46 protein-coding genes and 3 pseudogenes are annotated in these 57,671 nt (G+C 62.8%); 22 read left to right on the forward strand and 27 right to left on the reverse strand.

Translation table 11 applies throughout. The annotated features are described in order from the left end of the window. Positions 1 to 31: 31 nt before the first annotated feature. The 3 genes from LSI54_RS09455 to LSI54_RS09465 all read right to left on the reverse strand — a co-directional run bounded on the left by LSI54_RS09455 (position 32) and on the right by LSI54_RS09465 (position 3,062). Complete coding sequence (locus LSI54_RS09455; protein ID WP_241469558.1) at positions 32 to 847, reverse strand: carbohydrate ABC transporter permease; 816 nt, start codon at positions 845 to 847, stop codon at positions 32 to 34. Continuing rightward, a complete protein-coding gene (locus LSI54_RS09460; protein ID WP_241478231.1) occupies positions 844 to 1,623 on the reverse strand; it encodes a carbohydrate ABC transporter permease in 780 nt (259 codons plus the stop codon). Before LSI54_RS09460 ends, LSI54_RS09455 begins: the two co-directional genes overlap by 4 nt. A gap of 173 nt (positions 1,624 to 1,796) precedes the next feature. Then, positions 1,797 to 3,062 (reverse strand): sugar ABC transporter substrate-binding protein, encoded by a 1,266-nt coding sequence (locus tag LSI54_RS09465; protein ID WP_241469560.1) that lies wholly within the window; start codon positions 3,060 to 3,062, stop codon positions 1,797 to 1,799. Between the two features lie 171 nt (positions 3,063 to 3,233). On the opposite strand from LSI54_RS09465, the gene LSI54_RS09470 reads away from it, so the two are divergent. The 3 genes from LSI54_RS09470 to LSI54_RS09480 all read left to right on the forward strand — a co-directional run bounded on the left by LSI54_RS09470 (position 3,234) and on the right by LSI54_RS09480 (position 6,629). Beyond that, positions 3,234 to 4,268 carry a LacI family DNA-binding transcriptional regulator gene (locus LSI54_RS09470; RefSeq protein ID WP_241469561.1) on the forward strand — a complete coding sequence of 345 codons (1,035 nt, stop codon included), beginning with the start codon at positions 3,234 to 3,236 and terminating at the stop codon, positions 4,266 to 4,268. Positions 4,269 to 4,418: 150 nt separating this feature from the next. Then, positions 4,419 to 5,642 (forward strand): aminotransferase-like domain-containing protein, encoded by a 1,224-nt coding sequence (locus LSI54_RS09475; protein WP_241478232.1) that lies wholly within the window; start codon positions 4,419 to 4,421, stop codon positions 5,640 to 5,642. 345 nt (positions 5,643 to 5,987) lie between these two features. Beyond that, positions 5,988 to 6,629, forward strand: coding sequence for an AmiS/UreI family transporter (locus LSI54_RS09480; RefSeq protein WP_241478233.1), 642 nt, complete (start codon positions 5,988 to 5,990; stop codon positions 6,627 to 6,629). On the opposite strand, the gene LSI54_RS09485 is transcribed toward LSI54_RS09480, so the two are convergent. After that, entirely contained in the window at positions 6,609 to 6,989 is a 381-nt protein-coding gene (locus tag LSI54_RS09485) for a MarR family winged helix-turn-helix transcriptional regulator (protein WP_241478234.1), read from the reverse strand. The genes LSI54_RS09480 and LSI54_RS09485 overlap by 21 nt on opposite strands. A gap of 174 nt (positions 6,990 to 7,163) precedes the next feature. Here LSI54_RS09485 and LSI54_RS09490 point away from each other — a divergent pair, with 174 nt between their 5' ends. Beyond that, positions 7,164 to 8,189, forward strand: coding sequence for a substrate-binding domain-containing protein (locus LSI54_RS09490; protein WP_241469567.1), 1,026 nt, complete (start codon positions 7,164 to 7,166; stop codon positions 8,187 to 8,189). Here the strand turns inward: LSI54_RS09490 and LSI54_RS09495 are convergent. Both LSI54_RS09495 and LSI54_RS09500 read right to left on the reverse strand, forming a co-directional pair. Further along, positions 8,160 to 9,302: an AAA family ATPase gene (locus tag LSI54_RS09495; protein WP_241478235.1), complete on the reverse strand. Its 1,143-nt coding sequence runs from the start codon at positions 9,300 to 9,302 to the stop codon at positions 8,160 to 8,162. The genes LSI54_RS09490 and LSI54_RS09495 overlap by 30 nt on opposite strands. A 65-nt stretch (positions 9,303 to 9,367) precedes the next feature. After that, a complete protein-coding gene (locus LSI54_RS09500; RefSeq protein ID WP_241469572.1) occupies positions 9,368 to 10,405 on the reverse strand; it encodes an aliphatic amidase in 1,038 nt (345 codons plus the stop codon). 553 nt (positions 10,406 to 10,958) lie between these two features. Between LSI54_RS09500 and LSI54_RS09505 the strand changes: the two genes are divergently transcribed. Further along, a complete protein-coding gene (locus tag LSI54_RS09505; RefSeq protein WP_241469574.1) occupies positions 10,959 to 13,316 on the forward strand; it encodes an FdhF/YdeP family oxidoreductase in 2,358 nt (785 codons plus the stop codon). A 1,271-nt stretch (positions 13,317 to 14,587) separates the two neighbouring features. Here the strand turns inward: LSI54_RS09505 and LSI54_RS09510 are convergent. Further along, positions 14,588 to 15,169 carry a TetR family transcriptional regulator gene (locus tag LSI54_RS09510; protein ID WP_241469576.1) on the reverse strand — a complete coding sequence of 194 codons (582 nt, stop codon included), beginning with the start codon at positions 15,167 to 15,169 and terminating at the stop codon, positions 14,588 to 14,590. Positions 15,170 to 15,220: 51 nt separating this feature from the next. Here LSI54_RS09510 and LSI54_RS09515 point away from each other — a divergent pair, with 51 nt between their 5' ends. The 6 genes from LSI54_RS09515 (at position 15,221) to LSI54_RS09540 (ending at position 20,156) form a co-directional block, all read left to right on the forward strand. Then, a complete protein-coding gene (locus tag LSI54_RS09515) occupies positions 15,221 to 15,841 on the forward strand; it encodes a biotin transporter BioY (protein ID WP_241469578.1) in 621 nt (206 codons plus the stop codon). Next, the gene (locus LSI54_RS09520) at positions 15,838 to 17,040 is read left to right on the forward strand and encodes an AMP-binding enzyme (protein WP_241469580.1); all 1,203 of its coding nucleotides are present in this window, start codon (positions 15,838 to 15,840) and stop codon (positions 17,038 to 17,040) included. The genes LSI54_RS09515 and LSI54_RS09520 overlap by 4 nt, the downstream gene beginning before the upstream one ends. After that, positions 17,037 to 18,266 (forward strand): thiolase family protein, encoded by a 1,230-nt coding sequence (locus tag LSI54_RS09525; protein ID WP_241478236.1) that lies wholly within the window; start codon positions 17,037 to 17,039, stop codon positions 18,264 to 18,266. The genes LSI54_RS09520 and LSI54_RS09525 overlap by 4 nt, the downstream gene beginning before the upstream one ends. After that, positions 18,263 to 19,027, forward strand: coding sequence for an energy-coupling factor ABC transporter ATP-binding protein (locus LSI54_RS09530; RefSeq protein WP_241469584.1), 765 nt, complete (start codon positions 18,263 to 18,265; stop codon positions 19,025 to 19,027). Before LSI54_RS09525 ends, LSI54_RS09530 begins: the two co-directional genes overlap by 4 nt. Further along, positions 19,027 to 19,626: an energy-coupling factor transporter transmembrane component T family protein gene (locus LSI54_RS09535; protein WP_241478237.1), complete on the forward strand. Its 600-nt coding sequence runs from the start codon at positions 19,027 to 19,029 to the stop codon at positions 19,624 to 19,626. The genes LSI54_RS09530 and LSI54_RS09535 overlap by 1 nt, the downstream gene beginning before the upstream one ends. A 203-nt stretch (positions 19,627 to 19,829) precedes the next feature. Beyond that, the gene (locus LSI54_RS09540; RefSeq protein ID WP_342357810.1) at positions 19,830 to 20,156 is read left to right on the forward strand and encodes a CHY zinc finger protein; all 327 of its coding nucleotides are present in this window, start codon (positions 19,830 to 19,832) and stop codon (positions 20,154 to 20,156) included. Between the two features lie 146 nt (positions 20,157 to 20,302). On the opposite strand, the gene LSI54_RS09545 is transcribed toward LSI54_RS09540, so the two are convergent. From LSI54_RS09545 to LSI54_RS09555, 3 genes are all read right to left on the reverse strand, one after another. After that, entirely contained in the window at positions 20,303 to 21,502 is a 1,200-nt protein-coding gene (locus tag LSI54_RS09545) for an MFS transporter (protein ID WP_241469587.1), read from the reverse strand. Between the two features lie 313 nt (positions 21,503 to 21,815). Beyond that, positions 21,816 to 22,823, reverse strand: a complete 1,008-nt coding sequence (locus LSI54_RS09550; protein WP_342357811.1) for an NAD(P)H-quinone oxidoreductase — start codon at positions 22,821 to 22,823, stop codon at positions 21,816 to 21,818. Beyond that, the gene (locus LSI54_RS09555; protein ID WP_241478238.1) at positions 22,824 to 24,218 is read right to left on the reverse strand and encodes an MFS transporter; all 1,395 of its coding nucleotides are present in this window, start codon (positions 24,216 to 24,218) and stop codon (positions 22,824 to 22,826) included. It abuts the gene before it with no gap. A gap of 287 nt (positions 24,219 to 24,505) precedes the next feature. On the opposite strand from LSI54_RS09555, the gene LSI54_RS09560 reads away from it, so the two are divergent. The 5 genes from LSI54_RS09560 to LSI54_RS09580 all read left to right on the forward strand — a co-directional run bounded on the left by LSI54_RS09560 (position 24,506) and on the right by LSI54_RS09580 (position 29,806). Further along, positions 24,506 to 26,032 carry a pyruvate carboxylase subunit B gene (locus LSI54_RS09560; RefSeq protein ID WP_241469589.1) on the forward strand — a complete coding sequence of 509 codons (1,527 nt, stop codon included), beginning with the start codon at positions 24,506 to 24,508 and terminating at the stop codon, positions 26,030 to 26,032. 2 nt (positions 26,033 to 26,034) lie between these two features. Next, a complete protein-coding gene (gene accB, locus LSI54_RS09565; protein ID WP_241469590.1) occupies positions 26,035 to 26,574 on the forward strand; it encodes an acetyl-CoA carboxylase biotin carboxyl carrier protein in 540 nt (179 codons plus the stop codon). Then, a complete protein-coding gene (accC, locus tag LSI54_RS09570; RefSeq protein ID WP_241469597.1) occupies positions 26,564 to 27,928 on the forward strand; it encodes an acetyl-CoA carboxylase biotin carboxylase subunit in 1,365 nt (454 codons plus the stop codon). The genes accB and accC overlap by 11 nt, the downstream gene beginning before the upstream one ends. 128 nt (positions 27,929 to 28,056) lie before the next feature. Further along, positions 28,057 to 29,061: a LacI family DNA-binding transcriptional regulator gene (locus tag LSI54_RS09575; protein WP_241469599.1), complete on the forward strand. Its 1,005-nt coding sequence runs from the start codon at positions 28,057 to 28,059 to the stop codon at positions 29,059 to 29,061. 313 nt (positions 29,062 to 29,374) lie between these two features. Beyond that, the gene (locus LSI54_RS09580) at positions 29,375 to 29,806 is read left to right on the forward strand and encodes a hypothetical protein (protein WP_241478239.1); all 432 of its coding nucleotides are present in this window, start codon (positions 29,375 to 29,377) and stop codon (positions 29,804 to 29,806) included. Between the two features lie 46 nt (positions 29,807 to 29,852). On the opposite strand, the gene LSI54_RS09585 is transcribed toward LSI54_RS09580, so the two are convergent. The 4 genes and pseudogenes from LSI54_RS09585 to LSI54_RS09600 form a co-directional block, all read right to left on the reverse strand. Next, positions 29,853 to 30,914: an NAD(P)-dependent alcohol dehydrogenase gene (locus tag LSI54_RS09585; protein WP_241478240.1), complete on the reverse strand. Its 1,062-nt coding sequence runs from the start codon at positions 30,912 to 30,914 to the stop codon at positions 29,853 to 29,855. Positions 30,915 to 30,944: 30 nt separating this feature from the next. Further along, on the reverse strand, positions 30,945 to 31,610 hold the full coding sequence (locus LSI54_RS09590) for an SDR family NAD(P)-dependent oxidoreductase (RefSeq protein WP_241469605.1): 666 nt from the start codon (positions 31,608 to 31,610) through the stop codon (positions 30,945 to 30,947). Positions 31,611 to 31,740: 130 nt separating this feature from the next. Next, a pseudogene (locus LSI54_RS09595) lies at positions 31,741 to 31,971 on the reverse strand (hypothetical protein); the annotation flags it as partial. A 62-nt stretch (positions 31,972 to 32,033) separates the two neighbouring features. Next, the gene (locus LSI54_RS09600; protein ID WP_241478241.1) at positions 32,034 to 32,615 is read right to left on the reverse strand and encodes a TetR/AcrR family transcriptional regulator; all 582 of its coding nucleotides are present in this window, start codon (positions 32,613 to 32,615) and stop codon (positions 32,034 to 32,036) included. Between the two features lie 327 nt (positions 32,616 to 32,942). Here LSI54_RS09600 and LSI54_RS09605 point away from each other — a divergent pair, with 327 nt between their 5' ends. After that, the gene (locus LSI54_RS09605; RefSeq protein WP_241464599.1) at positions 32,943 to 34,112 is read left to right on the forward strand and encodes an MFS transporter; all 1,170 of its coding nucleotides are present in this window, start codon (positions 32,943 to 32,945) and stop codon (positions 34,110 to 34,112) included. Positions 34,113 to 34,823: 711 nt separating this feature from the next. Beyond that, positions 34,824 to 35,123, forward strand: a complete 300-nt coding sequence (locus tag LSI54_RS09610) for a hypothetical protein (protein WP_241476205.1) — start codon at positions 34,824 to 34,826, stop codon at positions 35,121 to 35,123. Between the two features lie 394 nt (positions 35,124 to 35,517). On the opposite strand, the gene LSI54_RS09615 is transcribed toward LSI54_RS09610, so the two are convergent. Further along, a complete protein-coding gene (locus LSI54_RS09615) occupies positions 35,518 to 35,973 on the reverse strand; it encodes a DUF6326 family protein (protein WP_241478242.1) in 456 nt (151 codons plus the stop codon). 230 nt (positions 35,974 to 36,203) lie between these two features. Between LSI54_RS09615 and LSI54_RS09620 the strand changes: the two genes are divergently transcribed. After that, positions 36,204 to 37,349 (forward strand): sensor histidine kinase, encoded by a 1,146-nt coding sequence (locus tag LSI54_RS09620; protein WP_241469612.1) that lies wholly within the window; start codon positions 36,204 to 36,206, stop codon positions 37,347 to 37,349. Continuing rightward, positions 37,346 to 37,993 carry a response regulator gene (locus LSI54_RS09625; protein ID WP_241464595.1) on the forward strand — a complete coding sequence of 216 codons (648 nt, stop codon included), beginning with the start codon at positions 37,346 to 37,348 and terminating at the stop codon, positions 37,991 to 37,993. Before LSI54_RS09620 ends, LSI54_RS09625 begins: the two co-directional genes overlap by 4 nt. 508 nt (positions 37,994 to 38,501) lie before the next feature. Here LSI54_RS09625 and LSI54_RS09630 read toward each other — a convergent pair. From LSI54_RS09630 to LSI54_RS09645, 4 genes and pseudogenes are all read right to left on the reverse strand, one after another. Continuing rightward, positions 38,502 to 39,269, reverse strand: coding sequence for a cyclase family protein (locus tag LSI54_RS09630; protein ID WP_241464594.1), 768 nt, complete (start codon positions 39,267 to 39,269; stop codon positions 38,502 to 38,504). 51 nt (positions 39,270 to 39,320) lie between these two features. Next, positions 39,321 to 40,958 carry a thiamine pyrophosphate-binding protein gene (locus LSI54_RS09635; RefSeq protein WP_241470341.1) on the reverse strand — a complete coding sequence of 546 codons (1,638 nt, stop codon included), beginning with the start codon at positions 40,956 to 40,958 and terminating at the stop codon, positions 39,321 to 39,323. Positions 40,959 to 41,433: 475 nt separating this feature from the next. After that, positions 41,434 to 41,718: pseudogene (locus LSI54_RS09640) on the reverse strand (hypothetical protein); the annotation flags it as partial. A 9-nt stretch (positions 41,719 to 41,727) separates the two neighbouring features. Further along, positions 41,728 to 42,543, reverse strand: a complete 816-nt coding sequence (locus tag LSI54_RS09645; RefSeq protein ID WP_241478243.1) for a CDP-alcohol phosphatidyltransferase family protein — start codon at positions 42,541 to 42,543, stop codon at positions 41,728 to 41,730. A gap of 871 nt (positions 42,544 to 43,414) precedes the next feature. Between LSI54_RS09645 and LSI54_RS09650 the strand changes: the two genes are divergently transcribed. Next, on the forward strand, positions 43,415 to 44,431 hold the full coding sequence (locus LSI54_RS09650) for an Acg family FMN-binding oxidoreductase (protein WP_241478244.1): 1,017 nt from the start codon (positions 43,415 to 43,417) through the stop codon (positions 44,429 to 44,431). 131 nt (positions 44,432 to 44,562) lie between these two features. Here LSI54_RS09650 and LSI54_RS09655 read toward each other — a convergent pair whose 3' ends face one another. From LSI54_RS09655 to LSI54_RS09680, 6 genes are all read right to left on the reverse strand, one after another. Then, on the reverse strand, positions 44,563 to 46,152 hold the full coding sequence (locus LSI54_RS09655) for a serine hydrolase domain-containing protein (protein WP_241478245.1): 1,590 nt from the start codon (positions 46,150 to 46,152) through the stop codon (positions 44,563 to 44,565). A gap of 91 nt (positions 46,153 to 46,243) precedes the next feature. Next, the gene (locus tag LSI54_RS09660; RefSeq protein ID WP_241478246.1) at positions 46,244 to 47,011 is read right to left on the reverse strand and encodes an ABC transporter ATP-binding protein; all 768 of its coding nucleotides are present in this window, start codon (positions 47,009 to 47,011) and stop codon (positions 46,244 to 46,246) included. Positions 47,012 to 47,020: 9 nt separating this feature from the next. Beyond that, positions 47,021 to 49,369 carry an FtsX-like permease family protein gene (locus LSI54_RS09665; RefSeq protein WP_241478247.1) on the reverse strand — a complete coding sequence of 783 codons (2,349 nt, stop codon included), beginning with the start codon at positions 49,367 to 49,369 and terminating at the stop codon, positions 47,021 to 47,023. 219 nt (positions 49,370 to 49,588) lie between these two features. Continuing rightward, complete coding sequence (locus LSI54_RS09670; protein ID WP_241478248.1) at positions 49,589 to 49,801, reverse strand: hypothetical protein; 213 nt, start codon at positions 49,799 to 49,801, stop codon at positions 49,589 to 49,591. A 98-nt stretch (positions 49,802 to 49,899) separates the two neighbouring features. Then, positions 49,900 to 50,664, reverse strand: a complete 765-nt coding sequence (locus LSI54_RS09675) for an alpha/beta fold hydrolase (RefSeq protein WP_241478249.1) — start codon at positions 50,662 to 50,664, stop codon at positions 49,900 to 49,902. 762 nt (positions 50,665 to 51,426) lie between these two features. Beyond that, positions 51,427 to 52,413, reverse strand: coding sequence for an IS481 family transposase (locus LSI54_RS09680; RefSeq protein WP_241478250.1), 987 nt, complete (start codon positions 52,411 to 52,413; stop codon positions 51,427 to 51,429). Between the two features lie 736 nt (positions 52,414 to 53,149). Between LSI54_RS09680 and LSI54_RS09685 the strand changes: the two genes are divergently transcribed. Then, positions 53,150 to 53,896, forward strand: a complete 747-nt coding sequence (locus LSI54_RS09685; RefSeq protein WP_241464587.1) for a hypothetical protein — start codon at positions 53,150 to 53,152, stop codon at positions 53,894 to 53,896. A 644-nt stretch (positions 53,897 to 54,540) separates the two neighbouring features. On the opposite strand, the pseudogene LSI54_RS09690 reads toward LSI54_RS09685, so the two are convergent. Beyond that, a pseudogene (locus LSI54_RS09690) lies at positions 54,541 to 55,700 on the reverse strand (IS3 family transposase). A 127-nt stretch (positions 55,701 to 55,827) separates the two neighbouring features. Next, the gene (locus LSI54_RS09695; RefSeq protein WP_241478251.1) at positions 55,828 to 57,609 is read right to left on the reverse strand and encodes a S8 family peptidase; all 1,782 of its coding nucleotides are present in this window, start codon (positions 57,607 to 57,609) and stop codon (positions 55,828 to 55,830) included. Positions 57,610 to 57,671 lie beyond the last annotated feature (62 nt).

The raw sequence follows: 57,671 nt of genomic DNA on the forward strand, positions 1-57,671 counted from the left end.
ATGATGCGCAGGTTCAAGGACGAACGTGGTCTTACTTCACCGCTCCCACGGTGAGCCCATCGCGCAACAGCCGGTATGTGGCCGTGAAGACGATCAGGATCGGGATGGATGTCAGCACCGCGAGTGCCATCAGGCCGGGCCAGTTGATCCCGAAGGCAGAGACCTGCTGTGAGAGCAGTGCCGAGAGGGGGTAGTTTCCTGGGCTGAGGAAGAAGCTGACTGCGTAGAGGAATTCTCCCCATGCCAGGAGGAATGTGATTGAAGCGACCGTGAGCATCCCGTTCCTGGCGATCGGTAGGACGATCGACCAAAAAGTTCGCAGTTGACCTGCCCCGTCCAGCGCTCCTGACTCTTCGAGAGAGATCGGCACTGACCGGAAGAACGGTCGCAGCAGCAGAGTGGCGAACGGAGTAAGCAAGGCGGTATCCGCAATGATGATGCCGACTAGTTGGTCGAGAAGCCCCCAGTTTCCGAAGAGGTCAAAGAGCGGAATCACCTGTGCGGTCTGGGGCATCATCTGCAAGATGATGAGTGCGATGAGTCCCACAGTGACCGACCAATGTTTGACTCGTGCGAGCCCGTAGGCTGCCGGCACGGCGATGAGCAGGACCAGCGCGGTGGTGCCTGTGGCTATGAGGACTGACTGTTGGAGAGCCTGCCAGAGGGCGCCATCGAGGGCATCGCTGTAGGCATCCAGTGTGGGGTCAAAGAGGAATGCGCTGTCTGCGGCGAAGACCTCTGAGGAATCTTTGATCGACGTGAGGACGATCCACAACAGCGGGATCCCGTACATCAGTGTCAGCCCTAGTTTGATGAGGGTGGTGACTGGCCCGGCCTTGGCTGTCATCCTTCGCCCTCCTCTCGGCGAATGCTCCATGCGTAGGCGCCGGCGAGTGCAAAAACCCCGAGCACTGCAACGAACGATGTGGCGGCGCCGAGCCCGTAGTCATACTGGTTGAATGCTTGGAGGTACCCCAGGAACGGAAGGGTTCCAGTCGAGGTGCCTGGACCACCGAAGGTCATCACGTAGATGAAGTCGAAGCTGCGGAAGCCGTACACCACTGTCAGCACGAAAAGTACGAGGCTGGTGGGCCGAACGGCTGGCATCATCACGTAGCGGATCTCCTGCCATTTGCTCGCGCCATCGATGGCTGCCGCCTCGAAGACCTCGGGAGAGATATTCATCAGGGCGGCCCGGAACACCAACGCGTTGAATGGGATGACCGCGAACGCTGCGACGAAGGCGACCGAGAATAGCGCCCACTGGGGGTCGTAGAGGAATGGGACGGTGGGCAGGCCCACACCCGTGATGATCGAGTTGATCAAACCTCGTTCAGCGAGAAGAAACTTCCAGACCGAACCGTTGACCACGGGCGGCAACGCCCAGACGAACACCATGATCGCAAGAAGGATTCCTGACCAGCGCCCCCGGGTCCGCAGTGCGACGGCGGCCACGAATCCCAGGCCCATCCCGCCTACTGTCACGATCGTGACTACGACGAGAGTTCGGTAGAGCGAGACTGCACTATCGCCATCCACGAATCCCTTGATGTAGTTCTCGAGCCCTACAAAGAGCCAGTCGTCTGCGTTCAGGGTGGAAGATGTCACATCGTGCAGGCTCATCCACAGGAGCTGCACCAGCGGGAATAGTCCGAAGATTCCCATGAAGATGGCGGCGGGGATGAGAAACCCGAAGTGGCGAGGAAGCTGTCTTCTCTTGCGCGGTGGGGTTAGCACCTGCTCCCCGCGTCTCCCGACAGGAGACGCGGGGAGTCGGCGAGCTGGAAGAGCAGTGGTCATTGGTCCAGCAGGCCTTCGAGATCGGCGATGGCATCGGCGGCGGCATCCTCAGGGCTGGCCTGGTTGCCGATGGTGGCGCTCCATGCCTGCCCCATGGTGACTTGGACATCCGCCACCGACTCCGCTGGCACTGCCTCCACGGGGTAACGCGTTCCGCTCGTTTCGATGGACTCGCTGAAAGGCTCCAGCAGCTCATTCATCGCGACGACATCGTCTTGTGCGGCATCGGCGCGCGAAGGCAGCGAGCCCACGAGTTCTGGTGCAAGAAGCTGAGCTTCCTGGTCGTAGTAGGTGCTCTCCAGGTAGTCCCAAGCCAGGTCAGGGTTCTCGCTGTTCGTACCTATACCCTGCCCCTCACCGCCCAGGTAGACCCCGCCCTGTTCACCTACGGGGAATGGGACGACTCCGTACTCAAAGTCGGCCTCGGATTCCGCGGTCCCCTGTTGCCAGTTGCCGTTCAATGCGAAGGTGTAATTCCCTGCTGCGAACTCTTGGAACGGAACAGTCTGGTCCCAGTTCACCGCCTCCTGGGAGAGCCATCCGTCTTCGACCCATTGCCGAACACGTCCGAGACCTTCAGCCAGGGCATCCTCTTCCGGCGATTCGTAGCTGAAGCCGGCTTCGGAGAGTATCGGGTATGCCTGCCATTCGCCCTGGGAGTTGGGGAGGCCGGAAAGCGTAATGCCTCCATTTCCGGCATCCACCGTCTGCTGGAGGGCGTCCTCTAACTCTTCCATCGTGGTGGGCGGCTCGATACCAAGTTCCGCGAGAATGTCAGCGTTGTACCAAAGCCCGAGCAGGTTGACGTAACCCTGGGCGGCATAGGTCTCATCATCCACGACGTGGAGCGCAGCTTCCGAGAACTGGTCAGAGTCCTCAAAGTTTTCCCAATACTCGTCCATGGGGGTGAGCGCGCCGCCCAAAGCGAGCGTCGACGCGTCGGCACCATTGAAGACGGCGACATCTGGGCCCTCACCTGCACCGGTGGCGGAGAGCAGGTTGGAGTTCATCTGGTCATAGGGGACGAAGACGTTCTCAACAGTGACGCCTTCGTTCTCCGACTCGAATTTCTCCTTGTATTGGTCCATCAACTCGACCTGGTTGTCGTCGCTGAAGTAATGCCAGACTGTGACGGTCTGATCCTCGGCCCCCTGCTCCCCACCTTCCCCGCCTTCCCCACCGCCGGTGCAGGCGCTCAGTGCGAGGATCGCAGCCATCGAGGTGCCTGTGACGCCCAATTTCGAGATTCGTGGACTCTGCATGTCCCCTCCTTCTGTCAAGCCTGTCGACCGCCGAGACGCGACTCGATCAGGATTTCGAAATTTACCGAAAACGGTTTCTGTCACGGTAACAGTGAGGTGCATCACACACAAGACCCTCCAAGTGCTTCAATCGCGGAGAACAGCCGGGGTAAAATACCTGGATGAGGAAGCATGTCGAAAGCTAAGAGAGAAAACCTTCGAAAGAAGGTCACGTTGCGTGACGTGGCTGCTGTGGCCGAGGTATCTCTCAGTACGGCGTCCAAGGCCATGAACGGTCGGACCAGTGAAGTCAATGCTGCGACCAGCCAGCGCGTACTGGCCGCCGCTGATCGGCTCGGCTTCACTCCTAATGCACTCGCCCAAGCCATACTCTCTGGACACAGCGGGACTGTCGGACTCCTCACCGATGATCTGGAGGGTCGTTTCAGCCTCCCCATCCTCATGGGGGCCGAGGACGCCTTCGGAGCCGGCAAGATGTCCGTGCTGCTATGTGATGCGCGAGGCGACGCGATTCGGGAACAGCACCATCTGAAAGCTCTCGTGAGTCGAAATGTGGACGGATTGATAGTCGTCGGCTCACGACCTGACCAGAGGGCGTCGATCAGCGATCAGGTGACGGTGCCTGTCGTCTATGCGTACGCACCCTCGGCTGACACGGGAGACATCTCAGTCGTTGCCGACAATTACCATGCGGGTGCTTTGGTGACAGACCACTTGCGAGCCTTGGGAAAGCGGCGAATCGCTCACATCACGGGGGACCCCACCTACACCGCAGCTCAAGACCGCGCTCGGGGGATCTCCGATGAACTGGCCAAGGAAGGCCTCGAAATGGTGGGCCCACCACGATTTGGATCTTGGAGCGAGGCGTGGGGCAGGGCGGCAACCAAGTCATTGCTGCAGAGCGGCATCGAAGTCGACGCCATCATTGGGGGCAGCGATCAGATATCCCGAGGCATCGCGGACACCGTGCAAGAATCCGGCCTGCGCGTCCCAGGTGATGTGGCAATCGCAAGCTTCGACAATTGGAAAGCCATCGCCGAAGGTGGGCAGACACCGCTGACCAGTATTGATCTTGGATTCAAGGCGATCGGGACGCTGGCAGGCGGGCTGCTCTCCGCTGCCATCAAAGGCGATCCCCCCGAGGAACATTTCCACCTGGTGCAACCTCACCTGGTCGTCAGAGAGTCCACCGTCGGGTCCCACTGAGGCGGACCTAGGGCAGATCTGCGCGGCCAACCATTGCGGCGGCGCATGGTCGAGGGCGATCACCAAACGCCGCCTGACTGCAGCGCTTCAACGAGACCACACATTTCCTTTCATTGATTTCAACCCTCGACTCTGCCCTCGAAAGGACACATGGAACACCACTTCGCGCAGCGAATCGGACGAGTCCGACCCTCGGCCATCCGCCAATTGCTGCAGCTGGGCGATGACCCTTCGATCACCTCGTTCGGGGGCGGCTACCCGGACCCCACCCTGTTCCCCCTCGACCAGCTTCGCAGCGTCTACGACCACGTTCTCCGCGAGCAGGGGCGCACCGCTCTGCAATACACGGCCACCGCCGGAATCCCCGAACTGCGCGAGAGGATCGCAGATCGAATGGGCCGCGACGGCGTGGACTGCAGCGCCGAAGACGTCTTGGTGCTCCAGGGCGCTCAACAGGGTCTCGACCTGGTGGCCAAGCTGCTGATCAATTCCGGCGACGTGATCATCACAGAGAACCCCACGTTCCTGGGCGCCCTCGTCGCCTTCGCCCCCTACGAGCCGGACTACGCCCCGGTGACCATGGACAAGGACGGCATGGATACGGATTCGCTCGAATGGGTGTTGGCGAACACCCCGGGGGCGAAATTCATCTACGTGATTCCGGACTTCCAGAATCCCACCGGAGTCACACTCAGCCTGGAGCGACGCCACCGTCTGCTCGAGTTGGCCGACCAGCACGACATCATCGTTCTAGAAGACACCCCCTACCGCGAGCTCCGGTTCGAAGGCGAGCAGCTCCCGACCCTGAAATCCCTTGACACCGAGGGTCGAGTCATCCACCTGGGCAGCTTCTCCAAGACACTCGCCCCGGGCGTGCGCATGGGCTATGCCGTGGCCAGCCCTACAATCCTGACGAAGCTCGAGCTGCTCAAACTGGCCGCCGACACCCAATCGTCCACCCTGAACATGACGGCTACGGCCCGGTTCTTGACCGAGTTCGACCTGGACGCCCACCTCGAGGCCGTCCGTCCGGTCTATCGCGCCAAGCGCGACGCGATGCTCAGCACCATGGCTGAAACCTTCCCCGCCGACGTGAAATACACCCGGCCCCAAGGCGGTCTGTTCACCTGGGTCACCTTCCCAGAAGACTTCGACTCAGCACGGTTCATGGCCGAATACTCGCTGCCTCAGGCCAGGGTCGCCTACGTCCCAGGCGGGACGTTCTTCCCCATGACCCAGGCCGCGCACTACGCCCGGTTCAGCTACGCCAGCGTGCAGCAGGAGGAGATGGTCGCCGGCGTCCGTCGCCTCGGTCATCTGCTGACCGGGTCCGGAGATGCTCGCCGCTCCTCTTTGTCCTCAACCTTGCCCTGACACCGTGACTGGACGGAGCTCGGCGAGACAGACCGTCCACCCTGTAAGCACCTCGCCCACGCGCGGGCTGATCAGGGAATGTCGTCGATGACCACGGCATCGGTGACGCGGAATCTCCGCCCATCGGCGCGGAACAGAGCCTCAGTTGACCGAAGCAAGCGCCGACGACGGTTGGCGGGACCCCGCATCGGGAGGAGGCCGTACAGGACAGTCGGTGCCGAAGTCGTATTCCATAGGGATAACGGGTCTGGTGCAGAGCATTGACCAGCAGTTGTCGACGATGTAGTTTCTATTGGAGTATTTCCATATAAAACTAATTGACCTTTGGTCTCGTGGAGGTGTGCTGTGAGCGCAGTCGGATTGTTCTACGTCGGTGCGGTCCTATTCATCAACGGACTGATGCTTCTCGGTAGAGTCACTCCTCGAAGCGCAGGCGTCTTCAACCTCTTCGTCGGGGGACTTCAGTGTGTGATTCCGCTGATGATCGTCGCACAATCAGGAGGTGACCATGCGACGTTGCACGCCACCTTCCCGATCCTGCTTTTCGGATTCACATATCTCTACGTAGGCATCACTAACCTCACCAGCATCTCCGCCGAGGGCGTGGGATGGTTCTCCCTATTCGTCTCCGCATCGGCGGTCTACTTCGCGCTGGACTCTATCGCGGCAGGAGACTTGGCCTTCGGGGTCGTCTGGCTGGCCTGGTCGGTTCTGTGGTTCCTGTTCTTCGCCCTTCTCGCACTCGAAAAGGCAGCTTGGACACCATTCAGCGGCTGGCTGGTTACTCTGTGGGCGATCCCTACCACCTCTGTCCCGGCAGTATTGTTCCTTCGGGACGCGTGGGTTCCAGGTGTCGTGGGGGCCCTGGGAATGTTGGTGGCCCTGGGCATCCTCGCATTGATCGCATGGATTCTCGCCAAGAGGACCCCAGTAGAGGAGCACTCTTTAGCTCGGTCACCAGAAGAGCTAGCGGGTCAGTCCACGTAGAACTCGGACAAGCTCGTCGACAGAGGTAGAGGAACCTTCTACCACTTCACTCTCCGCGGAGTACACCAGCGGCGCGAGCTCGGCATGCAATGCGACGCCCCTCGTTGAAAGATCCACCAGCACTCGGCGCCTGTCGCTGGCATCAACCTCTCGGAACACCAGGGCCGCCGTCACCAACTTGTCGACCGCCCGAGTGAGACTCGGGCCAGTCAGCCCCGTGGTCTCGGCAACCGCTGCCATCGACACCGGGCCCTTGATTGCAGCTATCCTGTCCAGCACCGACCATTGGTCCACCGTCAGCTCTGCACTCGACACCACGACGTGGATGCGGCCATGAACCTTACGTGTGGCCGCAGCCAACGCCGATCCTAACCCAGTATGTGACGTTGCCACCGACATGCCCGCACTCCTTTTCTTTTACTTCCCTGTTACACAACAATCTTTACATACGGAACTATTTCATGTCATGGTTAGTGACCAGGATCTCACGGAAGGAACTACGTGCCGCATCGATCACCGATCTGGCGTGTGGGCATGGTCATCCCTCTGGGAGGCAGCGCGGGAATCTTTGGACCCTCATGTCAGGCCGTGGCCGAACTAGCCGCCGCAGAGCTCAACCGTGCCAGTGGCGTACTAGGCCGCGAAGTGGAACTCCAAGTCATAGACGCTAGCCGCCCCGCCCACGAAGTGGCCGACGAGGTGTCTCTCCTCGTCTCGCAGGACCGCCTGGATGCGGTGACGGGATGGCACATCTCATCGGTCCGGAATGCCTTGGTCCCAGCAATCGACGGCCGCCTTCCGTACGTCTACACCTCAGTGTTTGAGGGTGGTGAAAACCGACCGGGGGTCTACTGCAGCGGCGAAGTGCCGAACTTTCAGATCCTTCCCGCACTTGCCTGGATCGCCAAGCACCTCGGGAAGAAGAAATGGTTCGTCGTCGGCCATGACTATGTGTGGCCACGTCAGACCGCGGGCGTCCTGCGGGATTCCTGCGCGCGACTCGGGATCAACCTCGCCGGAGAAGCTTACGTGCCGATGGATGCGGACCAGATGGACCACTTGGTCGAACAGGTAGCTCAGGCTGATTGTGATGGAGTTCTGATGCTCCTGGTAGGACACGAAGCGGCGGTGTTCAACCGCATCTTCGCCGAGCGGGGACTCCACACCAAGATGGTGCGCTTCAGCCCTCTCATGGAAGAGAACATGGTGATGGCAAGCGGCCCTGACACCACGGAGGATCTCTATGTCTCCGCAGGGTTTTTCCGCACCCTCATCACAGCGGGTTCTTTCGATCTACAGGCCCAGTACGCCGCCTTCCATGGAGCAGGTGCACCTCCACTGAACAACGTCGCTGAGTCGTGCTATGAAGGCATGCATACTCTGGCCAATCTCACCCGCATTGCTAGGTCGACGCAGGCAAACGATATGAACCGCGTCATCGGGACACTCGGGTACGACGGGCCACGCGGGCCCGTCGTCTTCCACGGCAACCAGGCGGTTCATCCCGTTCATCTCGCGCGAGTGAGTGGGTTAGATTTCGAGGTCATCGACAGGCTCTGACACTCTGGGAAGCGCGACGACCTCTCCTCCATCCAGACTGGCCGATACTTGGATCTTCTGACCCGAGACACCTCTGGCACTGAGTGCCGCGCGGGCCACCGGGGTCGCCACCTGCTCACGGACTAGCCGCTTGATGCTTCGACCACCGTAGGCCTGGTCGTACCCTTGGGCGCTCACGAAAACAGCCACCTGGGGCTCCACCTTCAGGTCGATGCCTCGGGAAGCACACCTGCGCATGAGGTCTCGTATCTCGAGATCAGCGACGGCGACTGCATGTTGATCCGTCAGCGGATTGAAGACCACAACCTCGTCAATGCGGTTGATGAATTCAGGCTCGAAGAAGCCTTCGAGTGCTTTCCGAACGACCACGCTGTCATCACCCCACAGGCGTTGGTAGAGCGGCGTCTCGGATATGCCTGCGCGTTCAGCAGCTTTCGTGAGCGTTCTGCGGACGCGGCTACGGCTACGCTCCATCAGCTCGGCGGAGCCTAGGTTCGAAGTCATAAATACATAGGCATTTCGGAAGTTGATGGTCTCCTGACCATTTGCAAGCTTCAAGAGGCCATGATCCATAACCTGGAGCATCGCTCGGTGAACAGAACGGTGCGCCTTCTCCACCTCATCGAAAAGGGCGATTCCCGGCATATAGGGGTCCCCTCCGATCTTGGACCGGTCAAACAGGGAAAAACTCTCCTTGGAGCCGGCATAGCCTGGGGGCGCACCTGTCAGAGATGCCATGTAGTGCTCTTGAGACAGAGAGCTCATATCGATTCGAGACAGGTCGTCCGGCCCTGTCCGCAGGCTCGCAGCAAGCTGGCGGACCAGTTCCGTCTTCCCGACACCAGTCGGTCCCAGCAACAACACATTCGCCAGAGGACGATCGCGGTCGCCCACTCCGGCGCGACCTACCGCCACGGAACGAGTGACCGCTTCGACGGCAGCGTTCTGGCCAACGATCCGTTGGAGGAGGCGCGACCGTATGGCCTCGAGATCGACTCCATCCGATCCGGCTCCGATCCCGTCACTCAAGAAGTCCTCGCGCTCCATGCGGGACAATTGCTCGTCCATCTGTTGCTGCTTGATCTCGTTGAGGCGATCGTTGATGAATGGCATCTGAGTCTCCAAACTAGTCAGAGCCGGACGCCCAGCGCCCGGCTCTGACTTTCCGTACGAATGGACTAGGCGGTCATCTCTTTCTTTGACGGCAGAGATCCGACCTGACAGCTGGCCACCCCTACGGTGTCCCTGGTGATGGCCTCGACGTTCTCCTGGGCCTTCTGTGCATCATTGACCCAGGTCTTGTAGAAGTCGAACGGGCATTCAGCGACCCCCTTGTCGCCGTCCCCCGCAGCGTGAACTCCCGAGTATCCGCGGTGCAACAACTTGAACAGGTGGTTCTGGGACTGATCGTTCTGGCGGGCATCACGGATCGCAGAGACGGACAACTGACCGTACTGGATCCCGTACTCTTCCTCGCCCGTCTCACCGAGCGTCCGACCGTCAAAGCCGATGATGGCACTGTGGCCGAAGTAGGAATAGACACCGTCGAAACCGGCAGCGTTGGCCACCGCCACATAGCAGTTGTTCGCCCATGCCATGGCTTTCGACATCAACACCTGCTGATCCTTCGACGGGTACATGTAACCCTGGCAGCGCACCACGAGCTCAGCGCCCTTCATCGTGCAGTCACGCCAGATCTCAGGGTAGTTCCCGTCGTCACAGATGATCAGTGAGATCTTCAACCCCTTCGGTCCTTCCACGACGTGGGTAGTGTCCCCCGGATACCACCCCTCAATCGGGACCCACGGCAGGATCTTCCGATACTTCTGGACGATCTCACCTGTGTTGTCGATCAGGATGAGCGTGTTGTAGGGCGGCTTGTTCGGGTGGTCTTCGTGCTGCTCACCGGTGATAGAAAAGACACCCCAGGTGTCCGCCTCACGACACGCGGCGGAGAAGATCTCGGTCTCTTCTCCAGGGACCGTAGCCGCCGTTGCGAACATTTCATCGTTGTCGTACATGATGCCCTGCGTTGAATACTCGGGGAAGATCACGAGGTCCATACCCGGCAGCCCCTGCTTCATTCCCTTGATCATCTCCGCGATCTTCTGGGCGTTCTCGAGGACTTCGCCCTTCGTATGCAACCGAGGCATCTTGTAGTTGACGACTGCAACACCGACTGTGTCGGGGCTTGAAGAGATATCACCGTGCCGCATGAGATGCTCCTAATAGGGTTGTATTGAAATACTTCCAGTTGAAAGTGTTGGTGATCTCAGCGTTTGTGTCAACCCCCTCGCCGATTCCTACTGCCGGAGGTCTTCTTGGGCCGCGAAAGGGATCCCTTCTTCCAGCAGGATGCAGAGAGTCAGCCGGTCCAGTCTCTGGGAATAATCCATGGCCCCCCGGGTGCTCATCACCCACTACTGTCACTCCCCTGAGACTGGTCCCTGCCAGCTGTGGATCGCACACGCGGGCAGGACGCCGGAGATGACCTGCTCACCCCACCGGTTGGCAGAATTTCTCTGGCATCGACTAACTCTGGTCCGACCCGGGCGGAGGAGGTGATCACATCCCCTCGGTGCGGGCGGAGTATCTTGACTGGAGGTTCTACATGAATCAGACAGTGCGCTTCTTCAGGGCGGGATCTATTCCAGGCACGAAGTTCGGCCTAGAAGGGGACGGCACCCAGGGACCCTGACGTGGCTCTTGAGTCACAATGGCACGAGCAGGACCACTGAATATCGAGACGCAGCCTAGAAGGGATGCCCGATGACTCGCTCCAACCCGTCCGTCGAGGAAGCCGACGAGAACGATCTCGAAGTCGACAAGCCCAAGGATTGGGCTGCCGGAATGCAAGGCGTGTATCACTCCATGCAGCCGGCGCTGAAGCACATGGGCATCGAGCGGAGTGCACGTACGTTGCTCGCGATGAACCAGAAACAGGGATTCGACTGTATGAGCTGCGCGTGGCCGGACCCTTCCGGTCACCGGAGCAAGTTCGAGTACTGCGAAAACGGGGCCAAGGCGGTCACATGGGAAGCCACACCGGTCACGGTGGCGTCTGACTTCTGGGCCGAACACCCGATCAGCGATCTGCGTGGACGCTCCGAGTACTGGCTCGGGATGCAGGGCAGACTCACAGAACCCGTCTACAAGGCTGCGGGTGACGAACACTACCGACCCGTTGACTGGGACACGGCAATCAAAATCGTGTCGGAGAAGCTCAAGAGCCTCTCTTCCCCCGATGAAGCGGCGTTCTATACCAGCGGCCGTGCTTCGAACGAGGCAGCGTTCATCTACCAGCTGTTCATCCGCGGGTTCGGAACCAACAACCTGCCCGACTGCTCGAACATGTGCCACGAATCATCCGGCGTGGCGATGGGCGAGACGATCGGGGTCGGCAAAGCGACGGTCGCCTACGACGACTTCCTCAACTGCGATCTGATGATCGTGATAGGCCAGAACCCTGGCACCAACCATCCGCGCATGCTGAGCGCAATGGAGAAGCAGAAGGAGAATGGCGGCCAGATTGTCGCGGTCAATCCCTTGCCCGAGGCTGGACTGCGCCGGTTCAAGAACCCGCAGAAGCCGAAGGGCGTTGTTGGCCGTGGAACGGAACTCGCCGATCAGTTCCTGAAAATCCGTGCGGGCGGAGACATGGCGCTGCTTCAGGCAGTATCCAAGCGTGTGCTTGAAGCGGAGGACAGAAGCCCTGGCAGCGTGCTCGACCATGAATTCATCGATCAACACTGCGAGGGGCTGGTCGAGCTGCGCGAGCACCTGTCTCACTTGGATGAGCAGACAGTGTTGGAGGCGACGGGGCTGCGTTCGGACGAGATTGACGAACTCGCCGACCGTTATATCAACGCTGAATCGGTCATCATCACCTGGGCGATGGGTGTCACGCAGCAGAAGAATGGTGTAGGGACGATCAAGGAAATCATCAATCTACTCCTCCTGCGTGGAAACTTTGGCCGACCGGGAGCGGGTGCGTCACCGATTCGCGGGCACTCCAATGTGCAGGGGGACCGAACGATGGGAATCTGGGAGCAGATGCCGGCGTCGTTCCTGGATGCGCTCGGCAAAGAGTTCTCGTTCGAACCTCCGCGTGAGCACGGTGTCGACGCGGTCGCGGCTGTGCGGGGAATGCGCGACGGCGGCATCAAGTTCTTCCTCGCCCTGGGAGGAAACTTCGTGGCCGCGATGTCTGACACCGCAGCAACCGAGGCGGCGATGCAGAAGCTCGAGATGAACGTGCAGATCTCCACGAAACTGAATCGATCCCACACCGTGGTCGGCCAGGAAGCGCTCATACTGCCGACTTTGGGCCGCACCGAGATCGACATGCAGGCGTCTGGTCCGCAGTTCGTTTCGGTCGAGGACACCGTCAGCGCTGTCCATTCCTCCGAAGGCAGGGTCCGGCCGGTAGCGCCGAACCTGCTTTCCGAGATCGCCATCGTCAGCCGACTTGCACGAGCGACCCTGGACAGCCGCGTCGCAGCTGATTGGAAAGGCTTTGAGGCTGACTACGATCTCATCCGTGACCACATCTCGCGTGTTGTGCCCGACTGCGGGAACTACAACCGTCGCATTCGGGAGAAGGATGGATTCCTGCTGGCGAACGGGCCACGCGATTCCCGTACCTTCGACACCCCCAGCGGTAAAGCCATGATGACTGTGAATGAGCTGGACCCGATGGATTGCCCGCCTGATCGACTGATTCTGCAGACCATGCGCTCACACGACCAGTTCAACACCACCATCTACGGCTACAACGACCGGTATCGCGGTATCAAGAAGGGCCGACACGTCATCCTTGTCAATCCACAGGATCTCGCGCAGCTTGGCTTCAGTGATGGTGACCTGGTGGACGTGCACGGCGAGTACATAGACGGCAAAGACCGTGTGCTGCGGAAGTTCCGTGCGGTGTCGTACCCTACGGCCCGGGGCTCTGCCGCTGTGTATTATCCCGAGGGCAACGTTCTGGTGCCGCTCGATGACACCGTCCAGGGCAGCAATACTCCGGTATCGAAGGGTGTGATCATCCGGTTGGAGCGTGCGGCGGAGGGTCCCGCCGGCGGCAGCAGCGAGGAGAACAAACAAGAGGACATGCCTGAGACCGTCTGATCTCTGATCAGCCACCGATCACAGCGCGGACCCTTTGCTCGGACTCAGGACTGCGATTACGTCCCCATGTGCACGCTGACCCAGAAGAGTCTCCGAGGCGATCGAGATCGCCTACCTGACGGGGTTCAGGATGTGCGGGATGGTTGATCTGCACGCCGGATCCGAGAAGACCGATGCCCGGGACGCACTTATCATCGCTGAACCCGCTCACCATGCGTGCTGCGCTGCGCTCGATCGCGATCTCTGATGAACAGGGCGCTGAGCTCGCCGTGCTGGCCGGTTTCGAAGATGACCTGCTGGCCCCGACAGCGGCTGCCAGGAACCGGTTGCTCGGACTACTCGCCCAGATCCACCCCCCCCCTGTGGAACGGGCCGGGGGCCCGTATCTGCACCATATCGGCGTCCTCGACGCGCCCACCACGCGGCGTTCCAGGACTTCCATCCGTGGAGAGTTCGCCCACCGCGGCGGGAACAAACGACTTGAATCGAGTCTCCACAACTCAGCGTTCGCGGCCCGGCGCCGGCTGGATACCTTCTACGCGATGCTCCGTGATGGCGGTCTCTACCAAGACCCAGCCGCGTCAGGCACATCAGAGCACTCACCGGCGGTTGGCGAAAACCATAGAGGCACCCCTTCCCAAACTTGATTCAGAGCCTTGCGGTCCGGGAAGGTGTCGTCCTAGAACGGCTCAGGTCGACCACATTCGGCCGAGACCGTGTTCGGCTTCGGCTTCGGGGAATGCGTCTGGCAACAAGTGCTTAATTTTCCAGTCATGGCTTCGAGACTCCGCACCGCGTGGCGTTCAGCGCGCCGGGCCGCGTAGAGATGGATCTGAAGCGGCACACCACCTCCGAGAATGCGCAGAGAGTGCAGGTACTACCGAGGATCATCGGTGAGAATAGCCACGCCTCCTCCTGCCGCTGCAAATGCTTGGTCGAGCTGCCTGTATTCGGTTTCGAGCGTCCGAGCAGGAGTGACTTGAGCGCCTGGTCGCCCTCCGCGGTTAGTCTTTGCCCCGGCGTACTCTTTATGTTGTGGAGGCAGCGCATTATGGAGCGATGAGGCCGCCTACGACTCTACGCCGCACCATCAGGGATTCTTTGCATTTTCTCGGGTTCCGGACACTCCTACCGGGGCTGTCTGGCACCTGGGTGCGACGGCAGGAAGCTTCGACAGGTCGCACCGCGACCTGACTGCACCTGTCATACCCGTGTGGCAGACCCGCCTAGAGACTGACATCGTTTTCGCCCACATGTAGATCCGGAGAGCGTCACCCGACGAGCAACAGGTCCAGCATCGCTGAGAATTCCGCAATCGGCCTGGGACTCGTGCCTCCCGCTTCAAACTCAATAGCCTGAGCGCGCTGCTGGGAGATAACTGCGTGGCCGAGCAGCAGGGAACAGACTCCATCGACCAGCGTGTCAGCGACTATGTCGCCACCAGCGTTCTCCCTGTAGTTCAGCCCAGTCAGACTCCGCGGAACCGGCTCCGCGATCAGCGCTCGAAACCTCTGGCCACCAATGTCTAAGGCGACCACCGATGCGACGAGTTCGGCGGCGTCCCGGGTACTCAGTAGCGCTCCATGCAGAGTCACCGCACGGGCTCGAAGCTCAGCGCGCCACTCGGGCAGCGGCGCGCTGAACACGACTCCGTCGAGCAATCTGTCTGCGACGAGGGCAAGTAGCGACTGTTTATCCCTGACATGCCAGTAAAGGGCACTGGGTTGTACACCCAGGCGAGTGGCCACTCTTCGCATAGAAAGATCGGCCAACCCATATTGCTCGAGAATCTCCGTCGCCGCCTCGACCACGTCGGACAAGGAAATTCTTGAAGTTGAGTTATGCCGGACCATAGTCCTATAGTCTACTGAACACCATTCATTGAACACCATTCAGGAGCTGGCATGACCACAAGCGCCCCTTCCGACCGGGCCGAGACCGAGACCGAGCCGATCGTCGACTCAACGACATCCGGCGTCTCGATGCGCGCCGTCGCGCAGATGGCCGTTTTCGCCGCACTGATCGGCGCACTCGGGCTGATGGGAGCGATTGCTGTGCCCGGGCTGGTTCCGATGACCGCGCAGACGCTTGGCGTCATGCTGGCAGGGGCCGTGCTGGGCCCGTGGCGCGGGTCAGCTTCGGTCGCACTGCTCCTGATGGTCGTCGCTCTCGGCATGCCGCTCCTCTCGGGTGGCCGCGGTGGGCTAGGGGTATTCGTCGGTCCCTCCGCCGGCTACCTGATCGGATGGATCGTAGGTGCGATGGTTGTCGGCCTCGTCGTGCATGGTGTTCGAGGTCGCCCAAGCCTGACGTGGCCACGCGTGCTCGCTGGCGCGGCCCTCGGTGGCATCGGTGTCATCTACCTTTGCGGGATCCCGGTGCAGTCTGTCGTGACTGGTCTCGATCTGGGGCAGACCATGCTGACCTCGTTGGCGTTTCTCCCCGGGGACATCATCAAGGTCGCAGTGACCGTCGTTGTCACCATGGCTCTCTGGCGGGCCTACCCACGAGCCTTTCAGTCTTGAGTGACAAGGTCCCGGCCGACGACTCAGCCGGCCGGCGGCGAGCTGTCCTTGAGCCGCTCCGAGGCGCAGACCATGCCACGGTACTCAAGACTGCGCTCAAGATCCGCGCACAAGGCGGGGTTCCGCTGATAGGCGATGAACGGTGGGACGATCAGCATTGGCGTGAACTCGTCACAGCGTCGTCCCAGCACGCGCTCCCAGAGGATGCCGCATGGGCCGGATTCACCTCCGGATCGACGGCGGCCCCACGGGTCGTAGTGCGCAGCCACGCCTCCTGGGCATGCTCCTTCCCTGTGATCGACAAGCTGCTTGGCGCCCGACCTGGCGACTCCATGCTTATCCCTGTACACCCGGTGTCATCGATGGCGCTCTACGCCGCGGCACACGCCCAGAGCTCCGGCCTGCGGTTCACCGTTCCACACACCGCCCGACTGCGCGCCGCTGACCTGGATGGACCTGGCTTGATGCACGGCACGCCTTGGCACCTGCGCGAAGTCGTCAGCCTGGTCCAGGCCGGAGCGCACTGCACGCTGAGGGCCGTGTTGATCGGCGGTGACCGGCTGGACCAGAATCTGGCCATGCAGGCCCGTCAACTCGGACTCTCGGTAGTCACTTATGCGGGTGCGGCCGAGCTGAGCTTCGTCGCTGTAGACGCTGGGGCCGGCTTGCGCTCCTTCCCTGGCGTGCAGCTCAAGGTGGACGACTGCGGCGTGCTGTGGGTCCGCACTGAGCAAGTCTGCTCCACCGTGATTGGAAAAGGCTCCTCGCTGCGCACTGCGGGTGGGTCCGACCTCGAGCCCCAGTCCGGGGTGTACCCCTGGGTGACCGTCGGTGACCAGGCCTCACTGACGGACGGCGTCCTGACTCTGCACGGTCGCTCTGGTGACGCCATTCTCACGGCGGGGGCCACGGTGCTGCCCAGTGACGTCGAAGCGGTCCTCAGCCGGCTCCCGGGTGTGCGGGCCAGCCTCGTGGTGGCCGCACCGGATCGAGCTCTGGGCCAACGTGTGGCCGCATTCATCGAGCCCGAACCAGCAGCCGTACTGGACCAAGGAGCTCTCCTCCGCGCCGCTCGCGCGGAACTCACCCCTGCTCAATACCCACGGGTCACGCGCCTCGTGGCCTCACTGCCCCGCACCGGCTCAGGCAAGGTCCGCAGGCTGTCCTACACCGACGCCCAGCGGCTGGAGGCGACATGATCGTCACCTCTGCTTTGGATGTCGTCGTCTTGGCAGCTGCACGTACGCCGGTGACCGGTCGATCCCGGGCACAGTCCCACCGCACCGCATACCAGCTGGCTGCTGACGTCATAGCTCCGCTCGCCGTTGACGCTCGCGCTCACCTCGGAGTGGAGCCAACGGGAGTGGTGCTGGGGAACTGCATCGGTCCCGGAGGCAATATCGCCCGGGTCGCGGCGCTGGCGGCCGGCCTTGATCAGAGGGTGACGGGTATCACCGTAGATGCTCAGTGCGGCTCCGGATTGGTGGCGATCATTCAGGCTGCGGGACAGTCCCAGCTCGTGGGCGCTCCACTGATCGCAGGAGGCACTGAGAGTCCCTCGACCGCTCCGATTCGCACCTTCCGAGGCGTGAGCTACGACCAGGCGCCGTTCACCCCCTCCGGCTGGCCCGATCCTTCGATGACCGAAGCCGCCGATGACCTCGCCACAGCCCGCGGCATTTCTCGGGCCCGACAGGAAGACGCTGCGCTCCGCAGCCACGCCCTGTCGCTGCGGCATGCTGCGCTGGCAACGGCAGAGATCGCCGAGACCCATGACGGTCTGAGCCTGGGTCGCGACGACGGACCTCGTCGTCTCGATTCGACCAGAGCCGCCCGGTTCTCTCCTGTGCGCGATTCTCCCCGAGCCACAGTCACACCCACCACCGCCGCCCGGATTGCCGATGGCGCCGCCGCCGTGCTGCTCGCCCCGATGGGAGGCGGCCTGCATGAGGTCGCCGGAGGAGCGCCGACGTCGAATAGGACCATTCTTCCGGCATGCCGGATCCGGGCCACGGCACTAGTCGGGGCTGACCCGCAGCAACCCGGCATCGTCGCAGCAAACGCGATCAGCGCCTGTCTCGCCGCCGCGGGCGTCCGTCTGCAACAGCTCTCAGCCGTCGAGATCGTCGAGGCCTACGCGGCACAGCTGCTTGCTGTTGTCGACGAGTTGGGACTCACCACGGCGGGGACCACAGAGACAGGAGCCCCACCACAGCTCGACCCTCGCGTCAACGCCGCAGGGGGCGCTCTCGCATTAGGCCACCCATGGGGAGCCTCAGGGGCGATAGCTCTGGGAAGACTCGTCCGCCGGCTCGCGGCCGCTGAACCGGGCGCACTCGGGGTCGCGGCCTGCGCCATCGCTGGTGGCATGGGTTCCGCCGTCATCGTCGAGAGACTCGAAGATCCACGAGGAGACCAGGGATGACCATCGAAATTGACCAGCTCACCGTCACCGCCACCGGGCCTGAAGGCGTCACTCCCCTGTTGCGCGGTGTCAGCGCATGCCTCGAGGCCCGCACGACGGCGATCATCGGGGAGAACGGATCTGGAAAGTCCACCTTGGCGAAGGTGATCGGAGGACTGCTCAGCCCTGCCTCAGGTACCGTCACGGTCAACGGGCTCGATGTCGTCCGCGACGCCAAGCGGCTCCGCCGAGACACTGGGTTCATCATCGCCAACGCCGCCGCCCAGATCATCATGCCCACCGTGCGCGAGGATGTTGCGCTCACTCTGCGTAGTCGCAGCCTGAACCGCCGAGAACTCGAGGACCAGGTGGACGCTGCTCTGGCGGAGCATGGGCTGACCGAGCTGGCCGACCGCTCGTGCCTATCACTGTCATCTGGGCAGCTGCAACGACTAGCCCTGTGCTCGGTGCTGGTCGGCAAGCCCGACGTGGTGATCGCCGATGAGCCTAGCTCTATGCTTGATGCCCGCCACCAGCGACTCGTCAGTCGAAGATTATTCTCTCAGCCTGCAGATGCGCAGCTGGTCCTGGTCTCCCATGACCTCGACCTGGTGCGCCGCTGCGAGGAGACTGTCTGGATCCACCAGGGTCAGGTGGCGGGACACGGGTCCTCGAGTGCCGTGGTCGAAAGTTATCTGAACATGCTCGACGAAACCGAGGCAGAATCGACTGCGGATTTCGAAGGTACTACTCAGATGACGCCACCGAAGGGGCGGCCCTGATGATCACCCTCTACCACCCCGGCACATCGCTGCTGCACCGAATTCCCGCTGGGCTCAAGCTGGCTGGTTTCGCGCTGCTCGCCCTGACGCTGTTCTTCCTTCCCGATGCGTGGGAGTCCGCCGCGACGTTGCTTGTCCTGCCTGTACTCGGCTACGGACTTGCGGGCCTGCCCGCCCGGCTGCTGCTCACCGACCTGCGCCGTGTGCTGATGCTGCTGGTATTTCTAACTGTCACCCAGCTGATATTCCTCGACCCGACCGCGGCCGCCACTAACACCGCCCGCGTCATCAGCATCGTGCTGCTGGCCCAAGTCCTGACCCGCACGACGAAGATCGAGTCGATCATCGCCACCGCTGAGCAGTTGTTCACGCCCTTGAGACGGTTCGGTGCCAACCCGGCCAAGATCGGGCTAGCAGTGGCCCTGGTGCTCACCTCGGTGGGTCAGCTCGCAGCCGTCATCCGCCAGGTCCGTGATGCGCAACGCTCCCGGGGTGTCCGGCTCGCCCCTTGGGGATGGGTCGTGCCCACCTTGGTGCTTTCGCTCAAACACGCCGACGACGTCGGAGACGCGCTGACCGCCCGCGGTTTTGAGGCATAGCTATGTTGCTGAGCAGTAAGCACAGGGACACAGCGGAGATTCAGGGCGCTGTTCCTCTGACGCCGACTTGCCGTATTCGGTCCACCCCAAGCTTCGTGGCCCGACCGCTCCCCAAACAATATTCGGCGTAGGTGGGGCCCGTGATCGTCGCCGCATGATGGCGACGCACCTGAGTACAGTCCGCGTCGAATCAGGAGAAAATGATGGTGAAGCAAGTTCTAGGGAATCTTGTCGATCGACAAACACGGTGCATCCACTACCGGACACCACTGGACGTGGTCGCAATCAAGTTCCGTTGCTGCCTGGAGTACTACCCCTGTCATTTGTGCCATCAAGAGTGCGCCGATCACCCGGCTTTGCAGTGGTCGGTGGAGGAACACGAGACCCTGGCCGTGCTCTGCGGGGTCTGCCGCCACGAATTCTCCATCAGCAGATACCTCGGGGCAGAAAACTGCCCGCAATGCCGTACTTCATTCAACCCGAGGTGCCGACTCCACGCCCATCTGTACTTCTACGCGGGAGCTCAATAGGCGTTCCCCGGCAGCCTCTTGTTGCACGCCGCCCGACGAAGTGCCCCGGGCTAGCAGGCTCCCACCCCGGCAAAGGTAGATTCCTTGACTATTGAAGGGTCAGGAATGCGCAAGCTGAAGGGTCGGGAGCACTCCCAGCAAAGGCATCACCGCACATTTCGCGAGGAGTTGATGGCGATGGCAGTTATTGTCACACATGCAAGTATGGCAATGGCCAGCAGAATCGATTTGTCACTAAAGAACAGCGCCGCGACGGATACTATGCTCGGAACAAGGAAACCCGAATATGCAAGAGCATAAAACTTCCCCATGGCACCCCCTAAGTGTTGCGGCGATGCCAGTCGTTGCATTTCGAGCGTCCCGGCGACAAGCATCAGTCCGTATCCCGCGCCAAGAAGACTGCTAGCGAGAAGACCAATCCACAGACTCTGACTCAACAGTGTCGCTAGAGCGAGTACAAGTCCGATGAGGCTCAGACACAGGGCAGTTATGATCGCCTTCGCTGACTTGGGTGTGTCTAGCTTTCTGCCGAGCGACTGTACTGCCACACCGGACCCCATTGTCACGCCTACCGTGATCGTTGAGTGCAGCACCGGATTGCTGGAGGATGCCATCAGCTGAGGGACGACGGCAAAGCCGATCGTGCCGGATCCAAAGACCCAAGGGGCAGCCGGGATGATCACCGTCCGGAATCTTGTTGGCGCTGCCGCGTACTCCCAAAGCTGGTCCACCGCGTCAGTTGCTGTACGGAAACCTGAAGCTGCTGAACGAGTCTCTGGTGACCAGAGCAGCATAAAAACTAGCGGAGTACACAACACGATATGGGTGGCATATGGGAACACTGCCGACGCAGGAGCGTAGGTGGCGAGAATGCCGCTCACCACGGGCCCTATGCAGAACCCTCCTGTGATAAAAAGCGAGGCACGTCGGGCACCGGAACTGACACTGGCCGCAGGATCCCACGGCGGTAGCGACAGTTCTTTGATCCAGCTCGTAGTCGCAGCCATGGCGATCCCGGTTGCCACACCAGATAGCAAGCGACCGAGGAAGATCCAGGGTGGCAACCAAGCTCCGATAATCATGGCAACACTCCCGAGCATAGCTAGAATTAAAGCCGCAAGAGTTATCCATTTTCTGCCTGATCTGTCGGACCATGATCCCCCCAGCAACAAGGCAGGCAAAAGCCCTACAATGTATATGCTGAGCATCAGAGTGACTGACAGTCGGGAGATACCGTAGCTACTTTGGTAAAAGGACAGCATCGATGCGAACTGATTTGCCCCCCAACCAATCAAGAACAAGCTGAGCGCGGGTGGAAGCCATGGTTTCAGCGAATCGGGTCGCACGGAAGCTCTATCCAGGCGTCTGACGTCTGGAATCCCAAGATCGAGGGGTGGATTACCATCTCAGTTCGTTTCTAACACGCACATAGGCCACCTACAGCTAATCGGCATCATTACATCTATTTAAGATGTTATTCGTCGTTAAGAGACTTTTTCTGGTGATACGAGAATAGATTTTAAGAACTCAGCTCTGTTTTACAGACGACCAGGTGGGCCCCCAAAACCTGATACTTTGGGGGCCCACCTGTAGGCCTCGTCCTTTGGACGTCAAGACGGTTACAGTCGTCGGCGCGCAACCTCGAGTACCGACACAACTTCACACATCCAACAAGATCTTTCCGATGTGATTACTGGCCTCCATCTCTCGGTGCGCGCTAGCAGCTCCCTCCAAGGGATAGCGAGACTGAATAATCGATCGCATCGAGTGTTTCCCATTTGGCCCAAAGAGCGGCCAAAGGTGGTTCTTGGTTTGACTCACTATCTCCGCCTTGGCTTCAATCGACCGGCTCCGCAACGATGTCGCAAGGATTCGTCCCCGCTTGGCGAGCAACGCTCCTAGATCGACTTCTCCCACACGACCACCGAGCAGACCAATGACGACCAATCGCCCGTCCGGGGCAAGGGCCTGCACATTCCGTCCGAGATAATCAGCGCCGACTACATCGAGAATCACATCTGCACCGCGACCACCTGTCGCTGACAGCGTCCTCTCGACGAAATCCTCTTCTCGATAGTTGATCAAGACCTCAGCGCCGAGCTCTGAGCATGCCTTCAGCTTTTCGTCTGAACCGGCAGTGACCACTACATGGGCTCCCAGAGAAGCCGCCACCTGAATTGCCATGGTGCCAATGCCACTCGAACCGCCGTGAACCAAGAGGGTCTCCCCCTCACGCAGTCCTGCTTCCATCACGAGGTTGCTCCATACTGTGCAAGCCACCTCCGGCAGCGCGGCGGCGTCTGACAAGGACACGCTCGCAGGCACAGGAAGGACCTGACTCGCGGGAACCGCGACGTACTCGGCATAGCCGCCACCGGACAACAGTGCGCACACTTCATCGCCGACGTGAAGACCTGAACCTTCGGTCTCGGTTCCAAGAGCAGTCACTCGACCACTGACCTCGAGTCCTGGTATCTCGCTGGCACCCGGCGGTGGTGGGTAAACTCCGTGGCGTTGCATGACATCCGCGCGGTTCACACCGGCAGTCACAACTTGGAGCATCACTTCGCCCTTTCCCAGGGTTGGGCGCGGAACACTCATCGGGACGAGTGCGTCCGGGACCCCACCCATGTGCGGGTCGATAACTACCGCTCTCATTTGTTCCATTTAGACAACCGCCGTTCCTTCCGTCTCGGGATCAAAGTCCATGTCCGTCGCGAAATCAACGTTCTTCGTCTCTGGTCCGAGGAAGGCTCCGAGCGCAACCAGCAGCCCACCGATGACCAGGAGCGGCAGCACGGTCAGCTCCAGCGGCATGAAGTTTTCAAGGCCGACTTGGTAGAAGGCATAGAACGACGGAGGGATGACGGCCAGGCTGTATCCGAGGCCAAACCCAGACGCGCGAACGCCGGTCTGGAATCTCTCATTGATGTAAGTGGTCGCGAGACCCCAGAACCACACGATGACCCAGATCATGACACCTGCGAGGAGAACAGTCCCCAGGAAGGTGCTGGGTGGGGATGTGAGCAACCAGTAGTACAGCGCAGTACCAGGAATTGCAGCACCAAGTCCGGAGAAGATCAGGAATGGACGACGTCCCACATGCTGACTGATCTTCCCAGCGACCATGTACCCGACTCCGAGGAACAGGAAGGTGATGCATAGGAGGATCGTGACCTCTGTAGAGGTCAACCCTACGGAGTTCTGCAAGGCTCCTGGAAGCATGGCCGTCACTGTATTCAAGCTCATCCAGAACCCGCTCATCAGGACGAAGACCTGAGCGAAGGCCTTGAGGCTCCGCTTGCTCCCGAACAGCGTCTTCAGTGGCGACTTAGTTCCACCAGTCTTCTTGAAGACCTCCGACTCCTCGACGCTGACCGCGTACCACCAGACATAAGCGATAGCCATGAGCCCGCCGATGATGAATGGAACTCGCCAGCCCCACTGGACATATGGCGAACCCAGCCCATCAGCAGGGGCAATCTGAAGCATGATCAAAGTCAGCGCCGAAATGGCTACAAAGGCAGCTGGGAAACCTAGCATGATGTAGGCACCCCAAACACCACGCTTCTTCCTGGGAAGACGCTCCATGGCAAGCGGGCTAGCCGCAGAATAGGAGCCTCCCACGAACACGCCGTCGACCAGGCGCAGCACGATAAACACGATCACGGCTGCAATTCCCCAGGTCTCGTATCCAGGCATCGCTGCCATTGCGAAACTCATGAGGCCATAACCGGAGACCGCGATGAGATTAACCTTCTTGCGGCCAATCTGGTCGGCAAACCTCCCGCCGATGAGGGCTCCGAGCGGACGCCCAAGCAGGGTCGACACGAAGATCAGAGACGTGACGATCACGACCTGGCTTGCGGGCATAGTCGGCGAGAGGAAATAGACCATCGCCGGACCGAGTGCGACAACAGGAAGGTAGATGTCGTACATGTCGATAAAGAAGCCGGAAAACGCCCCGTGGGCAGCTTTCTTTGCCTTGGGATCCAATTGCTCATCCGCACGTGCCCCCGAGGGCACAGGATCATCCTTTAGATCATTTTGAACATTAACCATAGTCTGCTTCTTTCAGTAAGAAACGGTCCGGGTTCATCGACGACATATAGCCTACGACTGCCCAGGAAGAGAATTAACCAGAGATTCTAATCAAAGATCTCGCAGCCCTGAGGAGGTGCTCCTCGCGTCAAGCCTGCCGAGCGTTGTGCCAGTCTCACGCCACACAGCGGATGTGTCAAATATCACATGGAGCGCTTGACGGGGCGGCGTGAGTACGATTTCATAGGACGTGAATACGTTTGCACAATCGATGGCGACGCAGGTGGCGCCAATAAGCGAGGTCAGAATTGACGAACGATACGGAAACCATTGCCTCCGTGATGAGTCGCGGTGGGCGGCCCGCCAATAGCCGTCGCGAGATCAAGATCATCGACACCACTTTGCGTGACGGCCACCAGAGCCTCTGGGCCACCCGGATGCGAACCGACCACATCGAACAGCTGGCACCCGAGTTCGACACAGTTGGTTATGAGCACGTCGATCTTGTAGCGCCGATCCAGTTCGACGTGGCGGTGCGATACCTCAAGGAAGACCCGTGGGAGCGCGTGCGAAGGGCTCATGAGCTCGCTCCGAACACTAAGTTCCGGGCGCTCATACGCTCACGCAACATCGCAGCTTTCGACTTCCTCCCTGATGACGTCATCATGGCCTGGATTGAGCGCCTATATGCCAACGGTTTCCGCGTGATTGGCTCTTTTGACGGACTCAATGACATCGACAACATCGCGCCCGGGCTGCGCCGAGCAAAAGAACTCGGAGCTGAGACTTTCGGTGCGGTTTCGTTCAGCGAGAGCCCCGTCCACACCGACGAGCTCTTCGTGTCCAAAGCGCAGGAGCTCATCGAGAAAGCGGACGTCGACCGGATCATGCTCAAGGACGCGGGTGGTCTGCTCACTCCTGAACGCATTCGCACCCTCGTTCCGGCGCTCAAGGCAGTCATCGGCGATCGTCCGCTCGAAGTCCACACACATTCGCTTACAGGCCTCGCTCCACTAGTCTGTCTCGAGTCTGCAGAGGCCGGAGCCGACTCGCTGCACCTGTCAGTTGCCCCCCTGGCAGCTGGAAATGCTCAGCCCTCCGTCCAGAACGTCATTCGCGATCTGCGGGCGCTGGGTTACACGGTCAATCTCGACGACGAGAAAATTGACCAGATCAGTGACCGGATCCGGTTGATCGCTGACACAGAGGACAAGCCCCTTGGCGAGCCGGTGGAGTACAACGGGATGCACTTCATGCACCAGACTCCGGGAGGGATGCTATCGAACTTCCGATCTCAGCTCGCAACCGCGGGTCTCGGAGATCGCTACGAAGAGCTGCTACTCGAGATCGCGCGTGTACGAGCCGAGCTTGCATACCCGATCATGATCACTCCGTTCGCCCAGTTCGTCGGCACTCAGGCAGCCATGAACGTCTCAACAGGTGAACGGTACAAAATGGTGCCCAATGAGATCAAAAAGTACGCACTCGGATACTACGGTGACCTTCTCGCCGACATTGATCCTGAACTGCGTCAGAAGATCATCGACAATGGGGCATCTGATATCCCCCTCGATCCATCCGAGCCGGAGCCCATGCTCGACAAGATCGCCACGCAATACCCCGACGAATCCATCGAGTTTCACCTGCTGCGTGCGATGTTTGCAGGTGGTCAAGTCGATGAGATGAAGAAGACGGTGGCAGCAGGCGGCAACCCCGACGAAATCCCGGCGCCTTTGCTCGGAATCGTGAAGTCGCTCCACGAAAACGGCCAACCCGGCATCAACTCACTGACCGCCGGGGACCTCCAGATCAACATCCTTAAGGGAGAGAACTAATCATGGCGCTGAACCAGCCTGACATTCGCGAGCTCAAGTCCCTGGTCGACTGGGTGAACACCACCCCCGACGTGCGTGAGCTCTCCATCAAGTACGGCGACGTCGAGCTCTTCGTATCTCGCAATGGGCACGCCCCTTCCGGAGTCCCCGCCGCGGCCCCAGCGCCGTCCCCAACGCCCGAACAGTCCCCCACAACCGCTGCGCAGCCTCCAGAAGCGACAGCTCCGACTCCCGCCTCGGTGCCGGCGAACGGTGCGGCATCCTTGGCGGCCGGTGCACCAGCTGCGGCCGCAGAGGACGAAGTCACCATCGCGGCGCCTATGGTGGGTACGTTCTACTCCGCACCGAACCCCGGTGCCCCCGCTTTCGTGAATGTGGGTGACCGGGTCTCAGCCGACTCCGTCCTGTGCATCCTCGAAGTCATGAAGCTTATGAACAACGTGGAGGCCAAGGTCGACGGTGTCGTGACCGAGATCCTCGTGGAGAACAATGAGGCAGTGGAGTTCGGTCAGCCGCTGATGGTGATCAAACGTGACAGCTAAGCAGCTCAACAGCGTCCTGATCGCCAACCGCGGGGAGATCGCGCTTCGCATCGTCCGTGCCTGCAAAGAACTGGGGATCACCAGTGTTCTGGCCTATTCCGAGGCAGACAGAGGCTCTCTGCCCGTGAAGCTAGCCGACCGAGCGGTATGCATCGGTCCGGCGAACGCCTCCAAGAGCTACCAGGATCCGCGCGCGATCATCAGCGCCGCACTCGCCTTCAAAGTCGACGCGATCCATCCCGGCTACGGATTCCTGGCCGAGAATGCAGATTTCGCGGAGATGTGCGAGACCGAAGGGGTCGGCTTCGTAGGCCCCGCCTCAAGCGTCATTCGGAATATGGGTGACAAGATCCAGGCCAAGAAGATCGCGCGCCGTGCGGGTGTTCCCACGGTCCCTGGATCCGACGGCGCGATCGCTCAGCACGCTGAGGCGGTTGCTGTGGCCAGCGAGGTCGGATACCCCCTGCTTATCAAGGCCTCCGCTGGCGGTGGAGGCAGAGGTATGCGCGTTGTCGAATCGGGAGAGACGCTTGAACGCGATCTCGCCGAGATCATGTCAGAGGCGGAGACGGCTTTCGGCGACCCGTCCGTTTACCTTGAGCGGTATCTCACTGACATTCGTCACATTGAGATCCAGGTCGTGTCCGACGGTGAGTCGACTGTGCACCTCGGTGAACGTGACTGCACCGCCCAGCGCCGCAACCAGAAGCTCGTGGAGGAGTCGCCCTCCCCCGTCCTCGACAGTGAGCTGAGAGCGAGTCTGGCGGAGGCCGCTGTCGCTCTGTGTCAGGAAGTCGGGTATCGCAACGCCGGAACAGTGGAGTTCGTGTTCGACAACCTCGAGCGAAGGTACTACTTCATCGAGATGAATACGCGCATCCAGGTCGAGCACCCGGTCTCCGAGATGGTCACCGGCATTGACCTGATCAAGCTCCAGCTTGAGATCGCAGCGGGTAATCCGTTGCCCCTCACCCAGGACGACATCATCATCCGCGGTCACGCGATCGAGTGCCGCATCAACGCCGAGGATCCCGCTCAAGGTTTCGCGCCGAAGCCTGGCCGCATCGAATCTTTCCGTGCCCCCGGTGGATTCGGCGTTCGTCTCGACACCCATATCGAGGCCGGATACGTGATTCCCCCGTTCTACGATTCGATGGTAGGCAAACTGATCATCTGGGGCAATGACCGAGATGAGGCGATCTCTCGGGCATTGCGCGCTCTCGATGAGATGCAGATCGAAGGCGTGACTACCACCGCTGGATTCCAGAGAGACATCCTGAACAGCGAGGTCTTTCGCAGCGGTGACTTCAACACCGCGTTCGTCGCTAAGTTCCTTGAGGGGGAAGCCGCCTAGGCGACGCTGCCGGAGGGCGACCGAGTATCCGATCGACCCTCCGGCAACCCGCTTGATCCCAGATGTTCTTCTTCGCGCCGTACGTGAGAAGGTGAATACGGTGACGCACGCTGCGGCGCGGAGGAGGAATGTCGATGCTTACGGGCAGGGAAATCGCGCAAGCCGCGGGAGTGTCCCAGGCGACCGTCTCACGCGTGGTGCAGGGCTCGGCGCGAGTCAGCGAAAAGAACCGCCGCCGTGTCGAGGAAGCCATGGCGAAGTACGGATATGTCCCCAACGCACAGGCGCGTGCCATGCGCACCCAGCGGTCGGGTGTGATCGGGGTCATCGTCGGCGAGTTCACGAACCCCTGGTACCCCGTGATGATGTATGCGCTGGCCAGGGAGATAGCCCGAGCTGATCTCCGCATCAATTTTTGGGTATCCGACGGTGAGAACAGCGAGCAGGCCGCGATTGAGGCGATCCGTTCGAAGCTCATCGACGGGCTGATCTTCACGACCGCAACGCGTGATTCACAGGCGTTGCCCACAGCCCTTGAGCTTGGCTTACCCGTCGTGCTTGTCAACCGCAGCCTTGAGAACATCACGAGTGATCAGGTGACTGGCGACAACGTCGGCGGTGGCGCCGCCGTCGCGACCTACTTCCTCGCCCACGACCGCACTCGTGTCGCCGTTGTGGGCGGTGGCCCATGGGTCAGCACCGGACGCGAGCGGCGCAAAGGGTTCCTGGACGTATTTCACGATGCGGGGATCCACATCCCTCCTACCCATATCCCAGAGACGGCGTTCACCCATCAAGCGGGTCTCGACGCCGGAAGAGTGTTGCTCGCGAATGATCCACCCCAAGCGATCTTCTGCACCACGGACATCATCGCTTTCGGCGTGATCGACGCCGCGATGGAACGTGGGATGCGTGTGCCCGAAGATCTCTGGGTCACGGGCTACGACGACATCCCGATGTCTGCATGGAGAGTGCTCGACCTCACGACAGTCCGCCAACCCATCGATGACATGGCAAGACTGTCGCTAGAGATTCTCCTCGCCCGCATCGAGGACCCCAACGCTGCGGTGGCCGAGAAACGCTTCGCGACCGAGCTCGTCGTGAGGGGTTCCACAGGAAACATGGCAAGGTGAGCGCTCCCTTTCGCCCGGAGAAGTCAAGGAAATTGATTACATATGCCGGCGTCACTGAGAGGCCAATCACCTAATCGGTCGTCCAAAAATCGGTAACCTAAGATGATTGCGCGTCGTGCCAGGAGTCCCGACACGTCTAGCACCGAGAGCACCGCGGGTAGATCGGTCTCCGTCAATGCGTTTGACTGCTAAGTCCCGACGAAGGCGGATTATGAGCGAAACTGGCAACCTCAGAAGCTGGCGAGGACTCGAGATCAACAGCCCTTGAACGCAATGCTTCGTTCTTGACGATCGAGCCCGAAATGGGCAGGACATGTACTCGCCCGACGGTACCCGGATCGACCTGTGTCGCAGCATGCGTTCTGAACACCCCAAGATCGGGTGGGTCTGCCGCACCGATAGGTGCCATCTTGATCTGGCTTGCCTGCGGGCGGCCTGGAAGAGTGTCAGCGTGCCGGGGCCGTTTCCTGCTGACCTGCTCGACGACGCTGTCCGCCTGGCCAGCAAGAGTGAGACCCGAGTCACGGTCGATCGGATCGCCAAAGACTTCGGCGTTCATCCCATGACGATGCAGACATGGTTGAACCGGGCCGAGACTCAGTCCGGCGCCAAGCCCGGTCAGACCGGCGGCGAAGCAGCCGAGCTGGGCGAAGCCCGCAAACGAACCCCGCTTCTGGAACACGAGGTCGAGGTCCTGCGGCGCGCAACTGCACCTGCCCCAGCTGTGCGAGAGACCCGATCATGATTCGTAGCTGCCGATATCGCTCGCTTCTGTTCTGTGCCGGAAGTGATCATGAGCGTCCTTCTTCGGTGGAAACGGTAATCGCGACCTTGCCGCGCACGTCTCCGGCTGCAAGGTACCGTATCGCCTCTGGAACCTCCGCCAGTGAAAAGGTCCGGTCCAGACTCGGCGTGACCGTCCCACTCTGGAAGTGTCCGGAAAGCCGTTCCAGGTCGCTTCCGCGTTCCTTGGAGGCGAGCATCGTGAGTCGCTGGCTCACGAACCGGGACAGCAGCGGCGCCCGCAGACTTCTCCCCAACCCACCGGTCCAGTCACCGCCTTCCTCACCGCCGACGACGACGGCTGTCCCCGTAGGAGCCAGTGCGCGCCGCAATCGGGCGAGAGTGGGATTGCCTCCGATGTCGAGGATCAGGTCGTAGCGGTGTGAACCGTCCGCGAAGTCGTCCCGGGTGTAGTCGATGACGTGGTCCGCGCCGAGGGATCGCACGAAGTCCTGCTTTCCGGGGCTGCAGACGCCTGTCACCTCCGCGCCCAGTGCCTTGGCCAATTGCACGGCAAAACTGCCGACACCGCCGGAGGCACCGAGTACCAGCACCTTCTGCCCCTGCTCCACATGGCCTGAGTCACACAGCGCCTGGAGGGCGGTACCGGCCGAGATGGGGACGACCGCGGCCTGCTCGAAGGTGAGGTTCGCCGGTTTGTCGGCCAACTTGGCCTCTAAAACCGGAGCGTACTCGGCGAAGGAGCCTCGGGACATCCCGTACACCGGCTCACCGACGGCGAACTTGGTTACAGCGGAACCGACTTCGGCGACCGTTCCGGCGACGTCGATTCCCGGCACCGGGTTCTTCGGTCTGCGGAAGCCGAAGCCGATGACCCGCATCAGATAAGGTCGGCCAGCCATCATGTGCCAGGTTCCGCGGTCGAGGCCCGCTGCGCGGACGCGCACAAGCACTTCATTCTCGGCGATCTTGGGGCGGGGGATCTTCGCGAGGTTGAAGACGTTGGTGGAGCCGTACCCGTTCTGCACGATGGCTTGCATCAAGACCTCTTCCCTGTGCGAACCGTGTGGTGCGCCGCCCGTCGTGGCGTGGTCTTTTTGAGATGACATGATGTTTTCCTAACGCTGATACTGGGGCAATCACTGTGGCAATCCGACCAAATTGGCACTCACCCTCCCTAGCTGATCGGCGGTGGCTTCGTCGTAGCTGGGCTGTGATGATCTCTTGGGTTTTCGGTGGGCGAAGAAGCGGCTCGTGACCGGCTCAAGATCGGGAACCGAAGCCACATAGATCGATGTGGCGGACGTGCTCGCCACGCCGGGATGCAGTGCGTTGGCAGTGACCAACGTGCCTTGCAGCTTCCTGGCCGACTCATAGGTGAACAGGAACTCGGCGAGCTTGGATTGACTGTAGGCCCGCGATCCGGAGTAGGACCGTTCGCACTGCAGGCCGTTGAAGCCGATAGGCCCTGTGGTGTGCGCGAACCCGTCAACGGTGACATCCCGAGTGTCCCGATAACCGCCGACATTGTTGATCAGCACACCATTCCGAGAAGGGCTCTGGAGTACTTCCTCAGCCAAGCACCGCACTTCTCGCTGCGAAGACAGATCCGCGAGCAAGGTATCGACCGTTTCCCTACCTGCCACCCGGATCTCGCACGCCGGACTCTCGGTGCGCCCGTGGTCCCGTCCGGTGATCGCGAGATGCGCACCCATTCTGGCCCGACCCACTGCGGTCGCCTTGACGATTCCAGCCGTTGCCCCTGTGACCAGCGCGGTCTTGCCGACCATCATCCCGCTGCTCATGACTCTTCTTTCGGGAGGGTGTAATTGCCCGATGAGCGCCGCTTGCAAACCCTACTCGTGCGAGGTGATGGACCGCTATAGTTGCGGACCGAAATAGACTCCGGATGCTTTCAGAAAGACTCTAAGAGCCGATCTCCAACCTCATGGGACGCCAGCCCAGTGGCTCGTGCGCCAACCGCCGCACCACCGTCTTCCGGGGTGTACCCTCACTTCCGCAGCGACGGCACCACTGATCCGGATCCACGATCCGGCAGGCCAGTACCGCACGGTCAGGTTCGATACGCTGCCCAACGGCCTCCAGGCAGAGCTCGTCCGACGCGCGGCTCCCGACTGCATCCTCACCTGTGATGAGCTGGTTCACCTCCGTGGACGGCCGTCCTGTCTCCCGGGACTGCCCGGTGCCGCAGGCCGCAGCTGAGAGCCTCAGTCGCGGCTGTGGGCTCGAGCTGCTGCGTGGGCCAGACGGCGGCCGACATCAATCGGTGACCGGGGGGAGCCGCGGAGGAATCCGGCCAGGGCCCCGCTGTAGGCCAGGAGCACTTCATCGGCCAGGTCCTGGGCATGTCCCCCGGCAAGCGGACGAGACAGGTGCGAGAGACGGTCGGCGAGCAGGGCGGTGTCCCCGGCCAGCACGTCGCTGATCTCCTCCGCGGCCTCGGGGAGCTCGCTGGCCGCGGCCAGGAAGGCGCACCACCGTGACGGATGACGCCGGTCACCCCGGTAGGAGGCGAGGGCGTCGAAGACCGCGAGCAACCGATCCAGGTCATTGTCGGCCGCAACGATGTACTGGTCCCAGACCGCCCGCCAGTCCGCCAGTCGAACCCTCAGCGCCTCGGCAACCAAGGCATCCTTACTTCCGAAGTGCGTGTACAAGGTGGCCGCCGAGACCTCCGCTTGACGCAGCAGCTCATCGACAGGCGTGTCCCGGATGCCGCGCTCGAACAGCACGCGATCGGCCGCCTCCAGCAACCGGGTGCGCGCAGGGATTCGCTGGGCCGTGGTCATCACACCAGTGTAGGGACCACCGGTTCAGAACGGGCGTTGTGGTGTAACATTACGACCGTTCTAGTGGTTCTCGGGGAGAGGTGCGATGCGAACTCAGGTGCTCCGCGACATGGCAGCTGATCGCGACCACCGCCGGACTCGTGCGCTGCAGCCCCGGGCTCTGATGGGCCATCGATGTGGCCCCACGCTCGGGCCGAGGGTACAAGCGGCTCCGTCAGTTCTCGCGCCGCAGCCCACCGATTGGCAGTCGGGCTGAGCGCATCTTGATGCCGATCCCGCTGAGGCCGGCAACGACGCCTGTGCATGTCACAGGATAAGGAGTAATTCATGACGCTCTCCGCGGGTGGCCGGATCGGTCTGGCCGGTGCGGCGGTGGTCGGGGTCGCCTTCGGCATGGCCCGCTACGCCTACGGCCTGACGCTGCCCAGCATCCGGGAGGACCTGGGGCTCTCCGAGCTGGTGCTCGGCCTCATCGCCAGCGCAACCTTCGCGGGCTACCTGGCGGGCCTGCTGCTCGCGGGACGGCTCGCCGCGCGGCACGGGTCGCGTGCCCCGACGACCGTGGGCGGGGTCTGCGGCGTTCTGGGGGCGGTGATCGTGACACTCGCGCCGTCGCCTTGGCTGCTCGCCGTCGGTGTCGTCCTGGCTGGCAGTGCCGGCGGTTGGGTCTGGGCGCCCTACTCCGACATCGTGACCCGTTCGGTGCCCTTGCGGCAGCAACCCAGAGCGCTGGCGATCATCACGACCGGCACCAGCGGCGGACTCGTACTGCTGGGCGGGCTCGCCGCCCTGGCACTGCTGGGCTCCTGGCGCCTGGTCTGGGTCGGCATCGCTCTGGCTGCGGTGGCCGCCGCACTCGTGAACCTCAGCCTGGTGCCGAAAACCAGGCCGGATTCGCGCCCGGTCGCACGCGGCGGTGCCTCCTCGCTGGTCCGGGCGCTGCGCGTCCCGGGCGCCTACTCCGTGGTCTACTTCGCGGTCATCGTCATTTACTTCACCTACGCCTCCGACGTCCTCGAGCACGGCACCCTTCCGGCGGCAGCCGTCCCGGCGCTCTACGCCGCCATCGGCTTCTGCGGCATGGTGGGCGTGGCCACCGGGACCTTCGCGCGGCGGATCGGCAGCGTGCGGGTCGCCGCGTTGTGCCTGGCAACGGTCGGTGTGGCGCTGGCGTTGCTGGGGTTGGCCAGCGACTCCCTGATCGCAACGGCGGTCTCGGCGTGCATCTTCGGCGTGGGGTACATGACAGGATCGGCGGTGCTCGCAGTTTGGACCGCCGAGCTGGTGCCCGAGCGCGCCGGCGCGGCGTTCACGGCCTGCCTGGTCGTAGGAGCCCTCAGCTCTGTCGCAGCACCGGCTGTGGCTGGTGCGGTGATCCCCGGCCTGGGCCTGGGTGCCCTGCTCGTCCTCACCGCGGCCGTGTCACTGCTCAGCGGCGTGGCGCTGATTCTGCACGGGTCCTCCCGAGGGCCAGCGGTCGGCGACACCAGGTCGTGAAGATGCGAGCCCTGCTCGTCGTCGAGGTACACACCATGCGTTGTGATGAGCCCCGAAACCGACGTGCTGAAACCCGACTACCTACCCCCTGGCCACCCATCACGGCGGGTCAGGTCAAGCACCTCGTCGCATGGACCGGGCAGCCTTGAAACTCGCGGTCATGCCGCACCAGGTCAGGTCCCCGAGCAGCTCGATGGGCAGCCTCTTGCTCGTATCAGGCATTTCTATGCCGATGATCGGACCAACCCTGACTGCATCGAGGTTCACCGTTCACGGGTCGTCATCGCCGTCCACGGGAACGGTTCGAGCCACACCGCCCACTTCCAGCTCGGGGCCCAGGAAAGCGCAGGCAGCGTCGCCCGTGAGGTCATAGGTCACCCGCAGCGTTCGGGCCCATCCACGTTCCCACCAGGCTGGCGCGCATGCGCCTGGTCCGAGACGACGTCGACCGGCGTGTCCAGCTGCTCGCCAGAGAGCTCGGGGTCAGCGGCCGCGCCCTCACCGCCTCACCTTGAGAACCAGTCAGGACTCTCCTGGGACCTTTCCACGGAAGGGTCGCTGTCCTCGATCAAGAAAGACCGCGGCGAGTGCTGGAATGGCCGAGGCCGGGCGTGATGCACTGAGATGCCGCTTCCGGCACGGTAGTGTTGGCGCCACCTAGGCGTCAACGGCGTGACGCTCGTGAGTTCCTTCTTCATTCGGAGGCACGTCATGTCCAAGACCTTCCAACGCGTCATCGGTGTCGTCATTCTGCTCGGCGCGGGGGCCTTGAGTCTCCCGGTGACGGCATCGTTCCTGGACGGTCCGGGGACTGAGAACTGGATTCTCCCAGTGCAGGCGAGTCTCATGGCAGTTATCGGTGCGGCGTGTGGCCTTGCCCTGCCAGCCCTGGCGCCGACCGGCGCCTTCACTGCTGTACGGGCGCTCATCGGTGCCGGATGGGGCTTGCTCGCGGGCATGGTCGGCCTACTCACCTTCTGGTTCCTGCTCAATGGGCTCGGGGGCGCCTGACCGCTCCTTCACTGGATTGCGCAGTGACCGAAAGGGACCTGGACCTAGCCTGCCGCGACCTGAGCGCATGGCTGCGACCCCAGCCCGGGGCAGGACCGCCCAGAAAATCACCGGGGGGATGGTCTCCAGCATGGATTCCCTTCGGCAGCCGTCTGACTATCTGCGTGGGCATCCCCGTGCTGGGCTTGGAGGGCCGAGGGAGAACCCTCCGACGTGCGTCGTCGCTACCCCGGCCAGGCCGGTCATCTCAATGAACTCGCTGACCCGTGAGGCCTTGATGTAGTGAGTGACGGTGCCCGACGTCGGCCGGTCCCGGGCGCGATCGTGAAGGTGAAGGAGTGCACGGCGGCGGTCTCGCCGCAGCGCCTAGTGAGCTCGTGCGCGGGGCGGGCAGTCATGCCTGCCGGGGTGTGCGGAGCGGCTGGCTGTCGAGGCTGGCGGCCAGGGTCGCCGGTGATGCGGTGTGGCGGGGCCAGGTCCAGGCGGAACGCAGGATGAAGACCAGGAGCAGCACCTCGAGTCCGATGGAGAGGCCGTAGAAGTAGAAGTAGGTCCAGGACTCCCCTGCCGCGTTGACTATCGAGACGGGGATGTAGAGCGCTGCCACGACGAGGTTGATGGTGCGGCTGAGACGGGCAGGCAGTGTCGTCGAAACCAGGATCATGAGGATCGGGATCGCCATGAGCGTGAGCGAAATTGCGACAAAGGTTGGGCCGATGTCGAACTCGTAGACGATGCCGGCCAGGATGTCATCGACGACGCCGGGCTTGTACAGGGCGAGGTAGTCGACGTAGATGTAGAGGAACATGAAGCTCGTCCATGCTGCTGCGAGTTTGGCCTGCACGGGCATGCGCAGATCTTCCAACCTGCTCCGGGACGGCGGATTCTCTCGTGGGATGTGGGATTGAGGCGTTCTCATCACGATGCTCCTTGGTTAGATTGGGTGGGTGTTTCCACCTTCACGGATGCCGGCGGCGGGCACATCAGCCCCGGAGCCTGATTCGACCTGGCCGTTGGTACAGCCGAGCTCCTGTACTTTCGGCGGATGCACCGAGCACTCGGGCTGCCTAGGCTGATCAGATGGCCACCAACGCACTTCGCTCGCTTTGGGCCGAACCTCGACCCGCGAATGCCCCGGACCGAGGGCCGCGGGACTGGGCCTTGGTCGCTGTACTGATCTGCTGGTCCCTGTTGGAAGTCGTGCTTCGCCAGGACCTGGCGCCGCTCCCGCTGCTGCTGCTCGCGGTGCTCGCGGTCCTCGGCCCCCTGCTGTGGCGACGCACGCACCCGCTCGTCGCGGTTGCAATCTCCTTCGGCACGTTGACGATCGTCGACATCGTCAGAATCCTCACCGGGTCTCAAGGTGGCCTGCTGAACAGCATGTCGGCGGTGCTGATCCTGGCCTACGCCCTGTTCCGGTGGGGCTCCGGCCGGGAAGCCGCGCGCGGCCTCGGCGTCATCCTGCTCTGGCTGGCCATCACCTACGTCGCCGACCCCATGAGCCTGGCGGAGACGGTCGCAGGGTATGCGTTCTTCCTGTTCGCCGCCGCGCTCGGCGCCGCGATCCGCTATCGCACGAAGATCCACATCCGCGACATCGACCAAGCCAAGTCCCGCGAACGCGAACAGCTCGCTCGTGAGCTCCACGACACCGTCGCCCACCACGTCTCGGGCATCACCATCCAGGCCCAAGCAGGACGTGCCAACGCGGCCTCCCACCCCGAGCGTGCCATCGAGGCCCTGGCTACCATCGAAGACGCAGCGACCCGCACCCTCACCGAGTTGCGCGCCATCGTCGGCGTGCTCCGCGCCTCACAGGACACCGAGTTCGCGCCGCAGCCCGGCGTGGCCGAGGTCGAGCAGCTCGCCACCGATGGCCAGACTCGTCCCTGCGTCAAGGTGACGCTCTCCGGCGAGTTCGATGACCTCAGCCCGGCCGTCGGGGCCGCGATCTACCGCCTGGCCCAGGAGTCCATCACCAACGCACGACGGCACGCGCGCCACGCGACCCAGGTCACCGTCGCCATCACAGGCGACGCCGACCAGGTACGGCTGACCATCGACGACGACGGCTCCGCCGCGGGCGGCCGCGCCCCAGCGGGCTTCGGCCTGGTGGGCATGCGGGAACGCGCTTCACTGCTCGGCGGCACCTTCCACGCAGGCCCCGCCGCCGAGCGGGGCTGGCGGGTAGAAGTGGTCCTGCCCCGAACCGGGACGCCACGATGAGCATCAGGGTCCTCATCGCCGACGACCAGCCGATCGTGCGCACCGGGCTGACGATGCTGCTCGACGCCCAACCCGACATCGAAGTGGTCGGCGCGGCCGCCGACGGGCGCGAGGCAGTCCGCCTGGCCCTCCAGCTGCGCCCCGACGTCGGCCTGTTCGACATCCGCATGCCGCTGATGGACGGCATCGAAGCCACTCGACGCCTCGCCGGCCCCGACGTCACCGACCCCCTGCCGATCGTGGTCATCACCACCTTCGACCTCGACGAGTATGTCCACGGGGCGCTCAAAGCCGGCGCCCGCGGGTTCCTGCTCAAGGACGCCGGACCCGCCCTGCTGACCCAGGCCATCCACGCCGCCGCCGACGGAGACGCACTGATCGCTCCCAGCGTGACCGTCCGACTGCTCGCAGCATTCGCGCACGCACAGACCTCACCACCGAGGCAGCCGATAGAACCGCTCACCGCCCGCGAGGAGGAGGTCCTCGTGCCTGTAGCCCAAGGTCACACCAACAACGAGATCGCCAGCGAGCTTTACATCACCCCAAGCACCGTCAAAGCCCACCTCGCCAGCCTCATGCGAAAAATCGGCGCCCGAAACCGCGTCGAGGTCGCCATGTGGGCCCACGAGACCGGCCGAATCTGACGCCGCGAAGGTTCCCGGCGCAGATCCGAATGCTTCCCAAGCCCATCCGATGTCGCTCGAATCAAGGAACAGCGGTCGCCTCCAAACCGTCTTCATCCAAGGTGAAGACCACGGTGCCGTGGAGATCAGTGCGGTAGACCGCGGCACCGAGGCCCTCCAACGTGCAGATGATCTCCGCAGCGGGATGCCCATAGGTGTTCTCCTGAACTTCAGAATTCAGAATCTTGGGACTGCCACCATGGGGAAGGACGGGTGGACGGCGGCAGCCTGGCGCGTGCAGTAGGAACCGTCCGACTTGCGCGGAATGCTTGATACCAGCTCGGTGCACCAAGCCCGGTGTGCCTCGTCGAACGGGGCGTCCCTGTTGCCCTTGAAGTGAGCCTCATTGACTTCGGGAGCACTGTCGGTGGCGCGGCGAGATCCTCGCCTGGACGGTCCTTTGTAGACGTCGTCTGGCCACACCTGCGCATTCGGCTAGTCGCGCCGACCTTGAACCACTAGACGGTGATCAGATGAGCGCGTAGACCCGTGACGGGCTCGCTGTGCCGTCCACGATGGGCAAAGGAGCTACCACCAGCATCGCTCCTACGGTTGGAAGTTTGTCCAAGTTCTGCAGCGAGGTGATTCCATACTTGTCATTGCCCAGCAAGTGATAGTGGACAGGAAATGGCGGGTCCAGTTCCGCACCGCGACCGGCATCGATTCCGACCGTTTCTACTCCGATGCCGGAGAGCGAAGTCTCCTCTGCGATCCAAAGGGCCGCCTCTGCCGAGATCCCAGGAGTGTGTGAGCCGGTGTCGTCGGCGTTGAGGAACGACTCCTGATCTTGAGAGAATCGGTCCCACCCGGTGCGCAGGAGCAGCCAACCGTTATGTGGCAACGGCCCATTCTCGGTCTCCCAGACACGAATATCGTTGATCTGGAGCAGGAAGTCCGGGTCATCTTCGACCTGCGCCCTGACGTCCAGCACCGCGGCAGGGCCGATCAACCGTTCAGGCGGGATAGAGGATACATCGTGACCTCCTCGTCCTGACACCCAGTGAACCGGGGCATCGATATGGGTGCCGACGTGTTCACCAGTGTGAATGTTGTGGTGTTTCCAGAACGGCCCCTGTGCGTCGTACTCAGCGACCTTGTCCAAGCTGAAGTCGATCAGGTTGACGAAGGGTTCAGGCAGCTTCAAGGTAGGAGTTGAGGCGGACAGCGGATTTGTGAGATCGACGATGCTGACGGATTTGTCGAACAAACCGGCGATCAGAGCATTGACTGCAGTCACTTGGCTATACCTTATTCTCGAGAGTTGATCTGCGGTGAGTGTATCGGAGCTTCAGTGCCCCTTGAAAGCTTCTGCCAGCCACCATGAACCTCCATCGTCTGCGATTTTCGCGTCGATTACCACCGGACAATTGGGGTCAGACGAAACCCATTCACGCAGGGGTTCGAGGTCTTCTGTGGAGCGTACGGTGATACCTGTGGCGCCGAATCCTCGCGCAATGGCAGCAATGTCTGTGTCTGGAAAAGTCACCGTTGTCAGGTCCTGGTCTTCTCCGAAGTGGTGTACCTCAGCTGAGTAGGCAGCATCGTTGTAGACCACCACCACCAGTGGCAGTTGAAGGCGCACGGCAGTTTCCAATTCCTGGACGGCCATAAGGAACCCACCGTCACCTGTTCCCAGAACTGGCATCCGGTGAGGTTGCGCCAGTGCTGAACCAATAGCGGTGTATAAGCCCAGCCCGATCGATTGGAAAGCCTGCGTGAAGCAGAAACCGAACTCGTCGGGGACGTCGAAGTATTGGCTTGGGTAACCCATGAAGTTGCCGGAGTCGATGCTGACGATGCGCTCAGCAGGAAGAATCCGATTGATCTCCTTGGAGAGCTCGCGCGGATCGACACTCTGTCCTGGAGTGCCCAAGACCTCGGTCGGCGTCTGATCCCAACGCGAGAGAGTCGCAATGCGTTGTCGCACTTCAGTGGTGCGGTAGCGGGTCCTCTCCCGACCATCGAACGCTCCCAACAGTGCCTGGGCGACGCCGGCAGCACTCCCAAGGACCGGTATGTCGACAGGACGCTGTGCACCGAGTGCGGAGTCTTCCACGTCAATCTGAGCAACCACGGTGTCACGACCGATGAGCTTCCCATGGCGCATCGTCCACATGTTGAGCGCGCAGCCGAACGCTACTATCAGGTCGGCATCACTGATCAACTCTGCGGTCAAGGGCGAGGAGAAGCCGCCAGAGATGCCGAGGTCGAAGTCGTCCCCATGGAACAGCCCTTTCGCCACGGCACTGGTGGCCAGCAGGGCTCCAGTCGCCCGGGCCAGCGCTGCGATGTCCCTCTTCGCGCCGCGTCCGCCGCGCCCTGCCACGAATACCGGCCGCTCGCTGTGAGATATCGCCTCGATGAGTTTCTCGAGGTCCCCCTCGGAAGGCGCGGTCTCGGGTCGTGGCTCAACGGTGAGGTGGGGAATCTCTCCGATCGCCTCGGATGCCTGGACATCCAGGGGCAGGTTCAAGACCACCGTGCGACGGTCCCTCACGGCTGTCCGATAGGCCCGCAGGGTGTCGGTGAGAGCGGATTCTGCTGAATGGACCCGGTCGGGTTCTGCGAGCAGAGCGCGGGCGAAGTCCCTCTGGTCCATTGCGAAATTGGAATGGACCTGGGCAGCGGCGGTCTCAGCTGCTAGCACGATCATGGGAGTGCGTGACTTGGCGGCCTCACTGATTCCGGTGCCGGCATTGGTCAGGCCGCACCCCTGATGGAGGCTCAAGACGCTGACCTGTCCGCTCATTCGTGAATAAGCATCCGCCATCGTCGCCGCACCGCCCTCATGCCTCGAAGCGGTGAACGGAACCCCCGCGTCACGCAAAGCGTTGGTGACGACGAAATTGCCACTGCCAACTACACCGAAGGCATGGCCGACACCGAGGCGCGCCAGGTAGGCGCCGACCTGTTCTGCGACGGTCATCATCTGCTCTCCTAAAACGTTGGAATCACCGGTGTACCTTAGCTGGCTACCGGTGCACAAGACGCCTTCCGAGCACTATCTGTGGCAGGTTGGGTATTGCGTCGAAGGCTTGTCAGGTCACGTCACGGTGTCGAGGATTCTCTTATCGGGGGTTCCGGCCCGCCGAATCACGTCCTGGACCACTGGCCAGTGGGTGCTCTGGTCCAAATCGGGCCTCAACCACGCTGGGCCGCCCAAGAAACTCTGGACGGCTCCTTCGCCCAGACGGAGTTCTTCGGCTCGACGAAGTGACGTTATCGGAGCCAGTGCCACCTGGGGGCATCCGCAATGTGGTGGTTCATCAGCTCACTCAGTGCATGCTCTACTGCGTCATGCGTCTGATCTGGCTGCCCCGGTACGCGCGGGTCCTCCGCTGAGATCACCTTCCAGCCGTCGGCGGCCAGAGCGTGTGCCATGTGACTGGCGTGCTGACGGTCTACATGTGCTTTCCAGAACCCTCCGTGCAGCAGGACGGCCGATCCCAGCTCAGGTCAGGGTGTAGCAACGGCCTGAATCGTTCAGTATCCAGCAGCGATGTGGTGATGCGTCGGGCGAGATTCCGGATCCGCAGAGCCCGTGCCCGCAGGTACTCGAGCCTGCCGTTGATGACTGTGGGCCGGTTGGAAGTCCCCGGCCTCTCGAAGTAGGCCAGGATGTCAGCAGCCCGACGATGGAACGCCCGGCCTACGTCTACCAGTTCATGCAAGTGCCGCGGTACGCCCCCGATTGATCAGAGTTCTGCAGCACAGTGCGTGCAGTGCCGAACAGCCACATTGCCACCCACAGCTGAGGAGCTGTCCGCCGCACTGGCTGAGTCCGCCGCGCCCCCGATCTGATTTCGTCGATTCAGCGTCAGGCGCAGGCTCAGGGCTACGTAGTAGAGCATGTAGCCGCCGGACAAGGCGATCAGCCACAGGCTCGGTGAGGGGTACTGCACAAGAATCAGCGCGTACAGGCCCAGCCACAGCATGGTGAGCGTCATGGTCAACCACCACGCGGTCTCGGTTCTGGAGGGGTAGACGTATTTGATCGGAACGAAGACGAGCACTGTCAGGACAAGCAGCGCGGTGGTGGTCGCGGCAGTGCTGGCGCCGAGCACGATGAGGTAGAACGCCGCAATGTTCCAGTAGCTGGGGAACCCGACGAAGAAGTGGTCGTCGGTCTTCGCGTCGCTGCGGCAGAACTGATAGCAGGACGCGAGCAGAGGCACGGAGGCCACAACGCCGCCGAGCCAGCCGCCCGGCAGATAGCCTGCGCTCCACAGGAGAATCATCGGTGCAAAGGCGTAGGTGATGTAGTCGATGATGTTGTCCAGCAGCGCACCGTCGAAGCCCGGCACCACCTCCTTGACGCGGAATCGGCGTGCCAGAAAACCGTCAGAGCCGTCGATGATCATTGCGGCGAGGAAGAGCCACAGCACGACCTCGACTTCACCGGCATAGGACATGTGCACCATCAGCAGCGCAAGGACCACACCCAGCGCGGTATAGGCATGGACCGACATCGCCCTCAGGCGTTGCCACGAACCGGATTGAGGTGCAGACATGGCCTCACCCTAGTCTGCTCAATCTGCCGGCGGCCACATCGGTCTGGCGCATCATCACAGCGGTAAACGGTGGTCTGTTCGCATCGCTGGATGTCGCCCCCGCTGGACGAAAGACGGTCTCGACGGATCCCTGTCCTATACGGTCTCCGGTCCGTAGCAATCGCCATTGCATGGGGTCCATGACGGTTTGGTCCCCGACGGAGACTTGCGGGGTGCGCTACACACCCCAGATGGCGGTGAAGCTCATACTGCTCACGAGACAGGTTCGTGGACCGTCGTGGAAAGGGAACGCAATGCCCAGCGACGCCGTCATGCCGTTCGCCCACCACCGCACTCGACCCGCCGAAGCGTTCTTGCGCCACGGCTCCCGTGACCAGCATCCAGCCCGCCAGCAGTGCAACCTCGAATCCCACGATTGCAACCGTCACGGCAGCCAAACAAGGGGATTCCAGGTGTGCCACCTGCGGGTACTCCTCGGCGAGGCCCGCGGCGATGCGTGGAACCACGATGACTTGCGCGATGAGGGCTCCCAGAGCCAACGCTCCCTGAGTGATTCAGATGCCGAGAAATTCTGACCTGGTCATGCCTAGACGCTCCTCATACTCCTCCTAGTTCTGCGCACTAGCAGTGGCAGGGTTCTCTGGTTCATCCGCTGGAGAACCTTTGCGAGAACCCTTGCCTCTCATTGCAGCAAGGCCGCTGCACTGCTGGACCAGGCTGGTACAGGCCCGGTGACCGCGGCGGTTGCCCATCGCGCGGTGTCAACAAGCTCGTGGCTGAGACCAGCTTGTCCGCCCTTGCGACGCTCCCACCGGTCTAGGCAGGATGGAACCGCAGGCTCGGTCACGTTTACGGCGAAGGGTGGGCCGCGATGTTCAAGTCCGTTACCTATGATCGCGTCGCGGCCATGTCGCGGCAACCTGGTCGCGTTGGAAACCGTGACAATCTGGAGCTGGTCCGCCTGGCCACGCTCGCCGCCTCCAGCCATAACACTCAACCATGGCGTTTCCGCGTCGGTGAGCAATTCATCTCGATCCAACCCGACCGCACCCGCCGATGCCCAGTGGTGGATCCAGCAGACGCACACCTCTACCGAAGCCTGGGCTGTGCCGCAGAAAACCTGGTACATGCCGCTTCGCTCCAGGGCTATGCCGCGACGGTGAACTACGACGACGTAGCCGACGCGGTGGTGGTTTCGATAGATGCGGTGCCTGGTGTAACGGCGACGGAGCTGTCGAGGGCGTTGGTCACCCGCCAATGCAACAGGGGGATGTATGACGGGACTCCGGTCATTCCCGAGCATATCGCCCTCCTTATGGGAGCCGGCACCGGTCGAGAAGTGCGTTGCCTGATTCTCACCGAGACAGCCGAGATCTCCGCCGTGTCTGAACTGGTCGAGCGGGGAAACCTTGCGCAACTGACTGACGGGGCCTTCCGCGAAGAGCTGCTCAGCTGGCTCAGGTTCAACCCAGCGTCGGCCCTGAGGCAACGTGATGGTCTGACGGGCCGGGTGAACCGGCAACCACCGCTGCCCACGGCGCTCGGCAAGACCATGGCTCCTGTGCTGATCAACGCGGCCGCGCAAGCCAAGGCTGACAGCGCCCGGCTGGCGTCCTCCGCAGGGGTGGCGATATTCCTCGCCTCCACCGACACCAAGGAGGCATGGGTCGAGACCGGTCGCGCTTACGAGCGGTTCGCCCTGCAGGCCGAGCTCCTCGACATCCGCTCGGCGTTCCTGAACCAGCCAATCGAGGTGCCTGCGCTGCGCGACGAACTCAGGGCCCTCCTTCACATCACTGAGGAGCCACAGCTCCTGGTCCGGTTCGGACACGGTTCCAGGGCGCCGTACAGCCTTCGCCGTCCACCTCGAGAGGTGATCGTCGACTGACACGCTGGACGCCGGGACGTGCTCATCTCGCCGACCTGCCTGGCGCGCGGGGTCGTGCTCGTAGCGGAGTCTTGTCGGCTCTTCGCCCCACGTCTGGAACTAGCCGCCAGGAGCGTGATCGCACGCCATCGTCATGAGCGAGGTCCTTGGCGGGCAGGCAGTCGATCCCGTGAAGCCGGTCCGGCCGCTGCGCGCGCGTCATCACGGCGTCGGAGGAGTGGGAGGAGCCGCAGCACGGCCGTGAGGAAGAGGATGACCGCCAGGGCAGCAACCACGAGGGCGAGGTCGGGGGCCCAGGTCCACGCGCTGGCCCAACCGAGGGTCATCAGCAGGAGCACCAGGGCCGCAGCCGTCACCGTCCTGGTCGCGACCCCGACTCCCCGCCATACCCGGCGTCGTTCACGGATGGAGGTGCCCACGGCCCGGGAGGCTCGCAGCAGCCCCCACAGGGCGAGACCGAGGGGAATGAGCACCGCGAGGTCGAACAACAGGTAGAAGCGCTGAAAGGACGGCAGCTCCAGGACAGGCTGGCCCAGGGCGGCGTGGGCGACGTTGCGCGTCACACGGTCGGAGATGAACGGGTTCCCGGGCACGGGGCTCTCGTTGGAGGCGTTGACCACGGTCGCGACCGCGACGTCCTCGGCCGGTGAGAAGAGCAGCAGAGTCGAAGTGTCCGGGGTGTTCCCGGGGTGGAAGACCACGTCGTCTCCCCACGGGCCGCCACGGAACCAACCCATCGCGTACTGCGAGGCCTGCCCGTCGGCCCACGGGCCGAGGTGGGCGTCCATGGCCGGCGCGAGCATGGTCTCCAGTGCCTCGGCGGACACGATCCGGGTGCCGTCCGCAGCGAGCCCACCGGCGAGGTACATCGCAAGGTACCGGCCGAGGTCCTCGGCCGACGAGATGAGATAACCGGCCGCCAGGGTCGCCTGCCGCTGGGTGGGGTCGGTCGCCACCGGCAGCCCGAACCAGAATCGGTGCCCGCTGCTCAACCCGTCGGCCGCCGCCGGCGCGGAGGCGACGTGGCTGTGAGTCATCTCCAGCGGGTCGAAGATTCGCAGTTGGACGTAGTCCCCATAGGTCAGACCGGAAACCCGCTCGACCACAAGCCCGGCAAGCACAAAGTTGACGTTGGCGTACGCCCACCGCTCCCCCGGCGATGACACCAGCACCGCCCCGGACACTTCGGCGACCGCCTCCTCCGGCGTCCCGTCCGCGGCAGACGCCAGCAACGGCCCACCCGTCAGGTCGTCCAGACCGCTGGTCTGCTGCAGCAAGTGACGCACCGTGATCTCGTCGACGGGCTCCCCCGGCGCCAGCTCGAACTCTGGCACATACTCACGAACCGGCGCGTCGAGCTCGACCTCACCAGAGTCGACCAGCTGCAGAACCGCCAACGCGGTGAACGACTTGCTCGCCGACCCGATCACGAACGGGGTGGCCCCAGTCGCCGCACGACCCGCACCGGCATCGCCCACACCCCGAGCCTGCACCCGTCCACCAGAGACAACCGCCACAGCACCTCCGGGGATGCCGACCTCCTCCAGCTGTTCGCCCAGGACGTCCTCGGCGCGCTCGATCGAGCGCGCAGCCTCATCCACAGTGTCACGCACCCCTCCCTGCGACACGGCGACAGATGTCGGCGCTGGCACCATCAACAGCAGCGCGGCGGCGACCGCGGTCAGCACCCTCAGCCAGAACCGAGACACTCGGACGGTCATGACCTCCCCACCCCGGCGAACAGTGCCCCAGGTCTGGCCGCGACCCTCACAGCTCTTCCCGCGGACTCCCTGTCGGTTGTCGAGATCTGTCTCATCGGGCGCGGACCGGTTCGCCGGTCATCAGCCATTGGCTCAGGTCGGTCTGCCGCTTGTCGAGGTGGGTGCCGTCGTACCGCCCCTGCCGTCGGTCACCGATGATCCGGCCGTCGACCATGGACAGGACGCGCTCGGTGCGGGCGGCGACCCGGGGGTCGTGGGTCACGATCATGAGGGTCATGCCGTCGTCGTTGAGCGCGGTGAGGATGTCCATGATCTCGGTGGCGGCCGCGGAGTCGAGCGCGCCGGTGGGTTCGTCGCCGAACAGGATGGTGGGGGAGTTGATCAGGGCGCGGCAGATGCCGATGCGCTGCAGCTGTCCGCCGGAGGCCTGCGAGACGTCGCGGTCGGCCAGGTCCGCGACACCGGTCCGGTGCATGAGCGCCAGTGCGCGGTCGTTGAGCTCGGTGCGTGGTGCAAGTCCGGCAAGGTAGGCCGGCAGGATGATGTTGTCGAGCAGGCACAGATTCTTCAGCAGGTGGACGTGCTGGAAGATGAACCCCATGCTGGTCAACCGCAGGCGGGCCAGCTCCTTCTGCTTCATCGAGGCCAGGTCCTGACCGGAGAAGGTGACGGTGCCGGCGCTCATGGTGTCCATGCCACTGATGGTGTAGAGCAGGGTGGACTTGCCCGACCCCGAGGGTCCCATCACGGACAGGTACTCGCCGGCGCGGACCTGCAGGTCCACGCTGTGCAGCACGGTCCGTCCGGAGAAGGACCTGGTCAGTCCGGTCGCCTGCAGGAGGGGGGTGTCGGTGTTCATCGCGGTCGCCTATTCGGTGGTGAGGGTGGAGATGCTGGCCTCGGAGATGGAGCGGGAGCTGGCGCTGGTGGTGAGGGCCACGGTCGCGAGCAGGGCGGCGGGCAGGGCCAGGTAGGTGAGGAGGGGGTTGACCATGAAGTCGATGCGGCTGGTGCCCTGTCCGAGCGACTCGATGCCGCCGTAGACGAACTCGAACATGAGGTTGAACATCCCCTGGCCCAGGGTGTTGGCCGCCACGGTCCCGACGACGACGCCGATCAGGAGCACCAGCAGCATCCGGGTGAGGTACTGCCGCCGCAGACCGGCGTCGTCGGCACCGACCGCGCGCTGCACGGCGATCTGGCCGGCGTCGCGGGCCAGGAGCATCCGCACGAACAGGGCGGTCATCAGAGCGGCCAGGGCCAGCGCCACGGCGGCGGAGACGAGCGCAGTGATGGTGATCTGCTCGGCGATCGGGCCCAGGGTCTGGATCCGCCATTGCTCGATGTCCGCGACCGTGGCCGGGGCGAACTCGTCGGCGAAGGCGGCGGCCTTGTCACCGGCATCGGCGCCTGGCACCAGCTCGACACCGGCCATGTACCACATGACCTCGCCCTCACCGGTGGGCAGCACGGACTTCGACGTCGTCCCCCCGTTGGTGATGTCCTGGTAGCTCCCGACGACCGCCAGCTCCCGTTCCTGGGTTCCTACCTGGACCGGGAGGGTGTCACCGACCTGGCGCCCGGTCTGGTTCATCGCGAGCAGTGACAGCGCGATCTCGGTGCCGTCGACCGGTGCCCGACCCTCGGCATACGTCAGCGGGAGCAGGGTGTGGTTCCCGTTCTCCACGTAGAGGCTCGCTGTGTTCCCGTCCTTGTCGATGGTGTCGTTGCGGGTGGTGACCATCGGGGCGACGGCGCTCACCTCGGGGTCGGACTCCAGCCGCTCGACGCTCCGTGCGAACTGCTCCGCCGAGGCGGGGTCCGCCTGCCGCAGCTCAATGCGCATGTCGACCTGGCCGGTACCCATGTAGTTGACGAAACCGGGGGCACTGGCCGTCGCGGCCGAACTGATAGGCACGATGATGATGAAGGTGCTCACGGCGAAGACGAGGAAGAGCAGCAGGTAGGTCGGCGCGCGGCTCACGACGTCCATCACACCGAGGCGGAGCTGCACCGGCATCCTCGAGCGGTGCAGCCGCATACTCGACCTGGACCGCCCGCCGGCGGACCCCGCGCTGAGCGCGGCCACGGCGCTGATCTTGTCGAAGCGGCGCAGCAGCAGGACCACGAACAGCACGAGCAGGGTCAGCACCGCCAGTGCGGCCAATACGGGGACCACCCAGTTCCAGACGCTGGGGACCGAGCCCATGTAGCGGGTGATGTTGCGGGTGAGCACAGGCGTCAGCACCAACCCGACGGGCAGGCCCAGCACCGTGGCGACCCCCGCCAGGAGGGCGTACTTGGTCAGGTAGATCCGTTTGATCCCGCGCCCGGGGGCACCGATGGCCTTCAGGACCCCGATCTCGCGGTAGTCCTGTTCGGCCGCGGTCAGGAACGAGAACCGCAGGCACAGCATCCCCACGACCAGAAGCAGCACAGCCACGAGGATGATGACAGCAGCCACCATCCCGTCACCGACCATGGTGAACATGCGGAACGCTGCGGCGTCCACCATCTGACCCGCCGCCGGCATCCCCGAGTCCTGGTAGGCCTTCTGGAAGGTCGCACTCTGGCTCTCGGGGTCGTGCAGCCAGAATTCGATGAGCTGCTCCACCTGCCCGGTGTGCGCACGCACCTCCTCCAGGTCTGACGGTGACACCGCCAGCCGCTTGGAGCTGGTCACCGCAGGGTTCATGATCGAGTCGCGGGCGAAGCCGGCGATCACCAGCTCGGTGGCGAAGCCGTCCGAACCGGTGATCCGCACGGGGTCTCCCACATCCAGCCCCGCCTCCACCTGGTAGATGACCGGCAGCACGATAGTGCCCGGCTCCACCTCGAGGATCGGCTCGTTGTCCAGGTCGAGCAGCAGGTCCCGCTCCTGGTTCGGCACCACCAGCGAGTTCTGCTGGATGTTGTCGGTCTGGGCCACCCCGTCGAAGAACAGGTCCGACCCACCGATGCCCAGCAGCAGCATGGTCTGGTGGTCGGCCACCTCTTCCCGGCCGGCCACCCAGGCGTCAAGCTGCTCCTGGTCGTGGAGGCCCGCATGCAGCTGCGCCACGTGGGGAGCATCGGCCTGGGTCATCAGACTGTCCGACGCTCCGACCAGCCGGACCAGGGTCCCGGCGCTCGCGGTCGCCAGCACCACTGCGAGCATCATCAGCAGAACGAGGATCAGGGTGACCCCGCGGTTGCGACGGTAATCTCGGAGGACCATGCGGGCGTACACGACGCCTCACTCTCTAGCGGCTTGTGAAACTAGTCAAGCACTCGGTTGGTCGGCCGCGCAAGACTCTTTCCCCGCGACCGATCGCAGCGGTGATGACCGGTAACTGGACCGGCATCGGCCCCGCGACCTTCTGGCTCGTCACCATGGACCCGGCCGTCGGCAACTCCCCACAGGGGCATGGCCCCATCTCGGCCGAGAGTAATCTCTTCAGGCACCGTTGCCATCTGCGAGGGCCGTTGTGCCGGTGAGTACGTCGTGCTCGACGACGCGATGGGCTTTGCGGGGCTCCTCCAGAAGAGGGCTGTGTGCCGAGTCGTCGAAGACGTAGAAGCCCTTGACAGGGGCTTGCAGCTGCTCGAAGTAGTCCCTCGCCAGAGAGGTGGCACAGGTGTAGTCGTATTTGCCTTCGAGGAAGTACACCGGGATCTGCAGTGCTGGGACGGTGCTGCGTAAGTCGGTCCTGATGAACTGGTCCCACAGTCCGAAGCCCCGCGAGAACCCTCGGCCGCGCCACAGGTTCAGTTTCTCCTTCGGTGTGTAGCCGCGGAAGCGCAAGAGGCCAGAAAGATGCCGGAGATGACCGACCTCATGTCGTGAGTGGTGCCGATCCCGAGGCTGTGCATGGCGGTGTCGCGGACCTTCAGGTAAGGGGTCGGCGTTCCTTCGGTCAAGGTGACCGGGCTCGCCTCAAGCGCGCGCACCATGCCCGTATCTCCACGTCGACGGTACTCGGTCAGCATGTAGTCGTAGGCGATCTTCTCGGACTCAAGCTGGTGGACCATCTGCGCCATGCCGAGGTAGGCCGCATACCGCTCTGGTGATCGTGCGGCGGCTTGCAGGGCGATGTGACTGCCCCAAGAGTGTCCGAGCAGGTAGATCCGGTCCTGTTCGAACCGGCCGCGCAAGTAGTCGGTCACCGCGATCGTGTCGTCGATGAACTGCTCGATGGTCATGGACTCGGGCGGGATGCGGGGGTCGTATGAGAGGGCTGCGCCGCGCTGGTCCCACCAGACGATGGTGAACAAGTCCTCCAGGCCCGTCGGGTACTGCTGAGTGAGGGGGTAGTCGGGCATGCCTGGCCCGCCGTGCACCCAGAGCAGCACCGGATTGGTGGCGTCCTGGCCGCGGATGACCATGCCCTGGTGCACACCGTTGATGGGCACGGCACGCTTCTCGGAGATGCTGCCGGGGACCGTGCGGCCGTCGGCGTCTAGGAACGCCTCGGTAGTTCCTGGGCTCCACCACGCCAAGAGCCCCGTGACGGCCAGTGTCGGAACCAGCATCACGACCACTGTCCTTCTGAGTCCTCGTCGGACGTCCCACATCCAGTCTCCTGCGACGGGGGATCGTTCAGGGCTGCGCGGTCGAACCGTGAAGGCACGCGGGAGCCGCTTCATGGCGTCCCACGACCATCTGGCCCGTTCTGACCTGGATCGTGCCTGATCGCAGACGAGGATGTGAATCGGGCCGGCGAGGAGCAGACGGGCACGCGAACGTCGGTCGCGTGAGAGGAGGCACTGAGTCCTGCCGTCCGGGAAGGGATCCCCTCATGCCCGATACCGGTGGTGCTCGTGTCGCGGCTCCTGATAGTGCGAGAGCTGTAGCGGCATATGACGACGCAGTGCATCGAGGCTCCAGACGGTCCGCTGCTCCCAAGTTCGGCGCCGCCACTCTGTACCGGACTTACACGGCATTGATTCCCAGGGTGCTTCCAACCGCTCGACGACGACACGGAGCAGACGGTGTGACGGCGATGATCTGCGTCACCCCCGTTGCCTCTCGACAACTCTGGAACCGGGGACCAAGTGGAGCAACACGGGCGCAGGACCTGAACGGAGGCGCTCCCCATAGACCGCAGCGACCATGAGTGAACCGCCGACAGCGACCTGTCGCACGCGTTGCGGGTGAGCGGGAACTGCGAACACGGGACCTCCAGAGGGCGCCATGGGTTTGCAGCGGCGGGTCCCCTGCAACCGATCTCAGCATGCGCCTCGTCCCGGTCCGCACGACAGGGCCTTTGGTCACTTCTGGTCGGGCCTTCGCCACTAGTTGTACTGACCTGACAGGTTAATCAATCTGGTGATAGGTGGCTTGTTCCCGCAGGCGGTGTGGGGTCGATGATGATTATATTCGTGGAGCCATCCCGCCAGATCGTCGCGGCGCTGCCTCTCGCTGGCGTAACAGCGCGCATAACCCCACCCATCAGCCAAGGTGCGATGGAATCGTTCGATCTTGCCATTGGTCTGTGGCCTGCGAGGCCGAGTCCGAGAGTGCCTGATCTCAAGTTCGGCACAGATGTCTCGCCACACGTGCGAGACGTAGGCCGAACCGTTGTCCGAAAGTACCCGCCGGGTGGTGATCCCGCGGTCGGCGAACCACGCCACAGCCCGGATCAGCACCGCAGTGGCTGTTGCGGCAGTTTCGTCATCGTGGACCTCGGCATAGGCCACCCGGGAGTGATCATCGATCACCGTATGCACGAAGGCATACCCCATCTTCGGGTGGTGATACTGATTCTTCGGCTTCCCCGGGGTCCCAGCCCGGTTCCTCCCGCCCTGGGAGCGACCCACGAACCGCCACCCGCCCCCGTCAGGGATGTTGCCCAGCTTCTTGACATCTACATGCAGCAGGTCTCCCGGTGCGACGTGTTCGTAGCGGCGAACGGGCTCACCGGTGGCCCGGTCCACGTGGCCGAGCCTGTGCAACCCACAACGAGTGAGCACGCGGTGAGCGGTCGAGGGAGCGACCCCGGTCGCAGCGGCAAGCTGGACCGGACCGACGCGCTTACGAAGCCGCAGGGACACGATCCGCTTCGTCACCGCCGGCGAGGTCTTTGCCGGCATCCGGTGCGGACGGCTGGAGCGATCGGTCATCACTTCCCCGGCTGCATACCGGGTCGCCCAACGCTTCACGGTGGGCCAGGCGCACTGAAACCGGGCCGCTACTTCTGAGATCGGAACGCCCTGATCGACGACGAGCTGGGCGACTTTCAGGCGGTGACGCGGAGTAAGAGCAGCGTTAGCGTGGGACATGGGAGCCTCCTGTGCGTGAGCGGATACCTAGGCAGTTCCACTCCACCGCAGGGGGCTCTCCTTGCGCCAGGGTTCAGATCAGCGGATCACACTGACTTAACCAACGTCCCCGGTCAGTACAACTAGTGGTCGTCTGTGCGCCGTCGTACGGTGGTCGTGTCAGTCGAAGTCGCCCAGGATGCGGGGCGCGAAGATGGAGGATTGCCATGACTGATATGTGGCTCACTGAGGGGCCGAAACGGCAGCGCAAGCCCCACGTCGCCTCAGTCGTAGGCGCTTCCACGCCGCCAGCTCATGGTGTCCGGGACGGCCAGCCGTCGACCGCTGTGTCGGTCGTCATGGCCGTGCTCGTACCGGCCACCGCCGGACTGTTGGCTGCCGGGGTTCGGCTGGATCCGCCACTGCGCGGCCCCTCGCCGTCGGTCCCCGCCTGCGTGCTTCAAGGGGACCATCGCGCTGCACGCCGACGGCAGCCCCGAACTGCGCGGACGCTGCGAACTCGAACGTACCGAGGACCGGGTGACGCTCACGCTCGATCGGGTCGGAGCGTGGCGCACACGGCAACGCCGCCCGCTGCTCACGGCGCTGTTCCGGTTACCGATATTCCGCCGGTGGCCGATGAGTCACCGCTGGCTGGCGACGCTGGATCGCGCCGCACCCACGAGCTCCGGGTGGACATCGCGATGGTTCCGGAACTCGTGAACGTGCGGTCCGGACACAGGACCAGGGAGGAACCATGAACCCACCGCACACAACTTCGGCCCGCGAGCAGCACGAAGGCGCTGCCTGGGGGCGCCGGGTCGGCACGGGCCTGGTCGTAGCGAGCGCCGTCTATGTGGTTGCAGCCTCGATGATGGGCCTGGTGTTCGCCTCTTCCCCACCGCCGCGGCTGCTCGAGGGAATGTACGACTTCGAGCAGGGCCGCGCGCTATACCAGTGGGGGTTCGTCGGTGCCTCGCTGCTCGCACCCGCGTTCGTCTCCATCGTGCTGCTTCTGGCAGCCGCGGCGGGCGTACCCCCGTCCTCGGTGCGCCGGTCGACAGCCGGTGTGCTCCTGGGCGCCTACGTCGCGTTCGCGACGCTGGCCTACACCTCCCAGTACACGTTCTTCCCCGACCTCGTCGACCGCGACCCCACAACCGCCGCGCAATGGTACTTCCACGACGTCGAGTCCATCCCCTACGCAATCGACCTCGCCGGCTACGCACTCCTTGGTGCCGCCGCACTGCTCCTGGCCAGCCTCCTGGCCGAACACGGTCGACGCTGGTTGGCTGGTTGGCTCACGGGGATGGGTGCGCTCTCCATCGCGGCATTCGTGCTGTACGCCGCAGGGACGGGCCCCCTCGCGGGCATCGTCAGCCTCACCAGCGCTGTGATGTCGCTACCGATCGCCACGCTCGCTTTCCTCCAAGGCCGCACCCTACGAGCCGACGGCACGAGACCTGGTCCCCAAGATGGGTCCACGGCGAGATCACCCGTCTAAGGGGTGGCACATGCTGACCAGCCCCGCGCACCCCCTCCATCGGGGCGCGCCACAGCTGCCCCTGACCGCCGGTGCGACGGCGAGCGCCATCGCGGGCACGAGTGCTTACCTCAGCACGTCCGGGGCCGTGGCGTACTGCGAGTGAACGACTCCCGCTCACCGGGTGTCACCAACGTCGGGACTCAGTACAGCTAGCGCCGGTGGGAGCGGGCAGGGTTGCGTCTATGGTTTCCTTCACGCCACCAAGGAGTGCTGCGGTCTGCGAGTCGCAGCGACAAGTGGCGGTCTTCCTGCAACGGTAATCTGTGTCCCTGTTACCGAAGGCGTACGGCGCTGAGGGCGCTGTATAAACGAACATCGCAGGCGGAGTTGACCGTGTCGTACTCACGTCGAGTCTCTGCGATCGCGCCTCAGTTTTCTCACTGCTTCAGAAGAACGTCCTGGATCGTCGTTCCTGGCAGGCCCGGGATCACCTGCGAATCCCGATCTTGACGTGGATGGAGCGGATCTGTCACCGATGTTGCAGGCAGAAGTGACTCTCGGGCTTGACCCAGTGGAGTACGAAGCAATCATGAACACAGGCGTCGCTGTCACGGCGTGACTGTAACTGACCTGACCTACAGTTTGGGTTCCACTCGTCTTGACTAGCTTCTGGCGGTGAGCGGTTGAATCGCGTGTGCGAGGTCGTAGTCATGCGGCGTGGCGTAAGCGAGACCGGAGTGGCGGCGTCGGCGGTTGTAGAACACCTCGATGTACTCGAAGATCGCGTTCGCCAACTCGACCCTGGTCCGCCACTTCTTACGATTGAGCAACTCGATCTGCATCGAGGACCAGAAGGACTCCATCATCGCATTGTCCAACCCGTCACCCACGGTCCCGAACGAGGGAAGCAGCCCTGCTGAACGGATCTTCTGAGTAAACACCCATGAGGTGAACTGGACTCCATGATCGGCATGAACGATCCCTCCTGCCTTGGGCGTTCGCGCGCGAATCGCCATATCCAGAGCGTTGACGACCAGATTTGAATCCTGCTTCGAATCGATCGCCCAGCCGATGATCTTGCGGCTGCACGCGTCTAAAACCGCCGCGCAATAGATCTTGCCTTCCCTGGTGGGATGTTCGGTGATGTCCGTGACCCAGAGTTCGTTGAGCCCAAGGCGATGGAACTTACGGTTGACCAGGTCATCGGCGGTGGCCACGCCCTTGAGGCGCTTGACCCGAGTCGGCCCTGGTAAGCCACCCAGTCCTGCGCGGCTCATCAGCATCCAGACCAGCCGGCTGGAACAGGTGACCCCCATCCCGAGTGTGAGCTCGGCGTGGATCCGCCGGTAACCATAGGTGCCACGGGACGCGATGTGGACCTCGCCGATGAGACCTGTGAGCCAGCGTCGACGCAGTTCCGTAGCGCTGGTGGGGCGCCGCCTGTAGCGGTAGTAGCCCTGGCGTGAGACTCCCAGCAAGCGGCAGCAGGTGTTCACGGGTTCCCCGGCGTCGACGAGACGGTCAATCACCGGGTGCGCCCTTTCGGGTCGAGAGGCTCCTCATCCAGCCAGGTGGACGCTCGTCGGAGGATCGAGATCTCTTGCTCGAGCTGACGCACCTTAGCGCGGGCGGCGCGCAGCTCCGCCGATTCCTGGGTCGTGTGGCCTGGGCGGAGACCGTGATCGATGTCGTCCTGGCGCAGCCAGGAGTGCAGTGTGACCTCGTGGATGCCGAGATCGGCCGCGGTCTGTTTGACCGGTCGGCCCTCGCGCACGAGTGAGATGGCGCGGGCCCTGAACTCTGGAGGATAGGGGCGTGGCATGGTGATCAGCCTTCCAGGAAGGCCATCGGCTAGCGAGGGATAGTGGAACCCAAACTGTAGGTCAGGTCAAACTGTCACCTATCAGTGCGGCAGATCCTCCACACGCGGCGAGTTATAGTTCTGAGAACTAATCGAACCATCCCATAACTGTCGCGATGGCGTCCGAACACGAGTCGACGACCGCGTCGACGACTTCCTGGACGGCCTCCTCGGCGTCCTCGCGCCGCTGGTCGGCCTCGGCCTGAACGGCACGTTGCAGACCCCATACAGCGTCGGTGGAGTCGAAAAATAGGGTCAGGAGCTCGGATCCGAAATCGACAAAACGCCGCTCGATATCGAGCGTGGTCGTATCAAAGAACTTGCCAAGCACGCTCTCGAGGTCACTTTCGCTGGGATTGCCCAACATGCCACGAAGAATGTCTCGCTCCGAAGTGATGTCATAGTTGGACCAGTCCCGTTCAGGCACGATGATGGGAAGCGGCAGTACCGAACCCAATACCGCTGCAGCGTCGATAATCCCGGCACCCGCCAGCAGGGTGTTCCAACCCTCGCTCTGCGCGGTTTTTCGTGCGACGTGGCGGAAAACTTCCGCAAGCTTGCGCTGGCCGGCGTAGTGTTCGATGAGTGATTGCTTGCCATGTCTCCCGAGCCAGAGGGCGGCCACCCCGGCGACGGCGGGGCTGGCGAAAGATGTACCTTGCGAACGCCTGACAGCTTCCTCTTGGGCGTCGAAGTCCGCGACCCACACATGCTCGGCGGGAGCGGCGATGTCCAGGCTGAGTCCGAGCGAGGCGTTACCCCACCTGGTTTTGTTGACGGTGCTTCCTGTGGCAGCGATGCAGTCTCGATACAGAGCTGGCGCGGGAACGAACGGAGAAATCTGGCCGCCGGCCGCAACCACGATTATGTTTGAGAATACTGCGAAGCTGACAACTCTCTCGAGGTATTGGTTGGCATAGCCGCCGAGGCTCACGGTGATGATGTCGACATCCTGCTGGATGCAGTGCCAGATGCCTTCAGCGATATTGATGTTGCTCACGATTATCACCGAGTCAGTTGCACGGACTGGGATTACCCGAACTTGGTTCGCAACTCCAGTGACCTCATGGTTTGCATCCACCGTGGGGTCAGGGCCCGTCGTTCCAACCCCGCTGCCGGTAGTTGTTGAGATACCTCCCCTGCTCGCCAACACGCTGGCCGTCGCTACTCCATGGCCCGGGAAGGGGCCGGTGAGAGGATCTGTCGTGTCTTCGGACCCTGTCAGCACGTTAATGCCACCTTGCGAGTAGACGTCGACTAACTCGCTATGGTCCCGGTCACCGGTGTCCACCTGCCCCACAGTCACGCCGAGACCGCCGTGGTTCGTGGTCGGCCAGTTGATGCTGCGCAGACTCCACGCATGGTCGTCCGTGCCATCGGATGGCGACCGTGATCCTCCGGAGGAGAAGCCAACGAACGTCGGTGGCTCATAGCCGCCAGGGGACGGTGTTGGAGGCGGCGGTGCGGGTTCTGGCGAGGTGGTTACGCGCCACTTCTTGTAGAACAACTCGGGTTCTACTCGCACGAAGTCGCATCTTTCCTTGAGTCGATACGCGATCTCGAACAGCGTGGACTGCTCAGGCGATGCCAGCTTCATGACCATGCTGCGGGTCATCGGAAGGGTTAGTATGACGAAGTCTGCCAGCTTGAACTTGCGGTCGCGGGCGACCGCGCCTGGGAACATGTTCCGCACGTCTACATGATCGCGGACCTTACCGGTAATGCGGAGCCGCCCGGGTAAGTCGCCAAGGTCCACCGGCAACTGTGGACGGTGCTGGCCAAACCGCTGCACCTGGCCAGAATGTCCGAGCGCCTGGGAAACAAGCGTCTTGACCTGGCCAAGGTTCGCCGGTCCATCAGTCTGGATCACAAAGCGGACGAGCCTCGTCTTGGAGGGACCATGCCATCGTAGGCGTCGTGGATCCAACTGTG

The organism is Nesterenkonia sp. AY15 (assembly GCF_022565855.1).
Taxonomy (GTDB): domain Bacteria; phylum Actinomycetota; class Actinomycetes; order Actinomycetales; family Micrococcaceae; genus Nesterenkonia.

Coding starts and splice junctions, on each gene's coding strand:
- LSI54_RS09455 (WP_241469558.1), bottom strand. CDS start 847: ATGACAGCCAAGGCCGGGCCAGTCACCACCCTCATCAAACTAGGGCTG.
- LSI54_RS09460 (WP_241478231.1), bottom strand. CDS start 1,623: ATGAGCCTGCACGATGTGACATCTTCCACCCTGAACGCAGACGACTGG.
- LSI54_RS09465 (WP_241469560.1), bottom strand. CDS start 3,062: ATGCAGAGTCCACGAATCTCGAAATTGGGCGTCACAGGCACCTCGATG.
- LSI54_RS09470 (WP_241469561.1), top strand. CDS start 3,234: ATGTCGAAAGCTAAGAGAGAAAACCTTCGAAAGAAGGTCACGTTGCGT.
- LSI54_RS09475 (WP_241478232.1), top strand. CDS start 4,419: ATGGAACACCACTTCGCGCAGCGAATCGGACGAGTCCGACCCTCGGCC.
- LSI54_RS09490 (WP_241469567.1), top strand. CDS start 7,164: ATGGTCATCCCTCTGGGAGGCAGCGCGGGAATCTTTGGACCCTCATGT.
- LSI54_RS09495 (WP_241478235.1), bottom strand. CDS start 9,302: ATGCCATTCATCAACGATCGCCTCAACGAGATCAAGCAGCAACAGATG.
- LSI54_RS09500 (WP_241469572.1), bottom strand. CDS start 10,405: ATGCGGCACGGTGATATCTCTTCAAGCCCCGACACAGTCGGTGTTGCA.
- LSI54_RS09505 (WP_241469574.1), top strand. CDS start 10,959: ATGACTCGCTCCAACCCGTCCGTCGAGGAAGCCGACGAGAACGATCTC.
- LSI54_RS09510 (WP_241469576.1), bottom strand. CDS start 15,169: ATGGTCCGGCATAACTCAACTTCAAGAATTTCCTTGTCCGACGTGGTC.
- LSI54_RS09515 (WP_241469578.1), top strand. CDS start 15,221: ATGACCACAAGCGCCCCTTCCGACCGGGCCGAGACCGAGACCGAGCCG.
- LSI54_RS09525 (WP_241478236.1), top strand. CDS start 17,037: ATGATCGTCACCTCTGCTTTGGATGTCGTCGTCTTGGCAGCTGCACGT.
- LSI54_RS09530 (WP_241469584.1), top strand. CDS start 18,263: ATGACCATCGAAATTGACCAGCTCACCGTCACCGCCACCGGGCCTGAA.
- LSI54_RS09535 (WP_241478237.1), top strand. CDS start 19,027: ATGATCACCCTCTACCACCCCGGCACATCGCTGCTGCACCGAATTCCC.
- LSI54_RS09540 (WP_342357810.1), top strand. CDS start 19,830: ATGGTGAAGCAAGTTCTAGGGAATCTTGTCGATCGACAAACACGGTGC.
- LSI54_RS09550 (WP_342357811.1), bottom strand. CDS start 22,823: ATGGAACAAATGAGAGCGGTAGTTATCGACCCGCACATGGGTGGGGTC.
- LSI54_RS09555 (WP_241478238.1), bottom strand. CDS start 24,218: ATGGTTAATGTTCAAAATGATCTAAAGGATGATCCTGTGCCCTCGGGG.
- accB (WP_241469590.1), top strand. CDS start 26,035: ATGGCGCTGAACCAGCCTGACATTCGCGAGCTCAAGTCCCTGGTCGAC.
- LSI54_RS09575 (WP_241469599.1), top strand. CDS start 28,057: ATGTCGATGCTTACGGGCAGGGAAATCGCGCAAGCCGCGGGAGTGTCC.
- LSI54_RS09580 (WP_241478239.1), top strand. CDS start 29,375: ATGTACTCGCCCGACGGTACCCGGATCGACCTGTGTCGCAGCATGCGT.
- LSI54_RS09585 (WP_241478240.1), bottom strand. CDS start 30,914: ATGTCATCTCAAAAAGACCACGCCACGACGGGCGGCGCACCACACGGT.
- LSI54_RS09590 (WP_241469605.1), bottom strand. CDS start 31,610: ATGAGCAGCGGGATGATGGTCGGCAAGACCGCGCTGGTCACAGGGGCA.
- LSI54_RS09600 (WP_241478241.1), bottom strand. CDS start 32,615: ATGACCACGGCCCAGCGAATCCCTGCGCGCACCCGGTTGCTGGAGGCG.
- LSI54_RS09605 (WP_241464599.1), top strand. CDS start 32,943: ATGACGCTCTCCGCGGGTGGCCGGATCGGTCTGGCCGGTGCGGCGGTG.
- LSI54_RS09610 (WP_241476205.1), top strand. CDS start 34,824: ATGTCCAAGACCTTCCAACGCGTCATCGGTGTCGTCATTCTGCTCGGC.
- LSI54_RS09615 (WP_241478242.1), bottom strand. CDS start 35,973: ATGCCCGTGCAGGCCAAACTCGCAGCAGCATGGACGAGCTTCATGTTC.
- LSI54_RS09620 (WP_241469612.1), top strand. CDS start 36,204: ATGGCCACCAACGCACTTCGCTCGCTTTGGGCCGAACCTCGACCCGCG.
- LSI54_RS09625 (WP_241464595.1), top strand. CDS start 37,346: ATGAGCATCAGGGTCCTCATCGCCGACGACCAGCCGATCGTGCGCACC.
- LSI54_RS09635 (WP_241470341.1), bottom strand. CDS start 40,958: ATGACCGTCGCAGAACAGGTCGGCGCCTACCTGGCGCGCCTCGGTGTC.
- LSI54_RS09645 (WP_241478243.1), bottom strand. CDS start 42,543: ATGTCTGCACCTCAATCCGGTTCGTGGCAACGCCTGAGGGCGATGTCG.
- LSI54_RS09650 (WP_241478244.1), top strand. CDS start 43,415: ATGTTCAAGTCCGTTACCTATGATCGCGTCGCGGCCATGTCGCGGCAA.
- LSI54_RS09655 (WP_241478245.1), bottom strand. CDS start 46,152: ATGACCGTCCGAGTGTCTCGGTTCTGGCTGAGGGTGCTGACCGCGGTC.
- LSI54_RS09660 (WP_241478246.1), bottom strand. CDS start 47,011: ATGAACACCGACACCCCCCTCCTGCAGGCGACCGGACTGACCAGGTCC.
- LSI54_RS09665 (WP_241478247.1), bottom strand. CDS start 49,369: ATGGTCCTCCGAGATTACCGTCGCAACCGCGGGGTCACCCTGATCCTC.
- LSI54_RS09675 (WP_241478249.1), bottom strand. CDS start 50,664: ATGCTGGTTCCGACACTGGCCGTCACGGGGCTCTTGGCGTGGTGGAGC.
- LSI54_RS09680 (WP_241478250.1), bottom strand. CDS start 52,413: ATGTCCCACGCTAACGCTGCTCTTACTCCGCGTCACCGCCTGAAAGTC.
- LSI54_RS09685 (WP_241464587.1), top strand. CDS start 53,150: ATGAACCCACCGCACACAACTTCGGCCCGCGAGCAGCACGAAGGCGCT.